Below are 55,798 nucleotides of genomic sequence, written 5' to 3' on the forward strand. Positions count from 1 at the left end.
CCCGCCCCCAACCCCCCCCCCCCCGGGGCCCTGTATCCGCCCCGGGGGCGACTGCCGTGCGTCCGCGGTGTACGGCGGGTCAGTGCTGCCGGCCGGCGGTGCGCCGCCGGACGAAGTACACGGCCCCGGCGCCCGCCGCCAGCACGAGCCCCGTACCGGCGGCGATGCTGGTGGCGTCCATCGAGCCGATACTGCCTCCCAGTCCGCCGGTCACCCCGCCGGGTGGCGCGATGGATGTCGAACTGGATGTGGGTGCCGTGGTGGGGGTGGCGGTGGCGCCGCTGGTGATGGTCAGGTTGACGCTCCTGCTCGCCCCCGTGGAGCCGCAGACGAAGGTCACCGCGTAGACGGCACCCCGCCTGGCGGCCGCGTCGACCGTGGCGGTGGCCGAGGTGCTGCCGCTCGGGATGACCGTGGTGGCGAACACACCCGAGGTGACGGTCGTGGCGCCCGTGCAGCCCCCGCTGCCGAGGGTGACCGTGCCGCCCGGGGCGATCACCGACGGGGCGACGGTCGGGTTGAACGAGGTGTTCGTGCCGCCCGCCACGGCTTGGACGGCCGGTGTCAGCAGGGTGAGTGCGGTGGCGCCGAGCAGGGCGGCGGGTGCGACACGTATCGCGCGCATGGTGAATCCTCCGGGTCCCCGAGGAGCAGCTGCGGAACGGATTTCCACAAGGAATAGGAAATGCACCTCGACACCCGAAACGCTAGAAGTCGCTCATATCCCCCGCGATCAGGGTCCGGCGAATGGGGCAGCGTTGTCCCCCGGCCGGCGCACCGGCCGGGGGTGGCGGACGTCAGCCGCCCGCGTGCGGGAACAGGTCGAGGAAGGGTGCGGCGGTGGCCGAGATGCCCCGGCCGAACGGTGAGTCGAAGTCCCAGATGAGGAAGAGCAGGAAGGCGATCAGCGCGCTGAAGAGGCCCGCCAGCAGCAGTTCGCGGAAGGTTCTGCGGATCTGCAGCGTGAAGATCAGTCCGACCGTCACCAGCGCTCCGGTGATCAGCCCGAACCAGACCACCCCCGGCATGGTGGCCGAGGCGCTCTGCCCCCGGGAACTGCGGGCGTCGTCCGCCGCGGCGACCTGGTCCACCAGTGGCTGGTACGCCTGCCCCTCGTGGTCGGTCCTGGGCTCGTATCCGGTGACGTCGGCACGTACCCGGTCCAGCAGGCGCGTTCCGCGGTCGGTGAGGCTGCCGCGGTCGGACATGGCCTTCCACTCGTCACGGACGACATGGCTGACATAGGCGTCGACATCGGCGCGGATGCGGTCGCGGACCTCGGCCGGATAGACCGATGACCGTGCCCGCACCTCGTGCAGCGCCTGGGCTTCCAGCCGTACCGACTCCTGGGCCGCGCCGCGGCCCTCCCAGACTCCGGCGATGGCGAGGCCGAGCACGATCGCGTACACCACACCGATCATCATCGTCATGTACTCGATGACGTCGGGTGTCTCGGACGGGTCGTCGTCCTCGCCGACGCGGCGGTTGTTGAGGACGGCGATGGTGAGCACGACGGCGCAGGCCGAGGCCATCGCAAGGGTCAGAACAAGCCATTCCGACATGGGTTTCTCCCTCGGTCAGCGGGACGAGCGGGGCCGGAGCACCGCGACGGCGAATACCGCGGGGGCGGTGATCAGCAAGGTCAGGGAGACCAGCGACGGCCCGCTCCCCGGTGCCTTGCGGGCGGCCCTGCGGTACGTGGGGAGCGCCACGGGCCGGGGGGTCGGGGGCGCCGCGCGCGCCGATGGTGTCGGAGCGGGCTGAGGGGAGGGTTTCGGTGGGGGCGGCGGTGTGGGCACCCGCGACGGAGGCTCCGGTTCCGGTGGTGCGGGAACCGGCGCGGGCGCGGGCTGAGGTGGAGGCGGAGGCGGAGGCGGTGGCGGTGGAGGAGGCGGTGCGGGACGGGGCGGAGGAGGAGTCGGCGTCGGCTCCTCGGGCGGCGTGGGAGGTTCGGGCTTCGCGACCGCCTCGCACCGTGCCCCGCCCGCCACGGCGACCGGGAAACCGCCGTCGACCCCGATGGAGGCCACCGCACAGGCGTCGGCGGACGCGGGCGGCGGTATGGCTATCAGCCAGATGAGTGCGGCGGCTGCGGTGAGCCGCCCGATGAGTGATCCGTACACGACCCGGAGCATGTTCTGCGCCGAAGCCGGACACGCGAGGAGTGGCAGTGGATTCGCCTGATAGGGGGGACAATTGGCGGTTGACGTTTGAGGCGCCGGTGTACGCACCGGCGAACCGGTCGATCCCTCGGGGCTTTTGGTGTGCGAGGCCCCGGAACGGGGGGAGAGATCCGCCGAAGCCGCCGTCCGGGCGACTGCTCAAGAAGTGAGCGATGCTCACCCCCGGGGGCCGGGAAATGCGGCGAAAGCCGTCACTGCCGGGTAGGTCCATACCTTTTCCGGTGATGTGAAGCGCGGAGCCGCCAACTGCCGGGGCGTCGGCGGAACATGATACGGGGTCTCCGCCGTACGGAACTCGGCGGTACGCCGCAGTGGTCCGCGGGCATCACCGCGCGTATTCGTCCAAGTCGCCGCCGGGCGCCGGAAAACGGCGTCCGAAGTGCCGTTCCGTCGCTGAATGCGTACACGCAGCGACGGGCCGCGCCGCACATGCCACTGGTGTGTGACCAATAACGGACCGCTAATTTCCGTTTCCGCTCGCTCTCTTGGCGGCCGATCAGTAGCCTCTGGTCAACACTGACCATGAACATGGCCGGATCGCCGTGGCGACTTGTTGGAGACATCGATGGAGCGTCCCGCCTGGGCACCGCAAGGCATAGACATTTCGGTGCCGAGCGTGTCTCGCATGTACGACTTCTATCTGGGCGGATCGCACAATTTCGAGGTGGACCGGGAAGCGGCGCGCAAGGCCATGGAGTTCATGCCGGGCCTTCCCAAGATCATGCAGGCGAACCGGGCGTTTATGCGCCGGGCCGTGCGCTACGCCACGAGCGCGGGTATCAGCCAGTTCCTGGACATCGGTTCCGGCATACCGACCTTCGGCAATGTCCATGAAGTCGCCCGTGCGGCCGACCCCGAGTCCCGGGTGGCCTACATCGACCACGACCCCGTCGCGGTCGCGCACAGCCAGGAAGTGCTGGCGGGCGACGACCGTACGGTCGTCGCCGCCGCCGACCTGCGCCGCCCCCGGGACATCCTGAACAGCCCCGAGGTGGGCGGACTGCTCGACCTCGGCAGGCCGGTGGCGCTGCTGCTCGTCGCGGTGCTCCACTTCATCGAGGACGCCGACGACCCGTACACGGCTGTCGCCGAGCTGCGCGAGGCACTGGCACCCGGCAGCCTGATCGTCATGACCCACGCCTCCTACGAGGGGATCCCGCTGTCCGAGGCGGAGGCGGGCGGCACGGTCGGCGTCTACCGCAACATCCGCAATCCGCTCGTCATGCGGTCGCGCGACGAGGTCAGCAGGTTCTTCGAGGGGTACGAGATGGTCGAGCCCGGCCTTGTCGCCATGCCTCACTGGCGCCCGGACACCCCCGTGGTGCCGGAGCAGGAGGACCCGTTCGCCTTCTCGGGCTTCGCAGGGGTAGGACGCAAGGCGTGAGCATTCCCGCCCAGGCGTCCGGTGAGCCGGACGCGGAACCGGACGGCCCCGAGGGCCGGCTCCGGAGATTCGCCACGATCTGGAGCAGGGCCATCTTCCCCTCGACGGCCACCTCCATGACCCGACCGGAATTCGAGCAGCATCTCCTGCCGCTGGCACGGGAACTGAACGGAATCCTGCACGCCCACCCCTTCGAGGCGGCGCCCGCCCAGCGTGTGGGCGCGGCGCTGGTCGAGGCCCACTGCACGGACCCGGACGCCCTCAGCTCCACGCTCGGCGTCGTCGACTCCTATCTCGTCCTCTACTGCGGCGGCAACGGGCCCAGGGAACTGTCCACCGAGGACAGCAGGGCCCGCTGCGCGCGGATGCAGCACGCGATGGCCGGCGGCTTCACCCAGGCGCTGCGCGAGCGGACCCTGTCCGAACAGGAGGCCATCGCGCGCTCGGCCCTCGCCGCCCGCTCCCACGCGGAGCAGGTGCTGCATGCCACGGAGGCGCGCTTCCGGGCCGTCTTCAAGGACGCCGCCATCGGCATCGGCATCGCGGACCTGGACGGCAACGTCCTGGAGGTGAACGACACCCTCACCCGGATGTTCGGCGGCCTGGACCACCATGTCCGCGGTCACAAGCTGAACGAGTGGGTCCACCCCGAGGACTCGCCGCAGGTCTGGAAGTACTACAACGAGCTGGTACGCGGCGAACGCGAGCACTACCGGGTCGAGAAGCCCTACTACCGCAACGACGGAACGGTCCTGTGGACCAATCTGACGGTGTCGCTGCTGAGGGACGCCGAGGGCCGCCCGGAATACCAGCTCGCCCTGCTGGAGGACACCACGGAGCGCAGGCTCCTCAATCTGCGGCTGCGCTACGAGGCGACCCATGACGCGCTCACCGGCCTCCCCAATCGCACGCTCTTCTTCGAACGGCTGGAGAAGGCCGTCTCGGCGAGGAACGGCACCCGCTTCGGGCTCTGCTACCTCGACCTGGACGGCTTCAAGGCGATCAACGACAGCCTGGGCCACGCCGCCGGTGACCGGCTGCTGGTCGAAGTCGCCGACCGGCTGCAGAGCTGCGCCACCGCGCCCGGCGAGATGGTGGCCCGGCTCGGCGGCGACGAGTTCGTCGCCCTGACCACCGGACCGGACACCGAGGACGAGGTCGACGAACTCGCCTGCCGCATCCTCGGTGTGCTCGCCACCCCCATCCGCCTGGACGGCCGGGAGCTGACCGTGCGCGGTTCCATCGGCATCGTCGAAGGCCCCTCCGGGGAGCGCAGCGCCGCCGAGGTGCTGCGCAGTGCCGACATCACGATGTACCGGGCCAAGTCGGCGGGCGGCAACCGCTTCGAGCTCGCCGACGCGGAGGCCGACGCGCGCGCCATCACCCGGCACGGGCTGACCACCGCACTGCCCGCGGCGCTGGACCGCGGTGAGTTCTTCATCGAGTACCAGCCGCTCGTGCACCTGGGCGACGGCAGTGTGCACGGTGCGGAGGCGCTGGTGCGCTGGTGCCATCCGCAGCACGGGGTGCTCGGCCCGGACCGGTTCATCCCGCTCGCCGAGCACACCGGGCTGATCGTGCCGCTGGGCCGCTGGGTGCTGGAGGAGTCCGTCCGCCAGGCGAACTTCTGGCAGGAACGGCACAGCGACGGCGGCCCGTTGCGGATCAACGTCAACCTCTCGCCGACCCAGCTGCACCACCCGCGGCTGGTCGCCGAGACGGTCGATGTGCTGGAACGTTCCGGTCTGGAACCGGGGGCGCTCTGCCTGGAGGTCACCGAGTCCGCGCTGATCGGCGCCGACGACGACCTGCTCAAGCCGCTGCGGCAGCTGGCGGAGATGGGTGTCGACATAGCGCTCGACGACTTCGGCACCGGATACTCCAACCTGGCCAATCTGCGCAGGCTGCCGGTGAGTGTGCTCAAGTTGGACCGTTCCTTCACCCAGGGCATGCAGCAGCACCCGGCCGACCCCGTCGACCTGAAGATCGTCGAAGGGATCGTGTCGCTGGCGCACAGCCTGGAGCTGGCCGTGACGGTGGAGGGCGTGGAGACCGGGGCGCAGGCCCAGCAGCTGCGTGAGCTGGGCTGCGACACCGCCCAGGGCTGGTACTACGCCCGCCCCGGTGCCCCGGACCGCATCCACCGCCTGCTGCTGGCCGACGCGGTGTGACGGGACCGCCGGGCGGACACGGGTCGGCCCGGCGGTCCGGGGCCGGTGGCCCGGTGGCCGTCCTCAGTCGCCGGACGGGCCCGGACTTCCGGCCCGCCCGGCGATCGAGGACAGCAGCACACGCCGCAGCTCCCGTGCCGCCCGCGGCGGTGCCACATCGCTGCGGTGGGCGAGCGCGATCGTGCGGCGCAGCCCGGGTCTGGCCAGCGGCGTGGTGCGCAGATCGTGCCCGGTCCGGTTCGCGACCATGCTGGGCACCACCGCGATGCCCAGCCCCGCCCGGACGAAGCCGAGCACCGCGTCCATCTCGCCGCCCTCCACCGTGAAGGAGGGTTCGAAGCCCTCGGCGCGGCAGGCCGCCAGGGTCAGCTCGCGCAGGTCGTAGCCGTGACGGAACATCACCAGCGGCGCGCCCTGGAGATCGGCGATCCGCACCCTCCCGCCCCGCCCCGGGGCGGCCTCCGCCGCGGACGACACCACGACCAGGTCCTCGTGGAGCAGCTCCACGGTGGTCAGCGCGGGCGAGGCGGCCGGCAGGGGCAGCACGACCAGGGCGAGATCGAGCGCGCCGCGCGCCAGCTGCCGTACGAGGTCGTGCGAGCCGCCCTCCTCCAGCAGCAGCCGGACGCCCGGATGCAGATCGTGGAAGGCGCGCAGGACGTCCGGCAGCAGACCCGTGCAGAGGCTGGGCGTCGCCCCGAGCCGGACACGCCCGCGCCGCAGCTGCACCAGCTCCTGCACCTCGTGCCGGGCGGTGTCCGCGTCCGCGAGGATCCGGCGGGCCAGCGGCAGCAGCGCCTCGCCCGCGTCGGTGAGGGCGATATTGCCCCGCGCCCGGCTGAAGAGCTCGGCGCCCAGCTCGTTCTCCAGCGCCCGGATCTGCTGGGAGAGCGAGGGCTGCGAGACATGCACCGCCTCGGCGGCGCGGGTGAAGTGCCGGGCCTCGGCGACGGCCACGAAATAGGAGAGCTGCTGGAGGTGCATGCACCGACGATAACGCGGCACGATAGGCAATGCCTATGAAGATGAGCCACACCATGTCTTGGACTGATTGGGTCTTCCGGCCCTAGCGTCGTGTCCATGGCATTGGCAACGCGGGCGGACCGACGGCCGTCCATGACGCGTACACTCTGGGACTCGTCCGTCGGCAAGAAGACGATCATGGCTGTGAGCGGCCTGATCATGCTCGGCTACCTGGTCGTCCACATGGTCGGCAATCTGAAGATCTTCTTCGGATCCGGCGAGTTCAACCACTACGCCCACTGGCTGCGGACCATGGGCGAGCCCTTCCTGCACTACGAGTGGGCCCTGTGGATCGTCCGGGTGGTGCTCGTCGCCGCCGTCGTGCTGCACGGGGTCTGCGCGTACCAGCTGAGCCGGCGCGACATCAGGGCGCGCCCGACCCGCTACGTCCACCGGAAGCCGCGTGCGAGCTATGCCACCCGGACCATGCGCTGGGGCGGCGTCATCCTGGCGCTGTTCATCGTCTGGCACATCCTCGACCTGACGACCGGCACCGTGCACCCGGGCGGCTTCCAGTCCGGACGTCCCTACCAGAACGTCATCGACACCTTCTCGACCTGGTACGGGAACACCGTCTACATCGTCGCGATGCTCGCCATGGGCCTGCACGTCCAGCACGGATTCTGGAGCGCCGCGCAGACCCTGGGCGTCGGCAGCGCCACCCGTGAGCGCGTTCTGAAGACCCTGGCCAATGTGCTCGCCGTGGTGCTGACGCTGGGCTTCATCTCCGTACCCGTCGCCGTCATGACCGGAGTCGTGAGCTGACATGACCGACTACTCGCACTACACCACGGGCACGCCCGTCGCCGACACCAAGGCACCCGAAGGGCCCGTCGCCGAACGGTGGGACACCCGGCGCTTCACGGCCAGACTCGTCAACCCGGCCAACCGCCGCAAGCACACCGTCATCGTCATCGGCACCGGCCTCGCGGGCGGGTCGGCCGGCGCCACCCTCGCCGAACAGGGCTACCACGTCGTCCAGTTCTGCTTCCAGGACTCGCCCCGCCGGGCGCACTCCGTCGCGGCGCAGGGCGGCATCAACGCCGCGAAGAACTACCGCAACGACGGCGACTCCGTCCACCGGCTGTTCTACGACACCGTCAAGGGCGGCGACTTCCGCGCCCGGGAGTCCAACGTCCACCGGCTCGCCCAGATCTCCGTCGAGATCATCGACCAGTGCGTCGCCCAGGGGGTTCCCTTCGCCCGCGAGTACGGCGGCCTCCTCGACAACCGCTCGTTCGGCGGCGTCCAGGTCTCCCGCACCTTCTACGCCCGGGGCCAGACCGGGCAGCAGCTCCTCCTCGGCGCGTACCAGGCGCTGGCCCGGCAGATCGCCGCCGGCAACGTCGAACTCCACGCGCGCACCGAGATGCTCGACCTGATCGTCGTCGACGGAAAGGCCCGCGGCATCGTCGCCCGCGACCTGATCACGGGGAAGATCGAGACCTACTTCGCCGACGCGGTCGTCCTGGCCAGCGGCGGCTACGGCAACGTCTTCTACCTGTCGACCAATGCCATGAACTCCAACGCCACCGCCATCTGGCGCGCCCACCGCCGCGGTGCCTACTTCGCCAACCCCTGCTTCACCCAGATCCACCCCACCTGCATCCCGCGCACCGGCGACCACCAGTCGAAACTGACGCTGATGAGCGAGTCGCTGCGCAACGACGGCCGGATCTGGGTCCCGAAGGCCAAGGGCGACGACCGTCCCGCGGGCGAGATCCCCGAGGACGAGCGCGACTACTACCTGGAGCGCGTCTACCCGGCCTTCGGCAACCTCGTGCCCCGTGACATCGCCTCCCGGGCCGCCAAGAACGTCTGCGACGAGGGCCGGGGCGTCGGCCCCGGCGGCCAGGGCGTCTACCTGGACTTCGCCGACGCCATCGCGCGGATGGGCAGGGCCGGGGTCGAGGAGAAGTACGGCAACCTCTTCGACATGTACGCGCGCATCACCGCGGAGGACCCGTACAGCACACCCATGCGGATCTATCCCGCCGTGCACTACACGATGGGCGGTCTCTGGGTCGACTACGACCTCCAGACCACCGTCCCCGGGCTCTTCGCGATCGGCGAGGCGAACTTCTCCGACCACGGGGCCAACCGGCTGGGCGCCTCCGCGCTGATGCAGGGCCTCGCCGACGGCTACTTCGTCCTGCCGTCCACGATCAACGACTACCTGGCCCGCAACCCCCACACGGAGACCGTCGACGCGGACCACCCGGCGGTCGCCGAGGCCGTCGCCGAGACCGAGGACCGCATCAACCTGCTGCTCGCCGTCGACGGCGACCGCACCCCCGACTCCTTCCACCGTGAGATCGGTGAACTCATGTGGGAGTTCTGCGGGATGGCCCGCACCGAGGAGGGGCTGCGCAAGGCCCTGGAACGGATCCCGCAGATCCGCGAGGAGTTCTGGCGCCGTATCAAGGTCCCCGGCACCGGAGAACAGTTCAACCAGTCGCTGGAGAAGGCCAACCGCATCGTCGACTACCTGGAACTCGCCGAGCTGATGTGCCTCGACGCCCTGCACCGCGCCGAATCCTGCGGCGGCCACTTCCGCGAGGAGTCACAGACCCCCGACGGCGAGGCCGCCCGCCGGGACGAGGAGTTCTCCTACGCCGCCGCCTGGGAGTTCTCCGGCACCGGTGAAGCCCCCGTCCTGCACAAGGAAGACCTCGTCTTCGAGTACGTCCACCCCACCCAGCGGAGCTACGCATGAAGCTCACCCTGCGCGTCTGGCGCCAGCAGAACGCCGAGACGCCCGGCGCCATGGCCACCTACCAGGTCGACGGCATCTCCCAGGACATGTCGTTCCTGGAGATGCTCGACACCCTCAACGAGGAGCTCATTCTCGACGGGGACGAGCCCGTCGCCTTCGACCACGACTGCCGCGAAGGCATCTGCGGAGCGTGCAGCCTGGTCATCAACGGCGACGCCCACGGCCCGGAACGCACCACCACCTGCCAGCTCCACATGCGGTCCTTCCAGGACGGCGACACCATCGACATCGAGCCCTGGCGGGCCGCCGCGTTCCCGGTGGTCAAGGACCTCGTCGTGGACCGCTCGGCCTTCGACCGCATCATCCAGTCCGGCGGCTACATCTCCGCCCCCACCGGCACCGCCCCGGACGCGCACGCCACGCCCGTGCCCAAGCCGGACGCCGACTTCGCCTTCGAGCACGCCGAGTGCATCGGCTGCGGCGCGTGTGTGGCGGCCTGCCCCAACGGCTCCGCGATGCTCTTCACCTCGGCGAAGGTCAACCACCTCAATGTGCTGCCGCAGGGCGCGCCCGAACGTGAGACCCGGGTCCTGGACATGGTCGCGACCATGGACGAGGAGGGCTTCGGCGGCTGCACCCTCACCGGCGAGTGCGCCACGGCCTGCCCGAAGGGCATTCCGCTGCCCTCGATCGCGGCCATGAACAAGGAGTGGCTGCGCGCGACCCGCAGGGCCGCCCGCTGACCGGACCCGCACACACCGCTCCTGACCCCCGGGCCCCGGGTGTCAGGAGCGGATCACGGGGTCACCGCCCCGGCGCCCGGCCGCAGGGCCCTCGCCAGATAGGGGGCCGTGCGGCTGCCCGCCGCCCGCGCCACCTCCGCCGGCGTGCCCGTCGCGACGATCCGGCCGCCCCGGTCGCCGCCTCCCGGCCCCAGATCGATCACATGGTCCGCACCCGCCACCACGGCCATGTCGTGCTCCACGACCACCACCGTGTTCCGCGCGTCCACCAGCCCGTGCAACTGCCGCATCAGCACCTCGACATCGGCCGGATGCAGCCCGGTCGTCGGCTCGTCCAGCAGATACAGCGTGTGGCCGCGCCGGGTGCGCTGGAGCTCGGCGGCCAGCTTGATCCGCTGGGCCTCGCCGCCCGACAGCTCCGTCGCCGGCTGACCGAGCCGCAGGTACCCCAGCCCCACATCGAGCAGCGTCGACAGGCTGCGCCCGGCCGCCGGGGTACCGGCGAAGAACCCGGCCGCCGACTCCACCGTCAGATCCAGCACCTGCGCGATGGTCAGCCCGTCCAGCGTGACCTCCAGCGTCGCCGGGTTGTAGCGCGCCCCGTGACAGTCGGGGCAGGGCGCGTACGTACTGGGCAGGAACAGCAGCTCCACGGAGACGAACCCCTCGCCCTGACAGGTCTCGCACCGCCCGCCCGGCACATTGAAGGAGAACCGCCCCGCCCGGTAGCCGCGCGCCCGCGCCGTCTCCGTCCCCGCGAACAGCTTCCGTACGACGTCGAAGAGCCCGGTGTACGTGGCCAGATTCGACCGGGGCGTACGGCCGATGGGCTTCTGGTCCACCTGGACGAGCCGGTCCACCGCCTCCAGCCCCCGCGCCGACGCGCAGTACCGCGCCCCGGGCGGCCCGTCCGCGGCCTGCCGGTCCGCCAGCGCCCCGGCCAGCACCTGGCCGACCAGGGTCGACTTACCCGAACCCGAGACACCGGTCACCGCGGTGAACACCCCGAGCGGGAACTCCGCGTCGACGCCGCGCACATTGTGCCGGTCCACCCCGGTCAGCCCCAGCCACCCGGACGGCGCCCTCGGCTCGCGTACCGGCGCCGGAGCCCTGTCGAACAGGAACCGGCGCGTGGCGGACTGCGGCACGTCCGCGAGCCCGGCGGGCGGCCCGCTGTGCAGCACCCGCCCGCCGTGCTCCCCGGCCAGCGGCCCCACATCCACCAGCCAGTCCGCGCGCCGCACGACATCCATCTGGTGCTCCACCACGAACACCGTGTTCCCGGCCTCCTTCAGCCGGCCGAGCACGGTGAGCAGGGACTCGGTGTCCGCGGGATGCAGCCCGGCCGAGGGCTCGTCCAGGACGTACACCACCCCGAAGAGCCCCGACCGCAGCTGGGTGGCGAGCCGCAGCCGCTGCAACTCGCCGGAGGACAGCGTCGGAGCCGTACGGTCCAGGCTGAGATAGCCCAGCCCCAGCTCGGTCACCGTACCGATCCGCGCCAGCAGATCGGCCGTCAGCACCCGTGCCGTCCGACCGCCGCCCGCGAGGGACAGCACCTCGGCGAGCGCGGCGAGGGGAAGCGCGGCCAGTTCGGCGATCGTCCGCCCGCCGAAGGTGACGGCCATCGCCTCCGGCCGGAGCCTGCTGCCCGCGCAGACCGGGCACGGGGCGCTGGTCAGGAACCGTTCCGCCTTCGCCCTGAGCGTGGCGCTGCGGGAGTCCGCGAACGTGTGCATCACATAGCGCCGGGCGCTCATGTACGTGCCCTGGTACGGGCGTTGGATCCGGCCCGCCTCACGCACCGGATGGACCGTCACCACCGGCTGCTCGTCGGTGAACAGGATCCACTCCCGGTCGGCTGCCGCCAGCTCCCCCCACGGCCGGTCCACGTCGTAGCCGAGCGCGTCCAGCACATCGCGCAGGTTCTTGCCCTGCCAGGCCCCGGGCCAGGCGGCGATCGCCCCGTCCCGGATCGACAGCGAGGGATCCGGTACGAGCAGTTCCTCGGTGGTGCGGTGGATCCGGCCGAGGCCGTGGCACGAGGGGCAGGCCCCGGCCGCGGTGTTCGGGGAGAAGGCGTCGGAGTCGAGCCGTTCGGCGCCCGCCGGATAGTCCCCGGCCCGGGAGAACAGCATGCGCAGCGAGTTGGAGAGCGTGGTGACCGTACCGACCGAGGAACGCGACCCGGGCGCGGAGCGGCGCTGCTCCAGGGAGACCGCGGGCGGCAGTCCGGTGATCTCGCCGACCGCCGGAGCGCCGACCTGGTGGATCAGCCGGCGGGCGTAGGGGGCGACGGACTCGAAGTAGCGGCGCTGGGCCTCGGCGTAGATCGTCCCGAAGGCCAGCGAGGACTTCCCGGAACCCGAGACACCGGTGAACACCGTCAGGGTGTCCCGCGGGATGTCGACATGGACGTCCTGGAGGTTGTGCTCACGGGCGCCTCGCACCCGGACGTACGGATCGTGGGGGGAGGGCATCGGGGCGTGGCTCCGTACGGAAACTGATCAGGGCGGATAATTCGGGCAAGCAGTTCGATTCTAGGGGCTGTCCCGTCGTCCCGGGTGGATCAGCGTGCGGCGTCGGACGCGGTGCGCCGCCCGGCGGAGGGACGCCCGCACACCGGAGGTACGCGGGCCTTCCGGCGGCGCGCCGAGGTGCCGTGGCTGTCGTCGAACGCCCACCGGGGACTGCGGGGCAGCCCTCAGTACCGCCCGCCTCGGGCGGCCCGGTCCGCGCCCGCCGTCCGGCCGGTGAGCGCGGACAGCCGCCGCAGGGAGTCCAGCAGGCCCCGGCGGTCGTAGGTGCTGGTCGTGACCAGCACCTCGTCGGCGCCGGTCTCCCCGATGGCCGTTTCGAGCTGTGCGGCCACCTGCTCCTCGGTGCCGTGGATGTGCCCGGCGAGGCCCCGCTCGAACATGCTCCGCTCCCGCTCCGTCATGGCGAGGCCCTCCACGCGCTCGGCGGGGGGCAGCGGGGGGAAGGAGCCATGGGTGCGGGAGTGGGCCATGGACCAGGCCTCGGGTATCAGCAGCCGGCGGGCCGCGGCCTCGGTGGCGGCGACCGCGACGGTGCCCGCGACGATCACATACGGCTCCTGCGACCGGGCGGACGGCCGGAAGTCCCCGCGGTAGACCTCGACGGCGCGCAGCAGCCTGTCCCGGCCGCTCAGATCGCCGATGACCAGGGGCAGGCCGGCCGCTGCCGCGATGGCCGCGCCCTCGCCGGTCGCCAGGACGTACGGGGGGATGTCCAGGCCCTCGGCGGGGCGGGCGTGGACCTGGGGATGGGCCTGCTGGGTGCCGTCCAGCCAGCCGAGGAGTTCGCCCAGCTGCGCGGCGAAGTCCTCGGCGTCCCGCTTGCCGCGGCCCAGCGCCCCGCGGATGCCGTCGGTGAACGCCACCGAGCGGCCGAGTCCCATGTCGATCCGCCCCGGGAACAGTGAGGCGAGCACCCCGAACTGCTCGGCGACCACGAGCGGCTGATGGTTGGGGAGCATCACCCCGCCGGTGCCGACCCGGATGGTGGAGGTCGCGGCGGCGACGGCGGCGGCCAGCACGGTCGGGGCCGAGCCCGCGACCCCCGGCACGCTGTGGTGTTCGGAGACCCAGAAGCGGTGGAATCCGAGAGCCTCGGCCTCCTGGGCCAGGCGCACGGTCTCGCGCAGCGCCTGCGGGCCGTCATGCCCCTCGCGGGTGCGGGAACGGTCCAGGACGGAGAAGCGGGTCGACGCGATCAAAGGGCTCACACCGTGTTCAACGTCCTGCCCCCGCCAGGATTCCCGGCGGGCGGGTGTTCCCCGAAGGCTGTCCCGCCAGGGGTTACCGGCCGGCCATAAGCTGGGGGAGTGAGCGAAGAGACGCGGCCACTGGCTGTTTTCGATCTGGACGGCACACTCGCGGACAGTGCCCACCGGCAGCACCACCTGGAGGGGCGGACGAAGGACTGGAACGCCTTCTTCACCGCCGCGGTGGATGATCCCCCGCTGGCGGAAGGGGTCGCCCTGGCGCTGGAGCGGGCCGAGGACTGCGAGGTCGTCTATCTGACCGGACGGCCGGAGCGGTGCCGCCGCGACACCCTGGACTGGCTGGCCCGGCAGGGGCTGCCCGGGGGCCGGCTCCATATGCGGCGCAACGACGACCGGCGGCCGGCCCGCCGTACCAAGCTGGACACTCTGAAGCGGCTGGGCCGGACGCGTGAGGTGCGGGTGCTCGTCGATGACGACGAGCTGGTCTGCGATGCGGCGGAGGCGGCCGGATTCACCGTGGTGCGGGCCCGCTGGGCGGTCGCCGCGGATGTGCTGAAGGACGCGCAGGAACGCGAGGGGCGGACCTGATCAGGCATTCTCGTCGAGCCGGAAGCCAACCTTCAGGCCGACTTGGTAGTGCGCGATTCGGCCATCCTCGATGTGTCCGCGCACTTGGGTGATCTCGAACCAGTCGAGATTGTGCAACGTTTCAGAAGCTCTGGCAACGCCGTTCCGGATCGCCGCATCGATGCCCTCCTCGGAGGTTCCTACGATTTCGGTGACCCGATAGGTGTGGTTAGGCATCTTATGTCCCCTTTCCTGTGACCACGTTGCCTCATTCCGGGATGTCGCGCGAGAGGGAGAATCGGCTCGTCCCGGGATCACGCGGGCCTTGACCTGGCGAATGGTCCATACCAAAATCCAGCCACGCCCGTGCGAGCGATGCCCGCAGTCCCCCCACACCGGGTTCTGATTCCGTCGTACCGTTCCGCAGAAGGTGACCCAGTGAAAAACCGCATACTCGCCGGAGCCGTCGCGCTCGTCTCTTCCGTCGCTCTCGGTGGATGCGGCTATTTCTCGGACTCCGGTTCCGGCGACCGCACCGTGACGGTCTGGCTGATGAAGGACAGCGTCTCCCAGGGATTCCTGGACAAGTTCACCAAGTCGTACGAGGAGGAGCACCCCTCGGTCGATCTGGAGTTCAAGATCCAGGAATGGAGCGGAATCGGCCCCAAGATCATGTCCGCGCTCAAGGGGGACGACGCCCCGGACGTCATCGAGGTCGGAAACACCCAGGTGGCCCAGTACGCGGTCAGCGGGGGGCTGCGCGACCTCACGCTCGAATCGATGCGTGACCTGGGCAGCGACGACTGGATTCCCGGACTCGCCCAGCCCGGAAGCATCAACGGAGTTCAGTACGGCATCCCCTGGTACGCCGCCAACCGGGTGGTGATCTACAACAAGGACATCTTCGAGCAGGCGGGCATCAAGACTCCGCCGAAGACCCGCGAGGAGTGGATCGCGGCCGGCGAAAAGCTCAACAGCAACGGAAACCAGGGCATCTATCTCGCGGGCCAGAACTGGTATGTCCTGGCCGGGTTCATCTGGGACGAGGGCGGGGACCTCGCCGACGAGAACGGCGGCGACTGGGAAGGGGCCCTCGGAACACCCCAGGCGCTCAAGGGAATGGAGTTCTACAAGGAACTCCAGTCGCTCGGCGACGGTCCCACCGACGCCGACGAGGAGAAGCCCCCGCAGACCGACGTATTCGCCCAGGGCAACGTCGCGCAGATCATCTCGGTGCCCGGGGCCGCCTCGCTCATCGAGCAGAAGAACCCCGAACTCAAGGGAAAGCTCGGCTACTTCCCCATTCCGGGCAAGACGGCGAAGGCGCCGGGTTCCGTATTCACCGGAGGCTCCGACCTGATCGTGCCCAAGAACGCCGATCAGCGCAGCGCGGGCATCGAGGTCGTCAAGGCGCTGGCGAGCGAGAAGTGGCAGACGGAACTCGTCCGGACCATGAGCTATGTGCCCAACAAGCCGAGCCTCGCGCGTGTCATCGGGGACGAGGAGGGCACCGCGGCGATGGCCGCCGGGGCCACCGAGGGCCGCGCCACCCCCAACTCGCCCCAGTGGGCGGCCGTCGAGGCCGAGAACCCGATCAAGCCGTACATGACGGCGGTCCTCCAGGGCGGTGACCCCGCCGAGGAGGCCAGGACGGCATCGGAGCGCATCACCGCGATGCTCACGGGCAGCTGAGCCGCGCGGTACGTACGCCGGGTCGTGCGTACGTACCGTCCCGCGTGCGCCGGACGTGCCCCGGACGCGCGCCGGGCCCGTACGCCGGTGCCCCGCGCGCGGGATTCAGCCGTCGCACATCCCCGCTCTCCGTAGCGGTCATGTCAAATCCAGCCGGTAGCGGAAGAAGTAAGGGGCCGGGCCGTCGCACCACCGCGGCGGCCCGGCAGCCGCCCTCGCTGATCCGTCCCCGGAGACTGCCATGACCGCGCTGCCCACCACCCCTCTCGCCGCCGCCCCGACGCTCCCCCCGGTCCCGGCCCAGGCCGCCCCCCGCCCCCCGGTCCCGGACCGGCAGGCCGCGGCCGTTCCCGAGACCCCCGCCTACCGGGTCTGTCTCGCCACCGGCCAGGACGACGTCCGCGCCGCCCAGCGGCTGCGCCACCTGGTGTTCGCCGGCGAGCTGGGCGCCCGTCTCGACGGCCCCGAACCAGGTCTGGACACCGACGTCTTCGACGCCTACTGCGACCACCTGCTCGTACGGGAGTCGGCCACCGGAGACGTCGTCGCCACCTACCGGCTGCTGCCGCCCGAACGGGCCCGGGTCGCCGGACGGCTCTACGCGGACGGCGAGTTCGACCTCGCGCGGCTCGGTCCGATCCGCGACGACCTGGTCGAGGTCGGCCGTTCCTGCGTCCACCCCGCACACCGCAACGGAGCCGTCATCGCCCTCATCTGGGCCGGACTCGCCCGCTACATGGAACGCTCCGGCCACACCTGGCTGGCGGGCTGCTGCTCCATATCCCTCGCCGATGGCGGCGCCCTGGCCGCGCGCAGCTGGGAGACCGTCCGCACGAAGCACCTGGCGCCCGAGGAGTACTGGGTCACCCCCCGCCGCCTCTGGGACACCTCCGGGCACCCCGCCGCGACCGGCGGTGCCCGCGCGGATCTGCCGCCCCTGCTGCGCGGCTACCTGCGCCTGGGTGCCTGGGTCTGCGGAGCCCCGGCGTACGACCCGGACTTCGACGTCGCCGACCTCTACGTCCTGCTGTCCCTGCGCCGCGCCGACCCGCGCTACCTGCGCCACTTCCTCTCCCTCGCCCCGCTGCGATGAGCGCCTGGCTGCCCGCCGCGCCCTGCACCCCGCGCGACTGCGCCGGGCACCGGGGGGCGGTCCGGCCACCCCTGCCCGCCGCGGCTCTGCTGCTCACCGGGTGCACGCTCGTCCTGCTCGGGGCGGTGTGCGTACCGGCGGTGCTGCTCCTCGGCGCGGCGCACCGCGACCGGCTGATCCGCCGGTGGGCGTACACGGTGGTGCGCGCCTTCGGCGTACGCCTGAGGATCAACGGCCGGCCGGCCCGGCCGGGGGAGGCGGGCGCGGGTGAACTCGTGGTCGCCAACCACATCTCCTGGCTCGACATCCCGCTGGTCGCCGCCGCGCTGCCCGGCCGGATGCTCGGCAAGCAGGAGATCCGCGCCTGGCCGCTGCTCGGCCCGCTGGCCACACTGGGCGGCACGCTCTTCATCGAGCGCGACCGGCTGCGTGCCCTGCCGGACGCGGTGCGCACCGTGGCGGGGGCCCTGCGTGCGGGCTCCCGCGTCGTCGCCTTCCCCGAGGGCAGCACCTGGTGCGGGCGGGGCCCCGGCGGCCGGTTCGCGCCCGCCGTGTTCCAGGCGGCGATCGACGCCGGGGCGAGCGTACGGCCGGTCCGGATCGACTACCGCGTCCACCAGGGCCACCGCGGTCGCCCGGACGCCGCCCCCTCCCGGGGCGGTCCGGAACGTGAGGGCGGCGCGGGGGACGCCGCCGGAGCCGTCGCGTTCGTCGGCGACGATCCGCTCGCGGCCTCCCTGTGGCGGGTGGTGCGTGCCGCCGGACTCACCGCGGAGATCAGCGTCCTGGCGCCGATCCCCGCGCGCGGTGAGCCCGGCAGAGCGGTGCTCGCCCGTCAGGCCCGCACCGCCGTGCTGGCCGCCGGCCGGACGGCCGTGGCCAGCGACAGGGCGAACCGGCCCGCGGAATCCGTCCACCACTGATCCAGCCGCAGCCCCGCGGCGTCGAGCTCCTCGCGCACCCCCTCCTCGCGGAACTTCGCCGACACCTCCGTACGCAGTTCCTCCCCGGCCCCGAACGGAACCACCAGGTCCAGCTCGGGGATCTTCACCGTGAGCGCCCGGCGGGCCCGCAGCCGCATCTCGATCCACTCGGCACGCGGGTCCCACACCGCGGCGTGGTCGAAGGCGTCGAGCGGGAAATCGGCCCCCAGCTCACGGTTGACGACGCTCAGCACGTTCCTGTTGAACGCGGCCGTCACCCCGGCAGCGTCGTCGTACGCGGCCACCAGCGTGTCCGGGTCCTTCACCAGGTCGGTGCCGAGCAGCAGCGTGTCACCGGGGGAGAGCAGCGACCGTACGGAGCGCAGGAAGGACGCGCGCTCCTCCGGCAGGAGATTGCCGATCGTGCCGCCCAGGAACGCGACCAGCCGCGGACCCGGGGTACCGGGCAGCGCCAGGCCGCCGGTGAAGTCGGCGATGAGCGCGTGCACCGAGAGGTCCGGCCGCTCGGCGAGCAGGGATTCGGCCGCTCCGGTCAGCGCGCTCTCGCTGACGTCGACGGGCACGTAGCTGTGCAGCGCGGGCAGGGCGTCCAGCAGGTACCTGGTCTTCTCGGAGGAGCCCGAACCCAGTTCGATCAGCGTGCGGGCACCGGATGCCGCGGCGATCTCCCCGGCGCGGGCCAGCAGGATCTCCCGTTCGGCCCGCGTCGGGTAGTACTCGGGCAGCCGGGTGATCTCCTCGAACAGCTCGCTGCCGTGCGCGTCGTAGAACCACTTGGGCGGCAGGGTCTTCGGGTGCCGGGTCAGACCGCTGAGAACGTCGGCGCGCAGCGCCGCGTCCGTCGCGTCCTCCGGCAGGGTGCGGGTCAGCAGAAAGGGACTCACGCGGTGGGCTCCTTGAGCGGGGTCAGCGAGACATCGGCGAGGGTCGCGACCAGCAGGGTGCGGTCGGGGACCTCCTGCCAGCGGGGATCGTCGTCGTACGGTTCCGAGGCCACCACCGTGCGGCGGGCCGGAGCGTGGAGATACCAGAGGCTGTCGCCCCACGCGGTGCCCACGATGACGGAACCGTCGGTGAGCAGCAGATTCAGCCGGGATCCGGGTGCCGCGGCCGCGATCTCGCCCACGGTGTCCGCGACGGCCTGCGGGACGGCTTCGCCCCGGGCCGTCCGGTGGCGTACGAGCGCCCAGATCAGCGCGGAGTCGCAGCGCGCGGTCAGCGTCAGCAGCTCGGCGGGGGGAAGCGTGGCGGCCAGGTCCGCCATCGACCCGGGCCAGCCTCGGACCACCCCGTTGTGGCTGAAGAGCAACCGGCCCGCGGCGAACGGGGCCGCCGCCGCCTCCCCGTCCGCGCCCGCCTCCGTCGCGTCACGGACCGCGGCGAGCAGGGCCGTGCTGCGCACCACCCGGGCCAGATCGGCGAACGTCTCGTCGCCCCAGACGGGGCCCCGGCGCCGGTAGCGGCCGGGCACCGGGTCGCCGTCCGCGTACCAGCCCACCCCGAAACCGTCGGCGTTGACCGTGCCGAACTGCTGCCGGCGCGGTTCCCAGGACTGGCGGACCAGTGAGTGCGGGGGCGAGAGGACTATCTCGCCGAGGGTCACCGGATGTCCCACATAGGCGATATGACGGCACATCAGGCATCCCTCGCGGTCCGGAATCCGGAGAAGATCTGGCGCCGTACCGGCAGGTCCCAGTTGCGGAACGTGCCCCGGCAGGCGACCGGGTCCACGGCGAACGAACCGCCGCGCAGCACCTTGTGGTCAGGGCCGAAGAACACTTCCGAGTACTCGCGGTAGGGGAAGGCCGCGAAGCCCGGATAGGGGAGGAAGTCGCTCGACGTCCACTCCCACACATCGCCCATCAACTGGCCGGCGCCGTACGGGGAGCGGCCCGCCGCGTAGGCGCCGGCCGCCGAGGGGCGGAGGTGGCGCTGTCCCAGATTGGCGCGGTCCGCGGTCGGGTCCTCGTCGCCCCACGGGTAGCGCCGGGACCGCCCGGACGCCGGATCGTGGCGGGCCGCCTTCTCCCACTCGGTCTCCGTGGGCAGCCTCCTGCCCGCCCAGCGGGCGTACGCGTCCGCCTCGTACCAGCTGACGTGCAGCACGGGCTCGTCGGCGGGCACCGGCTCGGTCACCCCGAACCGGCGGCGCAGCCACTGCCCGGCGTCCCGGTGCCAGAACAGCGGTGCCGACAGCGCGTGTTCCCGCACCATGGCCCAGCCCTCCGGCGCCCACCAGCGGGCGTCGGTGTATCCGCCGTCCTCGATGAACCGCTGATAGGCGCCGCAGGTCACCGGGGCCGTGTCGAGGTGGAAGGCCGCCACCTCGCGGCGGTGCGCGGGCCGTTCGTTGTCCAGCGCCCATGGTTCGGTGGACGTGCCCATGGTGAACGGGCCCGCCGGGACCAGGACTTCGGCCGCGAGCGCCGCGTCGTCTGCGGGGGCGGGCGGCCGGGGAGCGGTCAGCGCGGCCGGGCCCGAGCGCAGCTGATGGGTGATCAGCATGGTCTCGTCGTGCTGCTGTTCGTGCTGGGCGATCATCCCGAAGGCGAAGGCGGCCCGTTCGAGCGGCCGGCCTCCCTCGTGCAGCTCGGCGCCCTCCAGCAGGTCCAGTGCCCTGCCCCGCACCTCGGCGGCGTACGCGCGTGCCTCGGCGGGCGCGAGGAGGGGCAGTGAGGGCCGGGTGGCGCGCGGATGCTCGAAGGCGTCGTACAGCCCGTCGATCTCCGGGCGCATGGCCTCCCGGCCGCCCACGTTGCGCAGCAGCCACAGCTCCTCCTGGTTGCCGATGTGCGCCAGGTCCCAGACCAGCGGCGACATCAACGGGGAGTGCTGTGCGGTCAGTTCGCCGTCGTCCACGCTCCCGGTGAGCAGGGCGGTGCGGTCGCGAGCGGTGAGGAGCGCGTCATGGGCGCGCCGCCGCAGGGTCTCGGGGTCGATGCCGGGTGTGCCGTGGGATTCGGTCATCAGGAGGTGCCCCTTCCGGAGTGCGGCGTCGCGTCGTTCCCCGCGGTCGCGGTACCGGTACCGGCGGGATCGGGCAGGTCGTCGGCCGGACATCGGCCTCGCGCGACGAAGCGGTCGTGGAAGGCCGCCACCGTGTCGTGCACGGCCCGGCTCGCACCGATCCGGGGGAGCGCCTCCAGCGCCACCTCGAAGCAGGTGACGGCCGCCGCCCTCAGCTCGGGGTCGGCCAGACCGTCCCGGGCGGCGCCGGCCCAGAGCGGATTGCGGGGCGCGGCGGGAGAGCCCGCCGTCTCCGCGAGCGGTTTGACGGTGCGGTACACGGTCTCGGCGGCCTCCGGGTCGTCGAACAGCGCCGTGGCCACGGCGAGCGGCACCAGCCAACCGTCCGGTCCGCCCTGCGCGTCGATCATGCGGAGTTCGAGGTGCCCGCGCGGACGCACCGGCGGGAACAGCGTCGTGACGTGGTAGTCGAGATCGGCGCGCACGGGCGGCCGGGGGAGACCGCCGCGGATCCACTCCCGGAAGGTGAGCCCGTCCGGCACGGTCCAGGGGACGGCGTCGCCCCGGATGCACATCACCGTCGTGTCGAGCGCATGGGCGGCCCAGGCGTCGCGCGGCGGCAGACGGCCGGGCGGGGCCAGCGTGCGTACCGGGTCGAGGTTCGCCCACAGGGCCTGCCGGGTGGACTGCCATCCGGTCCTGCGCCCTTGCCGGAAGGGCGAGTTGGCGAAGGACGCCACCAGCACGGCGCCCAGCAGATGGGCGAGCTGCCAGCGCCGCCCGTAGCCGAGCGGCCCCGGCTCCTCCACACCCGCGTCCAGACAGACCTGGACGGAGGCGGAGGTGCACATCATCGCCCGCCCGGCCGGACCCGAGCGGTCGAGCGCCCGCTCCATGGCCTCGTAGCGCGGCTCCAGCAGCCTGCGGCGCGGTGGGTGCCACGGATCGACGCCCAGGCCGACCGGCGCGAGGCCCTGCCGCCCGAGGGCGTCGCGTACGGCGGCGAGGTCGGCGGCGGTGGCCTCGACGCAGGCCATCAGCGAGTCCGCGGGCAGCGAGCTGAGCTCCAGCTGGCCGCCGGGCTCGAAGGTCAGCGAGGCGTTCAGCGGCAGGGCGCGGACGGCCTCCACCGCGGCGTCGTGGCGCTCCTGGGACACCGGGACATCGGGGCGGTCCCGGTCGTGGATGAGCCATTCCAGCTCCACACCCACGGTGCGGGGCGGGCCGGTCTTGAAACAGATGCCACGCAGTAAGTCCTCCGCCTCGCCCTCACCGAGGGGGGCGTCGGCGGAAGGGCGCGGGCCGTGATCGCCGGAGCTGTCCGGGGGCATACGGGCCTCCTCTTCGGTTACATCGATACCACCCAAACCCCTCCCATGAGATCGCACAAGAGTGCCCCCGGCCGACGGAAATCCGGTTGCGTCCATGCCGGTACGGAGCCGAGCATGCCCCGTATGCACCACACGGGGGCGCGCCCATGAGCGCACGACTGCGCGGCATCGCGCGGGAGACGGAGAAGGCCGTCGAGGCCGGCCGGTACCGCACCGAGGACGGCCGGGAGGTCTCCATCGAGCGCGCGCTGTCCGCCGCGCTCTCCGGCACCCGGCTCTACGGCCCCGAGCCGGTGCCCGTCGCCGTCCTGGACACCGACCGCGTCCCGGTCGTCGAGGTGACCGGCGAGAGCAGTCTGCGGGCGGCACACCGGATGACCCGCGCGGCGGCGGGCAAGGTCGCCGTCCTCAACTACGCCTCGGCCCGCAATCCGGGCGGTGGCTACCTCAACGGCGCGCAGGCCCAGGAAGAGGCGCTGTGCCGGGGCTCCGCGCTCCACGCGACCCTGTCGCGCGCCCCCGGGTACTACGCCCACCACCGCGCCGAACGCAGTGCGTTCTACACCGACCGGGTGATCCACTCGCCCGGTGTACCGGTGTTCCGCGACGACCGGGGACGGTTCCTCGACCTCCCGTACAGCGTGGGCTTCCTCACCTCGCCCGCGCCCAACGCCGGAGTGATCCGCAGGCGGACCCCGGGCGAGGCGCACCGCATCCCGGCCGCGCTCGCGAGCCGCGCCGAACGGGTGCTGGAGGTGGCGGCGGTACGCGGCTACCGCAGGCTGGTGCTGGGAGCGTGGGGCTGCGGGGTGTTCCGGAACGATCCCGCGCAGGTGGCGGGCGCCTTCCACACGCTGCTCCGTGACGGCGGCCGGTTCGGCGGCCACTTCGAGCAGATCGTCTTCGGCATCCTGGAACGCGGCCCGGAGTCCGCCGTCCGCACGGCTTTCGCCCGTACGTTCGCCGACCGGCTCCAGGACTGAGGGCCCCTCCGGTCAGCTCCAGCCGTACAGTTCCCGCAGCCGCACGGCGACCAGTTCGAACCGCTCCCGGTCCAGCGCGCAGGCCTCCCGCCGCATCCCGTCCTCGTGCACCCGCAGCACCCGGTTCAGGTCGGCCCAGGACGGCCGGCCCGAGCTGTCCCAGGGCCCCGCCCCCAGCGCCACCCACTCGCGGTCCGGATCGTGCTGCTTGCTGGAGAGCTGGACGGCGAGCAGGGTGCCCGTCTCCTCGCGGGCCACGACGAGAACCGGCCGGTCCTTGCCGCGGCCGTCGTTCTCCTCGAACGGCACCCAGGTCCAGACGATCTCGCCCGGATCGGGATCGCCGTCGCGGTCGGGGGCGTACAGGGTGCGGACCGGGCCCACCTCGCGCGGATCGGCCTGGAGGGTCGCGGCCGGTCCGCCGCGGCCGGGAGAGCCGGACGGACTGTCGGTGCTGTATGTGCCGTGGTGGAACGTCATCACATCACCGTAGGACCTCGACGGCCCGTTCCGTGGAGCGGGGCCGTCGAACCGGCCGCAGGCTCGACCTCATGGCCCACACCGTCACCGTCCGGCGGTCCCGGACCGTCACCGCCGCCGCACTCCTCACGGCGGTCCCGCTCCCGGCTGCTCCTGCCGGAGCGTCAGATCCGCCGCGTCCCGGAGGACGGGAATCCGCACCCTCACCCTCAACCGTAGGGTCAGACTCTGGTACGGACGCGGCCGTAGGGCGCTCCCGCGAAACGCCGCGTCGTCGACGGACCGCGCCGGGCGGGCACCGACGCGGTGCCACCGTCGGGGAGACGATGACGTCCGGAGCCCCGGCGGCGATCCCCGCCCGCCCCGCCCGGCTCAAGGAGCACCCCGAGGCGTTGCCGCGCACCGTCCGGGGCTGAGCCACGGGCTCGCGCGGGCCGCCGTCGCCGGCGGGCCGGGGGGCGCCGGCGCGCCGTTTCCGGCGCTCCGGCTCCGCGCTACGGGGCCCCGGACCACTGTCCGGACCGCCCGGTCTGGAAGACTGCCCGACGCCATGAGCCAGTTACCCAAACAGCCCGCCGCAGTCTCCGTTCCGACCAGCGCCGACGTGGCGCGACTCGCAGGAGTCTCCCGGGCCACCGTGTCGTACGTACTGAACAACAACGCCACCGTACGGATCAGCGAACCCACCCGGCGAAGAGTCAGGGAAGCCGCGGTCCATCTCGGCTATGTGCCGCACGCGGCCGCCCGGAGCCTGCGCGCCGGACATACCAGAATGGTGCTGCTGCCCGACGGGAACACCCCCGCGGGGCCTCTGCACCAGCACTTCATCGAAGAACTCCAGTCCGGGCTGCGCCGCCTCGACTACACCGTCGTCCAGTACGGCAGCGGCGGCCTCGGGGCCGACGAGGCCGCCAGGGCGTGGGCGGAACTGCGGCCCGTCGCCGTCGTCGCCCCCGCCGGGATCTCCCTCACACCGCACGGCATAGCCGTGCTCACCCGCTCCGGTGCCAAGGCGGTGATCACCCTGGGCCCGGAGCCGGTGGACGGCGCGCACGCCCTGGTCATCGACCAGCGGGAGATCGGCGGCTGCGCCGTCGGGCACCTGCTGGCGCGTGGCCGCCGCCGGATCGGGGTGGTCATGCCCCAGGAACCGGCCCTCGCCCCGTTCGCCGAACCGCGGCTGGCCGGCGCACTGCGCGCGGCGGAACCGGCGGGTGCCCGCATCCAGCCACTGCCGCTGCACTACGAGGAGGACTCGGCCGCCGCGCTCGCCGCCCGCTGGCGCACCCTCGGCCTGGACGCCGTCTTCGCCTACAACGACGAGTACGCGATGCTGCTGACGAGAGCCTTCCAGGACGCCGGCATCGCGGTGCCCGGGGAGACAGCCGTGATCGGCGCGGACGACCTGATGCTGGGCAGACTGCTGCGGCCCAGGCTGAGCACCGTACGGATGGAACTGGCGACACGGCAGCCGCCGGCCGAGATGATCGACCGGCTGATGCAGCACCCCGCCGGAAGACCGGAGCGGCACGACCTGCTGCGGGCACGGGCCGTCCCGCGCGAATCCAGCTGACCGGACCTTGCCGCCGGCGGCACGACGACATGCGCGGGGAACGGCGGATGTCTAGCGTCGGAGCATGAGCCATCCGCAGAGCTACGAGATCCTGCTGGTCCCCGAGTTCAAGAAGTCGGGCACCGACGCCCCCGGCCCCGGGCGTGCCATCCGCTCGGCGGTCGTGGCCGCCACCGGGGAGACCGGGGCGTCGGGCTACCCCCGCTACGAGGGCGAGGGGGTGGTGGCGGACATCGACCCGTCGACCCGCACCGTGGAGGCGCTGCTGGTCGACGGCGCGGAGCTGGACTACGGGCTCTCGGTGCGGATCTCGGAGAAGAGCGTGGAGAGCGGCGAGGGCAGGCGCTCGCCCGCGGCCGGGGGGACGCCCGAGCCCGGGGACAGCCGCGCGGAGCAGCCGGACGGCGAACCCGCGGACGAGGACACCGGGCCCTGATCCCCTCGGCGCACAGCGAAGAGGGGCTCGGTCCTGACCGACGGACGCACAATGGTGAGGGGCCCGGTCCTGACGGACGGGCCCCTCACCTCAAGCGACGCGCGGAGAAAGCCGCTACCGCTGCTCCGGCTGCCCCTGCTTCTGGGCCTCGACGGACTTGCGCACCTCGTCCATGTCCAGGTTGCGGGCCTGTCCGATGACGTCCTCCAGAGCCGCCTCGGGAAGCGCGCCGGGCTGGGCGAACACCGCCACGTTGTCCCGGACGATCATCAGCGTGGGAATGGACCGGATCTCGAACGCGGCCGCCAGCTCCTGCTGCGCCTCCGTGTCGACCTTGGCGAAGACCAGATCGGGGTGGCGCTCGGACGCCGAGTCGTAGACCGGCGCGAACTGTCGGCACGGGCCGCACCAGGAAGCCCAGAAGTCGATCAGTACGAAGTCGTTGTCGCTGACGACCTGATCGAAGTTTTCCTTGGTGAGCTCTACGGTGCTCATGCTCAGATACCTCTTCCTCTGCCCGTTCGGACGTGTCCCGCACAACGGTGACCGCTCCTGCGCTATTCCGCCTGCCCGTGTGGCCGCGGCGCACACCCACGATCAGACTGTTCGCATGACCGACACAGCGGAGGGCGCAGTGGAGAGCATCGAGTACGACGTCGTGGTGATCGGCGCGGGTCCGGTGGGGGAGAACGTGGCCGACCGGGCCCGTGCGGCCGGGCTCAGCACGGCCGTCGTGGAGTCCGAGCTGATCGGCGGCGAATGTTCGTACTGGGCGTGCATGCCGAGCAAGGCCCTGCTGCGCCCGGTCGTGGCCCGCGCGGATGCCCGTCACGTCCCGGGTCTGAGCGCCGCCGTGCGGGGGCCCCTCGATGTCGCGGCGGTCCTGGCCCGCCGCGACGCGTTCACCTCGCACTGGAAGGACGACGGTCAGGCCGCCTGGCTGGACGGCATCGGCGCGGTGGTCCACCGGGGGACGGGCCGGCTCACCGGAGTCAGGACGGTCTCCGTCACCGCCCCGGACGGCGGGGAACAGCGGCTCACCGCCCGGCACGCCGTGGCCGTCTGCACCGGCAGCCGCGCCGTCGTCCCCGGCCTTCCCGGGCTCGCCGAAGCCCGGCCCTGGACCAGCCGCGAGGCGACCAGCGCGAAGGAGGTGCCCGGCCGGCTGGTCGTCGTCGGCGGGGGAGTCGTCGGCGTCGAGATGGCGACCGTCTGGCAGGCCCTCGGCGCCGAGGTGACGATGCTGGTCCGGGGCAGCGGCCTGTTGCCGAGGATGGAGCCGTTCGCGGGCGAACTGGTCGCCGAGGCCCTCACCGGGGCCGGCGCGAGGATCCGCACCGGCGTGTCCGCCACCGCCGTGCACCGGGCCGGGCAGGACGGACCTGTCACCGTGGACCTGGACAGCGGCGAGCGGATCGAAGCCGACGAGATCCTCTTCGCCACCGGCCGGGCGCCGCGCACCGATGACCTGGGCCTGGAGACCGTGGACCTGGAACCCGGCTCCTGGCTCACCGTCGACGACAGCTGCCGTGTCGAGGGCACCACCTGGCTGTACGCGGTCGGCGACGTCAACCACCGGGCACTGCTCACCCACCAGGGCAAGTACCAGGCCCGTATCGCGGGCGCGGCCATCGCCGCCCGTGCCCAGGGCGTCCCCCTGCCGGAGTCCGGCCGCTGGGGAGCGTACGAGGCCACCGCCGATCACGCGGCCGTCCCCCAGGTCGTCTTCACCGACCCGGAGGCCGCCTCCGTCGGCCTCACCCTCGCCGAGGCGGAGAGGGCTGGGCACCGGGTCCGCGCGGTCGACCACGACCTGGCCTCGGTGGCGGGCTCCGGCCTGTACGCCGACGGGTACCGGGGCCGGGCCCGGATGATCGTCGACCTGGACCGGGAGACGGTGCTCGGCGTCACGTTCGTCGGCCCCGGCATCGGCGAGCTGCTGCACTCGGCGACCGTCGCGGTCGCGGGCGAGGTGCCCATCGAGCGCCTCTGGCACGCGGTCCCCGCCTATCCGACCATCAGCGAGGTGTGGCTGAGGCTGCTGGAGACGTACCGGGACGGCGGCCGGGGCTGACCCGCCTCCCCGGCTTCCTGCCGGAACCTCAATCAATGCCCTGTTTTTCGTGTTATTTGGGGCATATTCCGACATCTGCCCCTTAAGTTGTGGGAGGACTCCACTCGGGTGGCGTCGCGCATCACGTGGCTACCGCAACGAACGGGCGACACCGATGTGCGCGGACGGATGCGCCGGACGAACCGTGGAACCGGAGCGCCGATCGCCGCACGGGCACGTGTCGGGAAAGGCAGGGCAGATGAACGTGGTGGGGATCATCACTTCCGGTGCGGTCGCGCTGTTCATCACGGCGTTACTCACCGCAGGCATCCGCAGGGCGGTACTCCGGCGCGGGGCGGTGGCACGCCCGGACGGCCGCCCGCCGCGCGTCCGCACGGCGTACCTGGGCGGACCGGCGGCCGTCCTGAGCGTCACCGCCGTCACCTGGGCCGGAACGGGGCTGGGCCTCGCGGAACCGGGCACCTCCGTCCTGCCCCTGCTCGCCGCGTCCGGCGCGCTCGCCGCGGTCGGGCTCGTCCACGATCTGCGACCGCTCGGCAATTGGCCGCGACTGGCCGCGCAGACGGCCGCCGCGGTCGCCGTGGTGTCCTTCTCCGGGCTGTCACCGGCCGCGGGTGTGCTCGGCATGGTCTGGATCGTGTTCCTCACCAACGCCTTCAGCATGCTGGACAACTCCGACGGCGCGATGGGCACCGTCTGTGCCGTCACGGCGGCCGGCCTGCTCGTCTGCGCGGCCGCCGACGGCCGGTCCGGCGTGGTCCTCCTGCTGGCCGCGCTCATGGCCGCCCTCATCGCCCTGCTGGTGCAGGGCCGGCACCCCGCGCGGCTCCTCCCCGGCGCGTGCGGCTCACAGTTCACCGGCTTCGTCCTGGCGGGCTGTGCCGTGCTCGTCCACGCGTCGGCACCGCCTGAGCGTGCCGCGTGGACGGCACTGCCGGTGCTGACCCTGGTGGCCGTCACCGACACGGTGCTCGTGCTGGTGTCACGCCGGCGGGCCTACCGGCCGATGCTGCCGGACGGCACCGATCACATCGCCCACCGGCTGCGCCGTGTCCGCCTCACCAAGCCGGGCGTGGCGGTCGTCCTGGGGCTCGGCGCGGTTGCCGCGACCCTCACCGCGACCCTGGTGTACACAGGGCAGTTGCCCCCGTGGGCCGGGCTCCTGCCGACGGCGTGCGCGCTGCTCGCCGTGGTGGCGCTGCTCAGGATCCCGGCGTACGCGAACGGGCTCCCGCGTCCGCCGCGGACCCCGCGCCCCGCGAAGGTCCCCCCGGCGCCCGCCTCCGCCGCCGCCGTACCGGGTGCCCGCCCGACCACGCCGCCCGCGACCGGCGGCCGGCCCGCCGCCGAACTCGCCGGAGACAGAAGATGACATGAGGCCCCGGCCCTCGTGTCCGCGGTGCGGAGGCGAGCGGGATCCGTGCGCCGACGGAGCGTCAGCCGGCGCACGCAACTCCCCTTCGGCAGCCATCCGGTCGGCCGCCCGCCGCGAGCCATGTGCGGTGTTTCCGGACGAAGATTCCGTCCAGGACACCGCACGCGTGCGAGACGGTAGATTTTTCCCGACCCCGCACCGTGCGAGTGGAGCCGTACGCCGACCGACAGATCGGGAACCCTTCTCATGACCACTCCCGCTTCTCCGACCGACGCCGCCGCGCACCCTCCGTACGCGGGCGGCAGCCTTCTCGCGGTGAGCGATCTGCACGCGGGGGTCTCCGACAACCGGGCCATCGTCGAGTCGCTGCGCCCGTCCTCGGACAAGGACTGGCTGATCGTCGCGGGCGATGTGGCGGAGCAGCCGCACGACATCCGGTGGGCGCTCGGACTCCTCGCGGAGCGCTTCGCCCATGTCGTGTGGACCCCCGGCAACCACGAGTTGTGGACCGTGGACAAGGACCCCGTACGGCTGCGCGGGCAGGCCCGCTACGAGCACCTCGTCGAGATCTGCCGGGGCCTCGGGGTGACGACGCCCGAAGACCCGTTCCCCCTGTGGCCCGGCCCGGACGGCCCGGTGGCCGTCGCCCCGCTCTTCCTCCTGTACGACTACACCTTCCGCGCCCCCGGCGCCCGCACGACAAAGGAGTCGCTGGCGATCGCGCACAAGGCGGGCATCGTCTGCAGCGACGAGTACCTCCTGCACCCCGACCCCCATGCCGGCCGGGAGGACTGGTGCCGGGCGCGGGTCGCCGAGACGGAACGCAGACTGGCCGCCCACGACCCGGACATCCCGCTGGTGCTCGCCGGACACTGGCCCCTCGTCCGGGAACCCACCGCGGTGATGTGGTACCCGGAGTTCGCCCAGTGGTGCGGAACCGAGCTGACCGCCGACTGGCACCGCCGGTTCAACGTCGCGGCCGTCGTCTACGGACACCTCCACATCCCCCGTACGACGTGGTACGACGGGGTGCGCTTCGAGGAGGTCTCGATCGGCTATCCCCGGGAGTGGCGCAAACGCGGCCATCCGCGTGGCCTGCTGAGACAGATCCTCCCGTACGAGCAACGCCCCGCGGCCCCGGACGGCACCCCCGCCGGCGGACACGCACCGCACCCCGACCCCGAAGGCGCCTCGTGATCGATCACCTGCTCCCCGGATACGTCTCCTGCGCCGCCACCCGCCGGGAAACGGTGCCGGACGGATTCCTCTTCCCCGAGGAGCGGGAACTGGTGGCCAGGAGCGTGTCCAAGCGCGTCAACGACTTCACCACCGCCCGCGCCTGCGCCCGCCGGGCCATGGCGGGCCTCGGCCTGCCGCCCGTGGCGGTACTGCGCGGCCGGCGCGGGGCCCCGCTGTGGCCCGCGGGGATCATCGGCAGTCTCACGCACTGCGATGGCTACCGGGCGGCGGCGCTGGCGCGGGCCGCGGACGCCCTGAGCCTGGGCATCGACGCAGAGCCGCACGCCCCCCTGCCCGCCGGAGTGGCGGACTTGATCTCGCTGCCTTCGGAGCGTCGCTGGACCGCGCCGTCCGCCTCCGGCGACGACGGCGCGGTGCACTGGGACCGGCTGCTCTTCAGCGCCAAGGAGAGTGTCTTCAAGGCGTGGTACCCGGTCACCGGGACCGAACTCGACTTCGACGAGGCGGAGATCACCTTCGACCGGGCCGCCGGCGGCCGGGCCATGGAAGGCACGTTCGCGGCGCGCCTGCTGCGCACCGACCCGGCTCTGCCGCCTACCCTGGACGGCAGATGGCGGGTCGAGGACGGCATCGCCGCCACGGCCGTCCTGGTACCGCACGGCTGACGGGGCCGGGTGCGTTCGGCGACACGTGCACGGGGGCGTGAGCACCGGGGCGCGTGCACGGGGGCGCTTGGGTACGGGGGAATGGGTAACGGGGCGCGTGCACGGTCGCGTGGGTAACGGGGTTGTGTACGGGGCCGGTTCAGCATTCCCCCGCGCTCCTCAGCGGGCGTCCCAGCCGCACGTTCCACCGTCCGGACCGGCCGCTCAGCTCGGTGAGCGCCAGCGGAACGACGTCGAGCCGCCAGAACGCCGCCACCGGCAGGGCCAGGCCATGGACCACCGCCGCCCGCACCACCGAGGGTCCGGCAACGGCCAGTACGCTTCCGTCGGCCCCGTCCGGGGCCGCGTCCAGCCAGCCACCGACCCGGGCGGTCAGATCACGCAGGGACTCACCGCCGTGCGGTGCCGCCGCGGGATCGCCGAGCCACGCCGACACCGCCTCCGGCTCCCGCGCGGTGACCTCGTCCAGCCGCTCCCCACGCCAGCGCCCCAAGTCCCAGTCGGCCAGGGCGGCTTCGGTCCGCGCGGTGAGGCCGAGCGCCTCGGCCGTCCGCAGACACCGCTGCGAGGGTCCGCTCAGGTACCGGCCGGCCGGGGGCACCGACCCGGCTGCGGCGCGGGCGCTCCGCTCACCGGTGCGGTCCAGGGCCGCCTCGTCCTCGAAGCGCGCCTCCCGCAACGCCGCGTTCATCGCAGGTGAGATCAGCGTCACCCGTACCGTCATATCGTCCTCCACTCTCCTCGACCGCCGCCCCGGTGGCGCAGGTTCTCATGCCTCCCGAGGCCGGTGACCGCGCCGGTCGCACCATGGCGGTGCCCGCGTACAGGCGGTATGGTCACGTCGACCATGACGACGGTGTGACGGAAGTCCGGTGAGAATCCGGCACGGTCGCGCCACTGTGTACCCGTCCCGCGCGGGAAGTCAGACCCAGCACCTTCGTCTCAGGCACCACGACAGGGACGCGTGTTCCCACAGGAGGTTCTGCCATGGCACAGTCCGCTGCCCCCGCGAGCGGGGCGACCGCCCTCACCCCGATCTCGGCGAAGGCCATCGCGCCCTGGGCCGTCTTCTTCGGCGTTCTCATGCTCGTCCTGCTGTACTTCGTCGGCGCCGAGCAGGGCGCCACCGCCGTCATCTCCGGCGAAGGCGTCCACGAATGGGTTCACGACGGCCGTCACCTGCTCGGCTTCCCCTGCCACTGAGACAACAGGGGACACTCTCATGAACTCCATATCTGTCAGAGCTCTGCTCGTGCGCGGCATGCTGGCCGGCCTGATCGCGGGCGCGGTGGCTCTCGTCGTCGCCTACTTCCTCGGCGAGTCCCAAGTGGACGCCGCCATCGCGCTGGAGGAGGCACACAGCCATGATCACGGCGGCGGCGAGGAACTCGTCAGTCGCACCATGCAGGCCACCGGCGGACTCGCCACCGGCATCCTGGTCTTCGGTGTGGCGATCGGCGGGATCGCCGCTCTCGTCTTCTGCTACGCCCTCGGCCGTGTCGGCCGTTTCGGCCCCAGGGCCACGGCCGCACTGATCGCGGGCGCCGCCCTGCTGACGGTGTACGTCGTACCGTTCCTGAAGTATCCGGCGAACCCGCCGGCCGTCGGCAACCCCGACACCATCGGCAAGCGCACCACCCTGTTCTTCCTGATGGTCGCCCTCAGCGTGCTGCTGGCCGTCGCCGCCGTGATCCTCGGCAGACGTCTCGCCCCCCGTCTGGGCAACTGGAACGCGGCCATCACCGCCACCGCCGGGTTCGTCCTGCTGATCGGACTCGCCTACGCGTTCCTGCCCTCGTTCAACGAGGTCGGCAAGGACTTCCCGGCCTCGTTGCTGTGGGAGTTCAGGCTCTCCACCCTGGCCATTCAGACCACCCTCTGGACCGTCTTCGGCCTGACCTTCGGCTATCTGACCGAAAGGCTGCTGGCACCCGGCACCGGAGCCGCGGCGACGAGCGGCGTCACGGAGCGGCGCACGGCCGGTGCGGTGAACTGACGGTTCCCGTACGAGGGCCGGTACGTACAAGGGCCGGTACTCACGACGCACGCGTACGACGGAACCCGCCGGGGCAGTCCCGGCGGGTTCCGTCGTACTTACCGGATCCTCACCAGCGACCTGGAGCGGGCCGCCGCCGGAGGGCTGCGCATAGCCTCGCGCTCGCGGCACAGATGATCATGCCGGCGAACACCGGTGCGGCGCTCATGCCGGTGGCCCGTCCGGCCACCCTCTGCGACGGCACCATGTCCCGACGGGTGCGCGACCCCGTGCACACCGCCGTCCTCACCCCCGACGCGGTCGGGACTCAGTGTCGCCGAGGCCGCCTTGATGGCGGAATGGCTGGACCGGGTGGCGAATTCCCTTCCGGCGGACGGCGCCACGGCCTGAACCCGCGGCCCGGCGCCGGAGACCGGCCGGGGTGCACCGCGTTGGCGCGTCCCCGGCCGGGACCGGTTTCCGACAGGCGGCCCGGGGCGTCCAGGATCTCCCGGAATTCCCGGGTCAGGACGCCGCGGACCCGGCGGGTCCGGGATCAGGCCGTCCCGTAACCGGAATCCCCGGTCAGCGCGGCGGCCATCCGCAGATGCGGCGCGGCCTCCGTGTGCCGCCCCTGGCGTTCCAGGGTGCGTCCCAGCATGAGGTGCGCGTAGTCCTCCACCGGGTCGCGCTCCAGCACGGTACGCAGTTCGGTCTCGGCCCTGCCGAGCCGGGCGGAGTGGTAGTAGGCGCGCGCGAGCAGCAGCCGGGGGGCGACCTCGTGCGGTGCCTCCTCGACCAGTCCGCCCAGGATGCGGGCCGCCGTCAGGTATTCCCTGGCCTCGAAGAACATCTGTGCCCGGTCCCACCGCTCGGCGGCCGTGCCGAACTCGGTATAGGTCTCGCTCATGTGTCCTCCTCCTGCGTGTCTGCCGGCTCGGGCTGCTCGGCGTTCGTGCCGCCGGGCGCCCGGGGGTGACAACACCACATGATGGTTTAACATTCCACTACATTTTCGGCGTGGGGACCGGCTCTCCGTGCCCGTACGGGAATAGGTTGTGCGCCATGAGCAATCTCGATCGCCAGGCCGCACTCTCCGTCTGCGGAGGGCGTGGCTTCGTCGTCGCCGAACCGGTACGTGAACTTCTCAGCCCGCGCCGCGTCCAGCTGGGCGAGTCCACCGAGGTGCGCCGGCTGCTGCCCAACCTGGGCCGCCGCATGGTCGGCGCCTGGGCCTTCGTGGACCACTACGGCCCCGATGACATCGCCGACGAGCCCGGCATGCAGGTGGCGCCCCATCCTCATATGGGTCTGCAGACCGTCAGCTGGCTCCATGAGGGCGAGGTCCTGCATCGCGACAGCCTGGGCAGCCTGCAGACGGTGCGACCCCGGGAGCTGGGTCTGATGACCTCCGGCCGGGCCATCAGCCATTCCGAGGAGAGTCCGAAGCCGCACGCGAGGCTTCTGCACGGCGCCCAGCTCTGGGTCGCACTCCCCGACGCCCACCGGGACGTCGAACCGCACTTCCAGCACCATGCGGACCTGCCCAGCGTCACCGCGCCCGGCCTCACCGCCACCGTCATCCTCGGTGAACTCGACGGTGCCGTCTCGCCGGGCACCGCCTACACCCCGATCGTGGGCGCGGACCTGTCCCTGACGCAGGGCGCCGAGGCCCGGCTGCCACTGGATCCGGACTTCGAGTACGCGGTCCTGTCCATGTCCGGCGAGGCCGAGGTCGACGGCGTACCCGTACTGCCGGGCTCGATGCTGTACCTCGGCTGCGGACGCACCGAACTGCCGTTGCGTGCCCTCTCCGACGCGGGGCTGATGCTGCTGGGGGGTGAGCCCTTCGAGGAGGAGATCGTCATGTTCTGGAACTGGATCGGACGGTCCCAGGAGGATATCGCACAGGCCCGCGAAGACTGGATGAACGGGACCCGTTTCGGTGAGGTGAAGGGCTATGACGGCCCTCCGATTCCAGCTCCGGAGCTGCCTGTGGTGCCGCTGAAGGCGCGGGGGAGGGTGCGCTGAGCTGGGGCAATCGTTCGAGCCGACCTCAGGCTGGCCGGCTTCGGACAAATTCCGTTTCTGGTCGGCTCGTCACTGCTCGGTGGGCCCTTGGTGTGGGCCGCGGATCTTGGGTGCGACTCCCATGTGGAGCAGGGTGTGGTGACGTTTGATGGAACGAATGCTGACTCCGCGCTGACTTCACTGACGAATAGTCAGTTGTCTGGTGCTGGTCCGCACCATGTCGCCGCGCCAGGAGTGAGCCCGGCCGAGGCTCCGCCCACAAGGCGGTCCCGTGCGTGGAGCAGGATTGTGGCGTGGGGTTGCGTCGCGCGTGACGGGCAACGGTCGACACCACGTCTACGCTGTCCAGCCAATTGTGGTCAGTCGACAAAGAGCCCTCTCGGCTTCCAGCTCGCGATGGGACCACGTCTGCGCGCGGCGTGATCGGCCGGCTCGCCGGACGGGGCCCCTTTTTGCGGGCCCCGGCGGCATGCTGGTCGGCACGCACGATCGTGGAGTCGACCGCGACCGTCCATTTGCAGGTCCTTGTCGGCGTCGGTCCGGGCCGACCAGGGCAGTGAAGACCCGTTCCCAGGTACCGTCCAGCGCCCATATCCGCAGCCGGTAGTAGACGCCTCTCCAGTTGCCGTACTTCTCCGGCAGGTGGACCCACTGCGTCCCGGTCCGGAACTCGAAGGTGATCGCGTCGATCACCTGCCGGTGATCCCGCCGAAGACGTACCACTCCGGTGAGTAGACGCGCTCGAATCGTTTTGCGCCCGACGATACTTTCAGCGCTTGACCTTGACGCAACGGCAGGGTTTCTACTGGCGGCATGCGAATAGGGGAGATCGCCGCGCTCGTGGGGCTCACCACCCGGGCGATCCGGCACTACCACCATGTCGGGCTGCTTCCGGAACCGGAGCGGCGCCCCAACGGCTACCGGGCCTACAGCGTCCGTGATGCCGTCCTGCTCGCCCGGGTGCGCCGGCTCACCGAACTCGGCCTCAGCCTAGATGAAGTGCGTGACGCCCTCGCCGATGATGCCGGGCGCGAACTGGCCGAGGTGTTGGTGGAACTCGACGCCGACCTGGCCCGCCAGGAAGCCGACATCCGGGAGCGCCGTGGCCGGCTCAGCGCCCTGCTCACCGAGCCGCCCGGCGCGACCGGGCCCGTCTCACCCGCCCTCGCCGTACTGCTGGCACAAGCCCCCAGCACAGACTCACCGAGCGCGGCCAAGGACCGCGAGTACCTCATGCTGATGGACGACACCAGCTCCGGTAGCCAAGAGATTTTCGCGCTGCTCGGAACACTGGTCGCCGATCCCGCGGTCGTCGAACTGTATGAGCGTCTCGACGCGCTCGCCGAAGCCCCCGCCGACGATCCGCGGATCGCACCTCTGGCAGCTGACCTGATGGCAGCCGTCCCCGATGAGCTGTTCGCCGCAATCCCCGAGGACGGGGCGGTCGTGACCGGGTTCAAGGAGGCGCTGCTCGCCGAGTACACCCCCGCGCAAGCGGAAGTCGTTGGCCGACTTATGGACGCGTTCATGGAGAGGGGCCGGGGATGAACGGCCGACCAAGGGGCGTACGGGCGGCGCGGGTCGCGGTCGCCGCCGTACTGACGGGGGAACTGGCCCTGGCGGCCTGCCTGGTGGCCGGGCTCCGGCCGCCCGGTTGGGCGCTGGCGGGCGCCGAGGCGCTGGTGCTCGTGGTGCTGCTGTTCGAAGCATGGGTGCTGCGCTCGCTGTATGTCGCCGCGCGCGCCCGCGGCGCAGACCGCCGGGAAGCGCAGCGAGCTGCCGTACAGGAGGCGGTGCCGGTGACGGTCCACCGCCTGGTCCTCCACGAACTGCGCGCCCTCGCCTCCCTGGGGCGGTGGGTCCGGCGCGGCACGCACGGGGCGCGCCCCGGGGACCACGCTGCCGCGTACACCGGGCCCCAGACCGCGATGATGTACGGGCTGCTCTTCGTGATGGTCATCGAGACGGTGGTCCTGGCCTTCCTCATCCCTTGGCCGGTGGTCCACCGGGTGATCCTGGTACTCGACCTGTACGGCGTCGTCCTCGTGCTGGCCCTGCACGCCGCCTGCGTCACCCGGCCGCACATCGTGCGCCCCGACGGCTCTCTGCGGATCCGCTACGGAGCCCTCTTCGACCTCGCCGTACCGCCGGACGCGGTCGCCTCGGTCCGGGTCGACCGGCGCTATCCCGAAGGCGGCCTGATCACCCTTTCCGAGGACGGGGTCCTCGACCTCATAGTGGGCAGCCAGACCTCAGTGACCCTGGAGCTGAACCGGCCACTCCCCTTCACCCGCCCGCTCGGCGCAATGGAAGAGGCCCACACCATCCGCTTCCACGCCGACGACCCGCGCGCACTGGTCAGCGCGCTCCGTCAGCCCGCCTGAGTACACAGGTTGGTCCTCGCCGCGACGTGACGCCCGGCAAGGGGCTCCGATCGGGCGCCGCCCGGGTTGCATGTTCGACTTCTCAGCATTCTCACAAATGAACATCTATGAGAGTTCTGCGAGAGCCCCGGGAGTGATCACGTTCCCGCAGGTCGCCGTTCGCAAAAGCCCTCTCGAAACCAGCGTGTTGTGCGATGTACCTCTGAGAGACTGCCGCCATGGATCTCAGCCCGATCAGGCAGCATTGGCGGTAGAACGTCACGACTGCCCGAACTGTGACGCGCCCGCCGGAAGCGCCTGCCGCACCCGGGGCGGGAAGACGGCCGCGGAACGGGATCCTGTCGGCGATCGTCCGGCGGACCATTGCCCTGGCCATCGCCACCTCGGTCGCGCATCCGACCTCGTCGTCAATGCGTCAATGCCGGCCTGGCGGCACCGCTCACGGTCGTCCGTTCAGGAGGCGGGAAGACCCTGACGGCGGTCGATCAGCGTGCGTCCGAGCGGGACAGCCCTTAGGCCAGGAAAACACCGACCTGGCAATTTGTCGTGCGGCCCGCAGTGCCGGAGTACTGCCGTTGCACCCAGGCCGAACCAGTGCCGTTCTTCGGGAAACCGGTGTCGTCCACGATCAGGACCGCATCAGGGTCGCCGAGATGCACGACCACGTACTCACGCACATCGTCCAGGACCTCATCGGCGTCCCCACCGATTCGGTTCAGCAGCCGGTGGATGCGGTCCGAGCATACGGCGCAGGACCAGTGAAAGGAACGACGGGACGCCGCGCGAAAGATGACGCTCCGCGACCACTCCCCAAGATCTGTGCCAGAACCCAGGACTCACTCGTGATCGAAGCCCGGGAGGTCAGTTTCTCCCTTCGGGGTTCTGGTAGATGCTGGCGGCCATTGATCCCAATTGCTTGTTGGCCTTTAGCGCCAGGTCGATCGCGTCGCTGACGCTGTTGCTGGGGACCGGGACGTTGTTCACATAGATGGCGAAGACGAGTCGGTGACCATTTTTCGCGTCAACGTATCCTGCAAGCGCCTTGGTGGTGAGAGCCAGCTTGCCCTTGAGAGCGCCGACCAGGGTGCCGGTCTTCGCGCGAATGTGTCCTGCGGCAGGGTCGGTGTGCGCGATGACATCCGCGAGTGATCCATCGACACCCAGGCTCGGCATGGAGTCGTAGAAGGTGCTGAAGTCGCGACTGTGGGAAAGATGCCGCAGCAACTCCGTCTGTGCGGCTGGTGTGGCCTTGTCCCCGGTCAAGCCTTGGGCATCGACGAGCGTGAACGAATTCGGGTCAATACCTGCTCCGGCGAGAAAGTTCCGCTCGATCTGCATCCCGTCGGCGTAGGTGTGCTTGCCGTGATGGACTGCCATCAGCGGTGGCAGGAGGTTGGCGCCGAGATTGTGGCTGACCTTATTGATCAACTTGGCGTATTCCCTGAAGGGCGGTGACGTGTACGTCGCCGAGACAGGCAAGGCCTTCACCTCCTCCGATGACGGAAGGTCGGAGCCGGGGTTGGATCCGAGCGTCGGGGCGCTGACGGTGACACCATTCCGCTCAAGAGCCTCGATGAGTACGGTGCGGGCAAATGCTGCGGGGTCGGGTACTTGGAATGTCGCCACGAACGGTGCGGTGGCGTCGGCGGGCACCGAGCCTCGAACCCGGATGTGCCCGGGGGCGTTGCTTTCGGTCTTCACCGTCGGCTTCGTGCCGGCCGGCGTGGTGGTGACGTTTGCGTCGACGGTGAAGGCTGCCGTCTTGGGACGCGAGTCGACCTTCGCCGGGTTGCCGGGCGTTCTGGGCGTGATGAGCAGGTCAATGAGGTTGTCGTTGACCACCGTTGGCGTGATGGGCGTCCCACCGATCGACACCGGGTCCCAGAGCCGATTGTCGATGATCACGTTGCCGTCCACTTGACGGATGCCGCTTGCCGCGACCTGGCGAGCCAGGTCATTGATGCCTGCCAGCGGGTCTTCCCGGGTGATGGTCGCCATTCCCGGCACGGCGTTTGCGTCGTAGTGGTCGAAGTCGGGGACATCCAGTTGCCCTGCTGCAGTCGTCCGTCCGCCGAGAGCCAGATCGCCGCTTCCCACCATGATCAGGTTGCCCGTGAGTCGTCCGGCCTCCGATATCGAACCGCTGTGCACGATCGGCGTACGGAAACGGTGGTCGCTGCCGAGGTCGTCGAGGGCTGCACCCACCGCGAAGGTCTTGGCTGTCGATCCAGTCATGAACTTGGATTCGGCGTTCTTCGACTGGAGGACTTTCCCTGTCTTCAGGTCGGCGACCTGCACGCCCCAGTCGCCTGTTGCCCACGGTGAGGCGTCCATGAGCTTTTGCAGCTCGGCGCTCACACCTGGAGCGTTCGGGGACGCGGAATTCGAGTGATCCTTTGAGTCATTGGAGCACGCCGACATCGTGACAGCCGCAAGGGCCGATGCCACAGCTACTGCGGCTGCGCGGGTACGCAGCCGGCGTGAGCCGTATCCAGTGGCCTCCCGCCGTGTGGTTCCCGCCCTCCGATGGGCTGCGGGAATGGGCTCCCTTCGGATGCGATTCCGCATGAGATCAGGGAATTTTATAAACATTTCGAGGATGCCTTTTAATTTCTAGCGTCGAACGAGGGGGAGCCGTGAATGCCTGGCAGTCGTGCTTTGGGGGATCGAGATGTGCCGGCGTATGGAGCACGATTTAAGGAACTTAATTCCAATCCGCGCCACCGGTAAATTCCTTCTTCTGTCTTGATGAGGTGGCCAAGGAATGTTCGGGATATCCAACTAAGGCGCCTCCCTCTTGCCGATGACGATGTCTCCGTTACGGGTGTGAATCCTCACGGCATGGTCACTTGTGTCGTCTCTCGTGACATTCACGGTGATGTCGCCCTTCTTGGCGGCCGTGTCGACTGCGTACGTCGCCTCCGGCATGCCGAGCCGAACGTCGCCGTCCTGGCTTCGCACATCGACGAGGTCAGGTGAGGAGACGAAGTTCAGTTCGCTGTCGCCGTTCCGCGAGGTGACAGTGACCGACCTTGCCGAGATCCTGTCGCCCTCTATGGTTCCGTCGCGGCCTTCCAGATCCAGATGGGGCCCGCTGAGGTCCGACAACCGCATGTCGCCGGCTTTGGCCGAGAAGTCTGAGGTGAAGCCTGTGGCTTCAACAAGACCCTTGTCGTTCTCCGCAGTGATCGCGACGTCGCGCGGCACCTTCACGGTGTACTTCGCACCGCAGTTGACGGAGAGACCCGTGCAGTCCAGCGAGAGCGTGAGAACGCCCCCTTCGAGATGCCATCCGGGTTCTATTTCGCCGCCTACTTTCGTACCGCTGACCTGCCGCGTCACCCGAACGCCCTTGACGTCGGCGGCTACGAGTTCCAGGTCGGCGGAGTCGGACTTCACGGTCAGGCTGTCCCCACTGAAATCAAATATTTTCGATTCCACGGCTGTGTTCGCCGGGGTAGCGTCCGGGCTGCATCCCGTTGCTGCGACAGCGAGGATCGCGACGCCCCCGAGGGCGAGAACGGTATGAGGCTTCATTCCCATTGATTCATTCCTTCATAATTCTGGACATGCCGGTGACGCATGCCGTTCATGGTGGTGGTTGGTCCGAAGGACGCGATCGCGTCGGTGGCGAGTTCGTTCCGTGGAGTCAGCAGACAACCTGAATACCGGCCGAGGGATTCTGCTGTCGTGGCGGCAAGGACGTCGCCCTGCCTCACGAGCGCAGAGCCCGGGCTGCGACCGTGCGCGACACACGGGCGGCTTGGAGGGCCAGAGCGAGGCAGGTGGTCACGAGCGTCACGCCTGCGAGCACGCCGAGAGTCGCCCAGGGGAGGCCGTCCAGAACCCGGACGACGCTGATCTCGGCGCCCACGGCGATCGTGGCACTCGTCACCGCGATGGTGATCGCGCTGAAGACGATCGCCGTCCCCGCGTAGATCACTCCCTCATAGATCGTTGATCGAGTGACCACACCTGGTCGCGCACCGGCGACCGTCACGATGGCGGAATCACGTGTGCGCTCCCGCCCGACCAGAGCGATCACAGCAAGGCCGCCCACCCAGGACACGACGAAGACCCAGCCCAGCACGACCAGGACATCGCCCAGTCCGGCGGTGCTCTTGGGCATGACGTTCCCCATGACCATGAAGAGTCCGACGAACGACAGGGAGAGGGCGAAGGGCAGCACCGTGGCCACGCTTCTCGCCGCGCGGGCGCGGCACGATTGCACGGCAAGGTGCCAGGCGACACCGCGCGAGGGCACGAGTGCGGTCCAGAACCTCATCAGAGGTGTGAGCACCCACGGCCCCATCAGCAGCAACAGGCAGATGAGAAAGAGGTCGCCGGCGAAAGCGAAGGCCGTCCGCTGTTCGATTCCGCCCTCCAGTTCCAGTCCCAGCCCGGGAATCCACATCCCGACCACACCGGCGAGAAGGCAGAGGGCGAGGACGCCGCGCGTGACGCCGGGCCGCGCCGGTGGATCGGAGAGGTCTCGGAACGCGCGCATCTCCGGTGTCTTGGCGGCACGGCGCGTGACTCCCCAGCCGCCGAGCAGACACGGAACCACCCCGGACAGCACGCTCGCCCCGACGTGCCAGAGGTGGAATCCGGCCGTGGCTCCGTGCAGGTCGAGTCCCGTGGTCGTCCACTGCGCGAGGGCGGTGCTCGCGACGAGAGGGGCCAGCGGTACTGCCAGCGCGCCGGCTGCAGCGCCGAGCACGACCAGTTCCGTACGCAGAATGAATCTGATGCGATTGCGAGGGATCCCGAGGATCGCCCACAGGGCATGATCGCGTCGCTGGGTCGTCAAGGTCAGACCGACGGTGGATGCGACGATGCCCACGGCGGCAAGCACGGTGAAGAAGACGATGTTGCCGCCGAGCGCGATCGACGCGGACACCATCCGCGCGTCACCCGCCGCCCGCGCTGCCGAGACGGCGGTGAACATGGCGATGACCGAGCCGGCTGCGCATGCCGCACCGACCACTGCGCACAAGAACGTCCACAACCACATGGACGCCTGCATCCGAATGTCCGACAGGACAAGTCGCATCACGACGCCTGCTCACCCGCTTCGTCCTCCGACTGCGCCGCGAGGACGGCATCGCTCACCGCGTGGGAGTCGCCACCGGGAATGACGGCGTGCACTTGCCCGGACCCCAGCACCACGACCTGGTCAGCACGTGCGGCCGCATGAGGGTCGTGTGTGACCATGAGGACCGTGGTTCCCTGCGCGGGAAGTGCCTGCAGCCAATCGAGCACGACATGACCCGACTTGAGGTCGAGCGCGCCGGTCGGCTCGTCGGCGAAGACGATCCGCGGCTGATTCGCGACGACCCGGGCCACCGCGACGCGCTGGCGTTCACCTCCGGAGAGCCGGTCGGGGCGCCGCCGCGCGTGCTGGGCGATACCGAGCCTCGACATGGCGTCGCCGACCCTCGACCTGGGCACCCGATGGCCGGCGAGTCGCGCCGGCAGGGCGATGTTGTCCTCGACCGTCAGCGAGCTGACGAGGTTGTACTCCTGGAAGATGAAACCGACGTTCTCACTGCGGAATGCGGCCTGCATGCGAGGGGGGAGCGAAAGGACATCCGTTCCCAGGACCTCGATGGAACCCGCGGTCGCTTGCTCCAGACCGGCAATGCAGAGCAGAAGCGTCGACTTGCCCGACCCGGAGGGGCCGACGATGGCGGTCAGCCGGCCTTCGGGAATGTCCAGGTCGATATCGTGCAGGACGCGCGCTGTCTCGCGTCGACGGCCCGGGACGGGGAAGTCCATATGCAGGCCGCGCAAACGGATGCACGGCACGGAAGCAGCAGCTGAGATAGGCATGCATCGAGCTAAGCAGGGCACGGCGGGAGCCACACGGGTGCCTGCACTGGTTAAAGGTAGACCTAGGTCTACCTTTTACGCGATCCACAGTATGCGACAATGGCGGGCATGGCGCAGATTCGTATTGCCCGGAGGGTGCTGACGGAATGCATCGCGGCAATGGCTATTCCGATTCTGCTGCTTTCCATTCTCGTTGCGCCGGTCTCGGCCCCGGTGGTGGCGGAGACGGACCGTTCGAGAGCCCGGTGGTGCGGCGTCGAGACGATGCCGCTGAAACCCTCAGACCACAGCTGGGCCCAGTGGGTGGCATTCCGGCTGCGTTCACGGTCAATGTGGCGCACCGACCTCCCGGTTTTCGTGGCCGCCGTGCTCCTGTCCGCGCTGTCACTGCTGGTGGCCTTCTTCGGATTCATCGGCGCTGCCGCTCTGGTGTTCTCCCCCGTCTTCTGGCTCTTCGGTATCGCCGCGCAGGTCGGTCCATTCACCCCTGAATCCGTCAGGGAAACCCTCCTGGCGATGCCCGCGGGCATCGCTCTCGCCGCGGTCACCACTGCCGTACTGACCGGCACATCATTTCTCCGCGACCTTCTCCTGCGCACCTTCTCCGGAAGCCGGGACCCGGATCTGCTCGCGAAACTGGAGGAGCTCCGGACCAGTCGGGCTTCGCTGACCGCGGCCTTCGAATTCGAGCGACAGCGCATCGAACGCGATCTGCACGACGGCGCCCAACAGGAACTCGTCGCCGTCGTCATGCGTCTCGGGATGCTGGAAGCCACGGCCACGGCCGCAGCCGCCGACCAGGAACGAATCGTGCGGCTGGCACGCCAGGCCCAGTCTCACGCGGAGCGTGCACTCGAACGGCTGAGGGACACGGTGCGCGACATCCATCCCCGTGAACTGAGCGACCTCGGTCTCATCGCCGCCGTCCGAGAGCTGGCCGCGCGATCACCTTTGCGGGTCGAATTGAACAGCACCGGCGATGACGCCCAGCTTTCGTCACCGACTGCGACCGCCGTATACTTCACGGTGTCCGAAGCCCTGACGAACATCTCGAAACACGCAGGTGTGGGAAGCGCTCGGGTCGACCTACGATGCGCCACGACCGACGTACACGTGCGTGTGCACGACGATGGTGTCGGCGGTGCGAGAATCAATGCGGGCTCCGGGCTCGCCGGACTGCGCGAGCGAATGCGAAGTGTCGGCGGGAATCTCGAAATTCTCAGCCCACCGGGTGGTGGGACGCTGGTTGTGGCGTCCGCTCCCAGCCAACCCCCATGGTGATAAATTGAAGAAGGACGTTCCCCGGGGAGGGGGGTCATGAGAATTGTTCTGGCAGATGACAGCGTGCTGATAAGGGCCGGCATCCGGGAAATTTTGACCTCCCACGCTCATGATGTCATCCGCGAATGCGAGGACGCCGACGAACTGGTTGCCGCAGTCGACGAGCTGGTGCATGCCGGAGCCGCCCCGAACATGGTGATCACGGATGTCCGCATGCCTCCCCAGAACACCGACGACGGACTGCGTGCCGCGATCGATCTGCGCTCCCGGCACCGGGACCTGCCCGTGCTGGTTCTCTCCGCCTATGTCACGGGTCCCTATGTGAGGGAGCTTCTGAACGGCCCGGGTGCCGACGGAGCCGTCGGGTACCTGCTCAAGGAGAAGGTGGGCAGAGTCGCCGACTTCCTGCGAGCTGTCGAGACGGTCTCCGCAGGTGGCGTCGTGATCGACCCCGAGGTTGTTCGCCACGTCACCCGCGCGGACTCGCCGCAGGGGCCGCTCGCCCGGCTCACCGCTCGTGAAAGGGAAGTACTCGCCCACATGGCCGAAGGGCGCTCCAACGCAGAAATCGCGACGGAGCTGTTCCTTTCCGGCGCTGCCGTGAGCAAGCATGTGGCGAACGTCTTCGTGAAGCTCGGCATGCCTCCCGACGAGGACAACCGACGCGTCAAGGCCATTCTGGCCTGGTTCGAATACAACTGAGGACTGGCTCCCGGGCACCGTCCAGCAGCCCCCACAGCTCCGTGAGCCCCGCGCCGGTGCCGCAGGTTCCTGGTCCCTTCGGCGCCCCGTCGGACACTCCCGGCGACGACTCCCTCAGCGCCCGCCGGAAGGTGTCCAGGTGGATCGCCGGCGACACCGCCACGTCGACAAGCGCCGTCGTCAACCGCTCGGACGGGAGCAGCGGCGGGTGCGGGGCGGACGGGTCGTCGGGGAACAGACCCCGGATCTCCTCGCCCTCGCCCTTCACCAGGAACCGCCCCCCTGCCCCTGGTCCCAGAACAACTCGCCCAGCCGGACCTGGCACAGCTCCGAGGCCCGCACACCGGAAAGGTACGCGGTCCGGCGGGTTCTCGGTGGACGCCACCATGCCCGCGAGCGAGGCCGCGGCGGACAGCCAGGCCATCCAGCCAGGCAGACAGGGCAGCGGTATGAGTCGTACCGTCTTCCTGACCATACGCGCGCAGTAGTTCAATCGGCCCAGAGAGAATCCCGCCCTCATCGCTCAGTATGTCCGCCATCCCCAGTAGGAGCGCTTCGACCTGGACGTCCGGGAGTTGGGCGATGCGACGCCCAGGGATCTGCTGGAGAACACGCGCCGTCCGGTCGGCGTCGCGGCGGCAGATGACTTCTCGCGCAGTGTGCCCGCGTCAAGAGTTGTCGAGACCAAGCCGACACGAGCCTGGCGGTCGATGTCGGTACCCGCCTGGCAGCCGCCGCCGGCACGTCACACTCGATGGTGGTTCCGGTCCGCAAGGGAAGCGGGACGTCGCGGTACTCGCCGACCTTGCGGTGCTTGAGACGGCCGTATGCCTTGGTCGACTGGTTGACCTGCTGACCGCGGCAGCCTCGCCGTTGCGCAGAGCGCAGCTGGAACTGGATCGGACGTTCCCGGGCGGACATCGAGCAGGCCCGCGAGGACTGGATGAACGGGACCCGTTTCGTTGAGGTGAGGGGCTACGACGGCCCTCCGATCCCGGCCCCGGAACTCCCGGCGATCCGCCTGAGGGCCAGGGGCAGGGTGCGCTGACCCGCCGTGACGCCCCATGGGCTGAGTCGCGCGTGCCGGTACTCGTGTCGTTCCTCTGTCGGGGAGTGAGGCACTGCGGCGGCTTCGCCGTCCTCCTTCAGCCCGCGTGAGCCTCGCGGGCTGAATAGATCGTGCGGACCACGCCTTCCAGCTCGGGTTCGATGATGGACAGGTCGGTGACCGCATGCCTGGCCAGGACCGCGCTGATCAGGTCGGAGACCTGGTTCTGCTCCGGGTCGAAGCGCAGGGTGACCGAGTCGGTCCTGGCGTCGGGCGGGTCCTGGAGCACGCCGTCCAGTGCGATCCCCTGCCACGGATGGTTTTCGGCCAGTTGCACCACCAGCTGCCGGTGCGGGGCGTAGCGCGTCTTGAGTGTGTTCACATCGCCGTCGTAGAGGACCTTTCCGTCATCGATGAGCACAATGCGACGGCACAACTGCTCGACGTCGTCCAGGTCGTGCGTGGTCAGGATCGCCGTTACACCCTCCTCGTGATTGAGGACGCCGATGAACTCGCGAATGCGCTCCTTGGCGACGACATCCAGGCCGATGGTCGGCTCGTCCAGGAAGAGGATGCGAGGTTCCGGCAGCATGGCGGCGGCGAGATCGCCGAGCATCCGCTGTCCCAGGGACAGCTGGCGCACGGGGGTGTCGAGGAAGGGGCCGAGGCCGAGCAGTTCGGTGAAGCGTGCGGTGTTGGCACGATGACGGGAACGTTCGACCCCGTACAACTTGCCGATCAGATCGAGTGAATCCCGCAACGGCAGGTCCCACCACAACTGGCTGCGCTGACCGAAGACGACGCCGATATTGCGGGCGTTGCGCTCCCGGTCGCGCCACGGCACGACACCGGCGACCTCGACGTGGCCGGCCGTGGGATGCAGAACTCCTGTGAGGATCTTGATGGTTGTGGACTTCCCGGCGCCGTTCGGGCCGAGGTAGCCGACCACCTCACCCTCATCGATGGTGAACCCCACGCCGTCGACGGCGAGTTTGCTCACGTACTCCCGCGTCAGCAGGGTCCGTATTCCGCCAAATGCTCCAGTGAACCGTTTGGGCCCGCGAAACTCCTTCACCAGCCCGGTTACCCGAATGATCGACATGATCAATAGTCTGGGCGAACAGGGTGGCGACGGTCAACGGTGCTACTTCCGGCCATGGAGCCGTGCTTGGTGAGAGACGTGATCGTGTCCGCCGTCACCTGTGAAGGTATAGGCCGCCGTGAACCGCGCCCGTACCGGGAGCGCCGATCGTTACGGTGCGTCTCCGCGGGCACGATACCCGGCCGGAGTGGCCATGGGTGTGGATTCCCGGCCGGAGGCATCCGGGCCTGCGCCACGATTCGTTGTCCGCGCCGGACGGGCGCACGGTGGCCGCGGCCCTTTCGTGTGCGTCTGACCGGCGGACGAGCTGCGGAAACGTGCCGGGACTCTCCCGGCGGGTCATGGGCGGACGCGCGCGATGTGCGGGCGTAGGTGCCCGGGAACCACGGAACCAATTGCCTGCTATAGCGCAGCAAATCGGACTCATCGGCGGGTCCGATTCTCTGGGCCACAGGTGGATGGCGTAGACAGCTGTTCCGTGATCCATTAGCTTTGTAAGCGCTTACGCGGCAGTGGCGAGCGAAACTTGCCCCTTGTGTCCTAATGCGGATGTTTGATGCTGTCGAGGTGTGTTAGTTGAGGAGTGTCATGGCTTTCCGGGATGAACCAGGGAGCACGAGCGAACAGTCGATTAAGCCCTCGGCGGCTTTGGATCCTCTGAGCAAGCGTGAGCTTGAGGTGTTGCATCTCGTGACCAAGGGCATGACGAATCGAAAAATTGGTACTGTACTGGGAATATCGGAGAGAACCTCCAGGGAGCATGTTGCTCGCATTCTCCTGAAACTCAGGGTCGGTTCGCGGGTCGAAGCCGCTGTGATTGCCGCAGAGGCAAGATTTGAGGCGACTGCTCAGGAGCGCTCGTGAAGTGGGCCGATTGGTTTTCTCGGGGCGCTCGTGGGAGCCCGGGTCCGGCGTAGGAAGGCGTGCGGGGAATCGGTGCGGGTAATGGCTGGAATTCGACAGGAACGGATCGAGTTCGGGTGGACTCGTGACATCTTTCCGCGGGTTTCTGCCAGGTGCCGGGTAAAGCCGTTCGGTGCGAAGGCGTAAAGGTGAAGGCGCGAAGGCGCACAGCGTCGGCCGGGAGCCACCTCGTATCGGGGCAAGGGCTGCTGTGCGCGGTGCTTGTCCTGTCGGTGTGGGAGTTCCCTGTCGTGTCGGGCCGGCCTGGTTCCGCCGACCGCAGGGACGCCGGTATTCCCGCTCGATTCGGAGGATCCCGCATTGCTCCGCGAAGATCCGCCTCTTCGGTGCGGGAGTTCGCGGGCGGCTCGCATGCCCCGTCCTCGCGGGTTCGTCGGCCGTGCTGTTTGAGCGTCGGACGGCTCTGTCCGGTTCCGGTGCACGCCTGAGGTGCAGGGTGTCCTCGGCCCGTCTCGGTGGCCGGCGGATTCCCCGGCGGCGTACGAACGGCGCGGTCCGTGGCGCGGTACCGCGCGAGCGGCCGGGGAGCGGTGGGGATTCCTGCTCGTGCGCACCGCGGCGTGGCCGTCGGCGACCGCCGAATCCCGGGCGTTCCCCACTGCTCCGGGCAGCCGCGCCACAGCCCGTGAATGCCGTCGTCGGCGACGGCCGCGCCCATGGCTTCCGTGATCGGTTGCGTCGGGAGCAGCCGTGACCACGAACGCCTGCGGGCTCCGTCTGCTCCGGCGTACGCGCCCCGCCGACTCGCACGGCGGCCGGCCGGCCCCGTCGCCGCTGCCTCGCCCCTGAACCAGGCCCACCGGACGGGTGGCACTCGGATGAAGTGTCTGCACGGCTTTGAGCTTTTCTCGACGACGCGACGCCGAAGAGGTCCGGACGATGGAGCTTCCCGGATCGCGGCCTACCCAAGAATGAGGAAGATCATGGACGCTGATTGGCCCGAAGAGTTCGAAAATCTCGTACGTTCATATCTGCCGCACCTCGGCGATGGTGAAAGACTTCTTCCTGATTCCGATCTGGTCAGTCTCGGCCTTGATTCGCTCAATGCGGTCGGGTTGCTGCTGGATCTTGAGGGGGCGTTCGATGTGACGGTCCCCGCCGAGGGGCTCACGATCAAGACCGTCGAATCACCTCGCTCTCTGTGGTCGACGATCGGGCAACTGCGCAAGGCGTAGGGGAAGGATTCACGAGAATGTCGGCCTGTCCATCCTCGGCTCCGTGACCCATACCCCAACCCGTGATCCGTCGTCTTGTGATCGACGGTCCGTGCAGGGGTTCCGGCGTTCTCGTCGATGACGGATCACGGCGTGGTCTGATCCAGTGAAGGCAGAGGTTATGCGTACACATCAATTGCGGCTCGATTCTCCGCTGCCGCTCTCGCACGGTGACGAACTTGCGAAGCGCATCTATTATGCGTCGTCGGACATTGAATCATTCCGGCTCATCGAGAAGGAGCAGTGTGTGGTCGCCGTGGAGGTGACCACTGCCGACGAGGTCGAAACGGTGGATCTCGCACGCAAGGTGAACCTCATCAATGATCGGGATGTTCTTCCCCAGCGGATCACCCATACGGAGCGTGTTTGGAGCTCGCCCCATTCCGAGAGGTTCGCTGATGGTGATGTCTATGATCAGCTCCTCGCGCTCGGCCTGGTCCACGAGATGGGGCAGGGGCTGATTGCCTCCAGCGGGCTCTTCACCGCCACGCTCCATGCCCTTGACGAACGTATCCGTAGCCTTGCCGTCGGAAGGTTCGGCGCAAGGGAGCAGCTGTACCCCACGCTTATTTCCACGGAGACCCTTCAGCGTGGCGGCTATCTCGACTCGTTTCCCCAGTTCCTCATGTCTGCCCAACGTCTCCACGCCGATGTGGATACGTACAGTGAGTTTGTGGTGGGAGAGGAAGGCGCGGAAGACGTCGGCGCCCGCCTGGCCAGGCACGGCGAGCATTCTGGGTACTGCCTGCCGCCGACCATGTGCTTCCACACCTATCAGCAATTCCACGGGGAAGAGCTGGGTTCCGGTGGAACCGCGGTGACCTCGCGCGGAAAGTCGTTCCGTCACGAGTCGCGGTACAGCCGCTCCGTGGAGCGGCTGTGGGACTTCACCATCCGGGAGATGGTCTTCTTCGGTGAGGGCAAAGAGGTTGCCGACCTTCGGCAGTCCTTCCTCGAAGCATCGTGCGAGCTCATCGACGAACTGGGTCTGCCCGGCCATGTCGAAGGAGCCAATGATCCGTTCTTCGGGGACGGACGGAACCCCCGGCGGATGCTCGCGCAGCGGCTGAGCGGACTCAAGTACGAGTTGCGGCTTCCCGTCGCGGCGGGGCGCACCGTCTCCGTGGCGTCGTTCAACGCGCATGGCACGCTGTTCGGAGAGGCGTTCAAGATCACGCTGGCCGGCGGCACCACCGCGAGTTCCGCGTGTGTGGGTTTCGGTCTGGAACGGTTTGCCTATTCCTTCTTCTGCCAGTACGGGCCCGAGCTGGGCGACTGGCCCGCATCCGTCCGGAGATCCCTCGGTCTCTGAGGCCGTGTACGAGATCCCGCGCGGTGGTCGGGCAGCCGGGGCCCGGCAATGGTCTCCGGCCGCCCGGCCATCACGCATGCGCGAGAGGATCCTCTGCTCGGGACACCGACCGTTGAGGACCCGGGCCCGCGGCTGACGACAGGCACACCGGGTCCGCACGGAAAGGAAGGACGGACCGCACCGGCCCTGCGGCGCTTCGGATCGCCAACGCCTCCTGAACGCAGCCACTTTCGCGCGGCCGGCGCCTCGATCCGGCTCCGCCGCGCGGGGCCGCTGAACATCGGAGTCCGCCGCGGCCCGTCGGTGGTGACCGTACCGGCCCGGGTGCCCTACGCGGAGTGCTTCCCCGGCTCCCACCAGTCCCGGTGGTCCCGGTACCACTCCACGACCTCGGCGAGTCCCTGACGGAAGCCCACCTTCGGCCGGTAGCCCAGCTCCTCGCGGATCAGGCCGTCGTCCAGCGAGTAGCGCAGGTCGTGCCCCTTGCGGTCCGCGACCCACCGGATCCGCTCCGGGCCGACACCGAACAGCTCCAGGAGATGGCCGACGAGCTGAAGGTTCGTCAACTCCGTTTCGCCGCTGACGTTGTAGATTCCGCCGGCGCGGCCCTTCTCCAGGACCAGTTGCACAGCCCGGCAGTGATCCGTCACATGCAGCCACTCCCGTACGTTCCTCCCGTCGCCGTAGAGCGGAACGGTGCCTCCGTCCAGCAGGCTGGAGACGAAGCGCGGGATGGCCTTCTCCACGTACTGGTAGGGGCCGTAGTTGTTCGCGCAGCGGGTGATGCTGACGTCCACCCCGTGGGTCCGCCAGTAGCTCCTGGCCACCAGGTCCGAGGCGGCCTTCGAGGCGGCGTAGGGCGAGTTGGGCAGCAGCGGCTGTGCCTCGTCCCAGGAACCCTCGGCGATGGAGCCGTAGACCTCGTCCGTCGAGATGTGCACCACTCGCGAAACCCCTGTGGCCAGGCAGCAGTCCAGCAGGTTCTGCGTCCCCAGCACGTTGGTGCTGAAGAACGGCGCGGCATCGGCCACGGACCGGTCCACATGCGATTCGGCGGCGAAGTGCACGACCGCGTCGTGCCCGGGGAGCACATCGAGCAGCGCGTTCCTGGAGCGGACGTCGGCCCGTACGACTTCCAGACGCGGGTGGCCCGTGGGCAGGTTGGCCAGGTTGCCGGCGTATGTGAGGCAGTCCAGTGCCGTGACGCGGGCGGTTTCGTATCCCGCGTAACTGCCGCCCAGCAGTTCCCGTACGTAGTTCGATCCGATGAACCCGGCGGCGCCGGTGACCAGGATTCTCATGTGCCGACCGCCGTCCGCGCGTGGTCACCGGCCGTCAGGACGGAGTCCGGCGCACCGGAGGCCCTCTCGGTGATCGTCGCCTCAGGGCCGGCTGGACGGTCCTGGACGCCGCCCGAGCCGATCGGACGCGCCCCGTCCTGGACGACGCTCCGCTCGGTCCCGGCACGTCGCAGGGGGGCGCGGTCACCCACTGGCGTGGGACAACGGGTCAGCACCGGGTCGCCGGCGAGGGGGACGAGCCGCCGGGGCATCCGATCGGCGCGCGGGCGCAGCCGGGAACCCATGCCTCCGGACAGTACGAGCGTTTTCATGTTCATGCTCCCTGGCTGGTCACGGGCCGACGCTGAACGGTCGGGGGGCGGGATCGGCGGACGACCCGGCCGCGACGATGCGGCCGAGGGTTCGGGCGTCGCTCAGCAACGGGGCGTCGAACTCCCGCGATCCCGTCCGCACGGCTTCCAGAACCCGGGTCAGGAAGAGCCGCATGCTGTCGGCACGGGCCACCTCATGGACGTACTGCCGCTCCCCGGAGTGGACGTGAATACTGCCCTGAGTCTCCGGGGGCAGCGAGAACGGGCGCTCGAAGTCGATGGCGCAGCCACCGCCCAGCAGCCGCAGCGTGTTCTGGTAGACGGTCGTGAATCCGAAGTGCCCGATGGCCGTCCTGCCGCCCGGATAGCCCGCCAGCACGCTGTACGCGGTCTCCAGGCCGTCCTCGGTGCGCCGGCTCACCAGCACGTTCACCTGCTCGGGTTCGGCCTGCCAGAGCACCCTGCCCAGGGACGCCATATAGGGGCCGGTATCGAGGAAGGCGCCGCCTCCCCGGGAGCGGTCGTAGCGGAAGTCGCCCGGGGGAACCGGCGGCGTGAAGACCGCGACCGCCTGGGTGGTCCCGCCGAGACGCTCGGCGATCGACCTGACCTCCGCGTACACCGGATGGAAGCTGTAGCACACCGCCTCCGCGAGAACCAGGGACGAGGACCGGGCCAGCGACACCATCTCTCGGGCCGTGTCCACGTCCAGCAGGCCGGGTTTGTCGACCACGACGTGGTGACCGGCCTTCAGGGCGTGCCGCACCGCTGCCGCGTGCTCGCCGTTCACCAGCGACACGTAGACCAGGCCTGGTCGGGCGGTGTCCAACGCCACCCGCCAGTCGCGGTGGAGGCGTCCCGGCTTCGCGAGCCGTCCGACCGATTCGGCGTCGGCGTGCGCGCTGGCGATGTCGATCGAATCGATTCCGCTCATGGCCGCCGCGGCCGGCAGAACGCGGCGCCCGGCGAACCTAGACATACCTATCAGGAGGAAGTCCATCTCACTCTCACGGCTCTCGGTCGGGGAGTCGGATGCCGCTCCCGGACGGGCATCCGGCGCGGGACTCGTGCGGTTGCGGGACGTGCTGCCGCCGGGGACCGGCGGACGGCAGACCCTGGGCGCGACGCCGTCCGGGCACCGGTCCGCCCGCTCCAGGTGCGCCGGCCGTCACAGCAGGCATGCGGCGAGGCTTCGCACCTCGACGTTGAGGTGGTACCCGAGCCGGTTCATGCGGTTGAGCAGACCGAGGGTCATCCACCGGTAGTTGTCCGGGACTTCGATCTCGTGATCCTCGGGAAGCTGGATCACGACGTGCAGGGTGTCCGCCCGGGAGAAGCGGCCGCCGTCCTCCGACTGGACGGTCCGCAGCCGGATCCAGGACTCGGGTGCTCGGAGATACTCGGTCAGCGGCGGGTGGTCCTGCGGCCCGCGGTACGCGCCGGGGACGAACTGGACCGACGGACCGAGTTCGAGCCGGTCCGTCAGACCCGGCTGCACCATGGCCTGGGCGAGGAACCGCAGTACCCCGGCACGCCGCTGGCAGATCAGGGCCACGACGTTGCCGGCACACGGTTCGAGCATCGGCTGCCACCACGCGCCGACCTCACGGCTGGTCGCCCTGACCGACACGCCGATGATCTCGAAATGGCGGCCGTCACGATGGCGGATGCTGTCGTCGTCGCAGATCCACCCGTCCATCTCCCGCAGGCCGATCCGTCTGGCGTCGAGGCTGAACCTCGCCTTCTGGTCGATGAGCCAGGTCGAGACACCGGAGAGGTCGACGGCCGAGCCCGGCGTCCGGTGCGACTCCAGCACGTCGGAGCGGAACCCGCCGCGCAGTGACTTCGGCGAGGGCCGGCCGCTCCCGGGAGTTCCGTAGGAGATTCCGGAAAGTACCGTACGGGCGTTCATGTTGACGCGATTGCCGAGTCCGAGCTGATCGCGCAGCTGCCCCAGGGTGAGCCAGGCGAAATCCTCCTCGACCGGTACCTCCTCGTCCTCACGCACTTCGACGATCATGTTCCGGTTCCGCTTGAACAGGTACCACGAGGCATGCTCGGACAGCAGCTGGTCGAAGAGCACCCGGCGTCGCGTGCCCTGCATGAAGTAGTCCAGGTACGGGGTGGACCTGCCGCCGTGCACGCGCTGGTAGTTGCTCGGTGTCGCCTGGACCGTCGCCGCGTACTGGACGAACGAGCTGTTGCCGGGCTCCATCTTCGCCTGCATGAGGAAATGCAGCACACCGTCGAAACGCTTGGCGAGGATGCCCAGGATGCCGATCTCGGGCTGGACGATGATCGGCTGGCACCACTGCGGAACAGGCCCGAAGTCCGTACGCACGGACAGTCCCTCGACCCCGAAGAACCGGCCCGACACATGCCCGAGCCGCTCGCCCAGCCGCCATTGCGGGAGGGCGGCCAGCGGCACCCGCTCCACCTCGTACGAAGCGGACCGGTGCCGTTCGTCGAGGAAGGCACTCGCGTCAGGGGTGAGGGGGGAACCCGGCACCATCGCCGACGCGAGGAAGTCCTCGGCCCCGCATGCCTCGGGTGTCACGCCGCTGCCTCCTCTGCCACTTCACGGGCCATGAGCGCCACCCCGGCGGCCAGGCCGAGCGGCTCGAAGTCGATCAGTGACCGCAGCAGCGCCGTGTCCACCACGAGCCGGCCCCGGTCCGTGATCGCGGCGGCACCGGGGACGATCGGTACGACGGAGTCCGTCGCCGCCTCGACCGCGCTGATCACTTCGGCCACCGAGTGCCCGACGCCGGTGCCCACATTGACGATTCGCGGCAGCTGCCGATGCCCGGTGAGCAGATCCAGGGTCCCCCGCACGAAGTCGTCCACATGGAGGAAGTCCCTGATCTGCCGTCCACCCCCGTGCAGCGTGAACGGCGTCGAGGTGAGGGCGCTCCGGAACGCCGCCGAGACGACGTTCTGCCCCCGCGTCCGCGGCAGGAGACGTCCGTAGACGTTGCTGCACCGGAGCGCGCAGGTCCGCAGCCCGTGCACCCTGCCGTAGTACGCCAGGTA

Annotated in this window: 52 protein-coding genes and 2 pseudogenes (1 of these 54 cut by a window edge); 27 read left to right on the plus strand and 27 right to left on the minus strand. The window is 70.1% G+C overall.

What is annotated here, in order from left to right; all coding sequences use genetic code 11:
• Nucleotides 1–79: 79 nt before the first annotated feature.
• The 3 genes from ABT170_RS27175 to ABT170_RS27185 all read right to left on the minus strand — a co-directional run bounded on the left by ABT170_RS27175 (nt 80) and on the right by ABT170_RS27185 (nt 1,712).
• Nucleotides 80–625 carry a hypothetical protein gene (locus ABT170_RS27175; protein WP_329947191.1) on the minus strand — a complete coding sequence of 182 codons (546 nt, stop codon included), beginning with the start codon at nt 623–625 and terminating at the stop codon, nt 80–82.
• A 172-nt stretch (nt 626–797) separates the two neighbouring features.
• Entirely contained in the window at nt 798–1,562 is a 765-nt protein-coding gene (locus ABT170_RS27180; RefSeq protein ID WP_329947190.1) for a bestrophin-like domain, read from the minus strand.
• Between the two features lie 15 nt (nt 1,563–1,577).
• Complete coding sequence (locus ABT170_RS27185) at nt 1,578–1,712, minus strand: hypothetical protein (protein WP_351871641.1); 135 nt, start codon at nt 1,710–1,712, stop codon at nt 1,578–1,580.
• Between the two features lie 1,036 nt (nt 1,713–2,748).
• Here ABT170_RS27185 and ABT170_RS27190 point away from each other — a divergent pair.
• Complete coding sequence (locus tag ABT170_RS27190; RefSeq protein ID WP_329947188.1) at nt 2,749–3,567, plus strand: SAM-dependent methyltransferase; 819 nt, start codon at nt 2,749–2,751, stop codon at nt 3,565–3,567.
• Nucleotides 3,564–5,738: a putative bifunctional diguanylate cyclase/phosphodiesterase gene (locus tag ABT170_RS27195; protein WP_329947187.1), complete on the plus strand. Its 2,175-nt coding sequence runs from the start codon at nt 3,564–3,566 to the stop codon at nt 5,736–5,738. Before ABT170_RS27190 ends, ABT170_RS27195 begins: the two co-directional genes overlap by 4 nt.
• 63 nt (nt 5,739–5,801) lie before the next feature.
• Here ABT170_RS27195 and ABT170_RS27200 read toward each other — a convergent pair whose 3' ends face one another.
• Nucleotides 5,802–6,722: a LysR family transcriptional regulator gene (locus ABT170_RS27200; RefSeq protein WP_329947186.1), complete on the minus strand. Its 921-nt coding sequence runs from the start codon at nt 6,720–6,722 to the stop codon at nt 5,802–5,804.
• A gap of 96 nt (nt 6,723–6,818) precedes the next feature.
• Here ABT170_RS27200 and ABT170_RS27205 point away from each other — a divergent pair, with 96 nt between their 5' ends.
• The 3 genes from ABT170_RS27205 to ABT170_RS27215 are packed head-to-tail and all read left to right on the plus strand — an operon-like array spanning nt 6,819 to nt 10,220.
• The gene (locus ABT170_RS27205) at nt 6,819–7,526 is read left to right on the plus strand and encodes a succinate dehydrogenase (RefSeq protein ID WP_329947185.1); all 708 of its coding nucleotides are present in this window, start codon (nt 6,819–6,821) and stop codon (nt 7,524–7,526) included.
• Nucleotide 7,527: 1 nt separating this feature from the next.
• Nucleotides 7,528–9,477, plus strand: coding sequence for a fumarate reductase/succinate dehydrogenase flavoprotein subunit (locus tag ABT170_RS27210; RefSeq protein ID WP_329947184.1), 1,950 nt, complete (start codon nt 7,528–7,530; stop codon nt 9,475–9,477).
• Nucleotides 9,474–10,220, plus strand: a complete 747-nt coding sequence (locus tag ABT170_RS27215; RefSeq protein ID WP_266926236.1) for a succinate dehydrogenase/fumarate reductase iron-sulfur subunit — start codon at nt 9,474–9,476, stop codon at nt 10,218–10,220. Before ABT170_RS27210 ends, ABT170_RS27215 begins: the two co-directional genes overlap by 4 nt.
• Before the next feature lie 53 nt (nt 10,221–10,273).
• Here ABT170_RS27215 and ABT170_RS27220 read toward each other — a convergent pair whose 3' ends face one another.
• Nucleotides 10,274–12,700, minus strand: coding sequence for an excinuclease ABC subunit UvrA (locus tag ABT170_RS27220; RefSeq protein WP_351871647.1), 2,427 nt, complete (start codon nt 12,698–12,700; stop codon nt 10,274–10,276).
• A 224-nt stretch (nt 12,701–12,924) separates the two neighbouring features.
• Nucleotides 12,925–13,968 carry an MsnO8 family LLM class oxidoreductase gene (locus ABT170_RS27225; RefSeq protein WP_351871650.1) on the minus strand — a complete coding sequence of 348 codons (1,044 nt, stop codon included), beginning with the start codon at nt 13,966–13,968 and terminating at the stop codon, nt 12,925–12,927.
• A 99-nt stretch (nt 13,969–14,067) separates the two neighbouring features.
• Between ABT170_RS27225 and ABT170_RS27230 the strand changes: the two genes are divergently transcribed.
• A complete protein-coding gene (locus tag ABT170_RS27230; RefSeq protein ID WP_351871653.1) occupies nt 14,068–14,556 on the plus strand; it encodes a phosphatase domain-containing protein in 489 nt (162 codons plus the stop codon).
• Here ABT170_RS27230 and ABT170_RS27235 read toward each other — a convergent pair whose 3' ends face one another.
• Nucleotides 14,557–14,772, minus strand: a complete 216-nt coding sequence (locus tag ABT170_RS27235) for a dodecin (protein WP_329947181.1) — start codon at nt 14,770–14,772, stop codon at nt 14,557–14,559. It lies immediately after the preceding gene.
• Nucleotides 14,773–14,973: 201 nt separating this feature from the next.
• Between ABT170_RS27235 and ABT170_RS27240 the strand changes: the two genes are divergently transcribed.
• From ABT170_RS27240 to ABT170_RS27250, 3 genes are all read left to right on the plus strand, one after another.
• Nucleotides 14,974–16,227, plus strand: coding sequence for an extracellular solute-binding protein (locus ABT170_RS27240; protein WP_329947180.1), 1,254 nt, complete (start codon nt 14,974–14,976; stop codon nt 16,225–16,227).
• 241 nt (nt 16,228–16,468) lie between these two features.
• On the plus strand, nt 16,469–17,320 hold the full coding sequence (locus tag ABT170_RS27245; protein WP_351871658.1) for a GNAT family N-acetyltransferase: 852 nt from the start codon (nt 16,469–16,471) through the stop codon (nt 17,318–17,320).
• Nucleotides 17,317–18,243 carry a lysophospholipid acyltransferase family protein gene (locus tag ABT170_RS27250; RefSeq protein WP_351871661.1) on the plus strand — a complete coding sequence of 309 codons (927 nt, stop codon included), beginning with the start codon at nt 17,317–17,319 and terminating at the stop codon, nt 18,241–18,243. The genes ABT170_RS27245 and ABT170_RS27250 overlap by 4 nt, the downstream gene beginning before the upstream one ends.
• On the opposite strand, the gene egtD is transcribed toward ABT170_RS27250, so the two are convergent.
• The 4 genes from egtD to egtA are packed head-to-tail and all read right to left on the minus strand — an operon-like array spanning nt 18,156 to nt 22,562.
• Nucleotides 18,156–19,148: an L-histidine N(alpha)-methyltransferase gene (gene egtD, locus ABT170_RS27255; protein WP_351871664.1), complete on the minus strand. Its 993-nt coding sequence runs from the start codon at nt 19,146–19,148 to the stop codon at nt 18,156–18,158. The genes ABT170_RS27250 and egtD overlap by 88 nt on opposite strands.
• Nucleotides 19,145–19,900 (minus strand): ergothioneine biosynthesis protein EgtC, encoded by a 756-nt coding sequence (gene egtC, locus ABT170_RS27260; RefSeq protein WP_351871667.1) that lies wholly within the window; start codon nt 19,898–19,900, stop codon nt 19,145–19,147. The genes egtD and egtC overlap by 4 nt, the downstream gene beginning before the upstream one ends.
• The gene (gene egtB / locus ABT170_RS27265; protein WP_329947175.1) at nt 19,900–21,231 is read right to left on the minus strand and encodes an ergothioneine biosynthesis protein EgtB; all 1,332 of its coding nucleotides are present in this window, start codon (nt 21,229–21,231) and stop codon (nt 19,900–19,902) included. Before egtB ends, egtC begins: the two co-directional genes overlap by 1 nt.
• A complete protein-coding gene (gene egtA, locus ABT170_RS27270; RefSeq protein WP_351871670.1) occupies nt 21,231–22,562 on the minus strand; it encodes an ergothioneine biosynthesis glutamate--cysteine ligase EgtA in 1,332 nt (443 codons plus the stop codon). The genes egtB and egtA overlap by 1 nt, the downstream gene beginning before the upstream one ends.
• 146 nt (nt 22,563–22,708) lie before the next feature.
• Here egtA and ABT170_RS27275 point away from each other — a divergent pair, with 146 nt between their 5' ends.
• Nucleotides 22,709–23,545: a TIGR02452 family protein gene (locus ABT170_RS27275; RefSeq protein WP_351871673.1), complete on the plus strand. Its 837-nt coding sequence runs from the start codon at nt 22,709–22,711 to the stop codon at nt 23,543–23,545.
• A 12-nt stretch (nt 23,546–23,557) separates the two neighbouring features.
• Here the strand turns inward: ABT170_RS27275 and ABT170_RS27280 are convergent, their stop codons facing one another.
• A complete protein-coding gene (locus ABT170_RS27280) occupies nt 23,558–24,025 on the minus strand; it encodes a type II toxin-antitoxin system PemK/MazF family toxin (protein ID WP_329947172.1) in 468 nt (155 codons plus the stop codon).
• A gap of 550 nt (nt 24,026–24,575) precedes the next feature.
• Between ABT170_RS27280 and ABT170_RS27285 the strand changes: the two genes are divergently transcribed.
• Nucleotides 24,576–25,598, plus strand: coding sequence for a LacI family DNA-binding transcriptional regulator (locus tag ABT170_RS27285; protein ID WP_351871676.1), 1,023 nt, complete (start codon nt 24,576–24,578; stop codon nt 25,596–25,598).
• Between the two features lie 64 nt (nt 25,599–25,662).
• Nucleotides 25,663–26,034 (plus strand): hypothetical protein, encoded by a 372-nt coding sequence (locus ABT170_RS27290; RefSeq protein WP_351871679.1) that lies wholly within the window; start codon nt 25,663–25,665, stop codon nt 26,032–26,034.
• A 114-nt stretch (nt 26,035–26,148) separates the two neighbouring features.
• Here ABT170_RS27290 and trxA read toward each other — a convergent pair whose 3' ends face one another.
• Complete coding sequence (trxA, locus tag ABT170_RS27295) at nt 26,149–26,529, minus strand: thioredoxin (protein ID WP_329947169.1); 381 nt, start codon at nt 26,527–26,529, stop codon at nt 26,149–26,151.
• 115 nt (nt 26,530–26,644) lie between these two features.
• Between trxA and ABT170_RS27300 the strand changes: the two genes are divergently transcribed.
• The 4 genes from ABT170_RS27300 (at nt 26,645) to ABT170_RS27315 (ending at nt 31,348) form a co-directional block, all read left to right on the plus strand.
• Nucleotides 26,645–28,108 (plus strand): dihydrolipoyl dehydrogenase family protein, encoded by a 1,464-nt coding sequence (locus ABT170_RS27300; RefSeq protein WP_329947168.1) that lies wholly within the window; start codon nt 26,645–26,647, stop codon nt 28,106–28,108.
• A 238-nt stretch (nt 28,109–28,346) separates the two neighbouring features.
• On the plus strand, nt 28,347–29,480 hold the full coding sequence (locus tag ABT170_RS27305) for an MraY family glycosyltransferase (RefSeq protein WP_351871683.1): 1,134 nt from the start codon (nt 28,347–28,349) through the stop codon (nt 29,478–29,480).
• Nucleotides 29,481–29,729: 249 nt separating this feature from the next.
• A complete protein-coding gene (locus ABT170_RS27310) occupies nt 29,730–30,680 on the plus strand; it encodes a metallophosphoesterase family protein (RefSeq protein ID WP_329947166.1) in 951 nt (316 codons plus the stop codon).
• The gene (locus ABT170_RS27315; RefSeq protein ID WP_351871686.1) at nt 30,677–31,348 is read left to right on the plus strand and encodes a 4'-phosphopantetheinyl transferase family protein; all 672 of its coding nucleotides are present in this window, start codon (nt 30,677–30,679) and stop codon (nt 31,346–31,348) included. The genes ABT170_RS27310 and ABT170_RS27315 overlap by 4 nt, the downstream gene beginning before the upstream one ends.
• A 139-nt stretch (nt 31,349–31,487) precedes the next feature.
• On the opposite strand, the gene ABT170_RS27320 is transcribed toward ABT170_RS27315, so the two are convergent.
• Nucleotides 31,488–32,072, minus strand: coding sequence for a histidine phosphatase family protein (locus ABT170_RS27320; protein WP_351871689.1), 585 nt, complete (start codon nt 32,070–32,072; stop codon nt 31,488–31,490).
• A 263-nt stretch (nt 32,073–32,335) separates the two neighbouring features.
• On the opposite strand from ABT170_RS27320, the gene ABT170_RS27325 reads away from it, so the two are divergent.
• Both ABT170_RS27325 and ABT170_RS27330 read left to right on the plus strand, forming a co-directional pair.
• Nucleotides 32,336–32,551 carry a CbtB domain-containing protein gene (locus ABT170_RS27325; protein ID WP_266926266.1) on the plus strand — a complete coding sequence of 72 codons (216 nt, stop codon included), beginning with the start codon at nt 32,336–32,338 and terminating at the stop codon, nt 32,549–32,551.
• 19 nt (nt 32,552–32,570) lie between these two features.
• On the plus strand, nt 32,571–33,344 hold the full coding sequence (locus ABT170_RS27330; protein WP_351871692.1) for a CbtA family protein: 774 nt from the start codon (nt 32,571–32,573) through the stop codon (nt 33,342–33,344).
• A 535-nt stretch (nt 33,345–33,879) separates the two neighbouring features.
• Here ABT170_RS27330 and ABT170_RS27340 read toward each other — a convergent pair.
• Nucleotides 33,880–34,233, minus strand: a complete 354-nt coding sequence (locus tag ABT170_RS27340) for a tetratricopeptide repeat protein (RefSeq protein WP_329947162.1) — start codon at nt 34,231–34,233, stop codon at nt 33,880–33,882.
• A gap of 155 nt (nt 34,234–34,388) precedes the next feature.
• Between ABT170_RS27340 and ABT170_RS27345 the strand changes: the two genes are divergently transcribed.
• A complete protein-coding gene (locus ABT170_RS27345; RefSeq protein ID WP_351871695.1) occupies nt 34,389–35,354 on the plus strand; it encodes a pirin family protein in 966 nt (321 codons plus the stop codon).
• A gap of 336 nt (nt 35,355–35,690) precedes the next feature.
• Here ABT170_RS27345 and ABT170_RS27350 read toward each other — a convergent pair whose 3' ends face one another.
• Nucleotides 35,691–36,233, minus strand: a complete 543-nt coding sequence (locus tag ABT170_RS27350; RefSeq protein WP_351871698.1) for a transposase — start codon at nt 36,231–36,233, stop codon at nt 35,691–35,693.
• Here ABT170_RS27350 and ABT170_RS27355 point away from each other — a divergent pair.
• Nucleotides 36,168–36,902 (plus strand): MerR family transcriptional regulator, encoded by a 735-nt coding sequence (locus tag ABT170_RS27355; protein WP_351871701.1) that lies wholly within the window; start codon nt 36,168–36,170, stop codon nt 36,900–36,902. The genes ABT170_RS27350 and ABT170_RS27355 overlap by 66 nt on opposite strands.
• A complete protein-coding gene (locus tag ABT170_RS27360) occupies nt 36,899–37,738 on the plus strand; it encodes a hypothetical protein (protein WP_329947159.1) in 840 nt (279 codons plus the stop codon). The genes ABT170_RS27355 and ABT170_RS27360 overlap by 4 nt, the downstream gene beginning before the upstream one ends.
• A gap of 283 nt (nt 37,739–38,021) precedes the next feature.
• Here ABT170_RS27360 and ABT170_RS27365 read toward each other — a convergent pair.
• The 5 genes and pseudogenes from ABT170_RS27365 to ABT170_RS27385 all read right to left on the minus strand — a co-directional run.
• Nucleotides 38,022–38,475: pseudogene (locus ABT170_RS27365) on the minus strand (transposase); the annotation flags it as partial.
• A gap of 124 nt (nt 38,476–38,599) precedes the next feature.
• Nucleotides 38,600–40,096, minus strand: a complete 1,497-nt coding sequence (gene dacB / locus ABT170_RS27370) for a D-alanyl-D-alanine carboxypeptidase/D-alanyl-D-alanine endopeptidase (protein ID WP_351871705.1) — start codon at nt 40,094–40,096, stop codon at nt 38,600–38,602.
• A 423-nt stretch (nt 40,097–40,519) separates the two neighbouring features.
• Nucleotides 40,520–41,281, minus strand: coding sequence for a DUF4097 family beta strand repeat-containing protein (locus ABT170_RS27375; protein ID WP_329947157.1), 762 nt, complete (start codon nt 41,279–41,281; stop codon nt 40,520–40,522).
• Between the two features lie 172 nt (nt 41,282–41,453).
• Nucleotides 41,454–42,686 (minus strand): FtsX-like permease family protein, encoded by a 1,233-nt coding sequence (locus ABT170_RS27380; RefSeq protein WP_329947156.1) that lies wholly within the window; start codon nt 42,684–42,686, stop codon nt 41,454–41,456.
• A 104-nt stretch (nt 42,687–42,790) separates the two neighbouring features.
• Entirely contained in the window at nt 42,791–43,603 is an 813-nt protein-coding gene (locus ABT170_RS27385) for an ABC transporter ATP-binding protein (RefSeq protein ID WP_351871710.1), read from the minus strand.
• A 75-nt stretch (nt 43,604–43,678) separates the two neighbouring features.
• Between ABT170_RS27385 and ABT170_RS27390 the strand changes: the two genes are divergently transcribed.
• The 3 genes and pseudogenes from ABT170_RS27390 to ABT170_RS27400 all read left to right on the plus strand — a co-directional run.
• Nucleotides 43,679–44,851: a sensor histidine kinase gene (locus tag ABT170_RS27390; protein WP_329947154.1), complete on the plus strand. Its 1,173-nt coding sequence runs from the start codon at nt 43,679–43,681 to the stop codon at nt 44,849–44,851.
• A 36-nt stretch (nt 44,852–44,887) separates the two neighbouring features.
• Nucleotides 44,888–45,553 carry a response regulator transcription factor gene (locus tag ABT170_RS27395; protein ID WP_329947153.1) on the plus strand — a complete coding sequence of 222 codons (666 nt, stop codon included), beginning with the start codon at nt 44,888–44,890 and terminating at the stop codon, nt 45,551–45,553.
• Between the two features lie 889 nt (nt 45,554–46,442).
• Nucleotides 46,443–46,601, plus strand: a pseudogene (locus ABT170_RS27400) (pirin family protein); the annotation flags it as partial.
• Between the two features lie 97 nt (nt 46,602–46,698).
• Here ABT170_RS27400 and ABT170_RS27405 read toward each other — a convergent pair.
• The gene (locus tag ABT170_RS27405) at nt 46,699–47,703 is read right to left on the minus strand and encodes an ABC transporter ATP-binding protein (RefSeq protein WP_329947304.1); all 1,005 of its coding nucleotides are present in this window, start codon (nt 47,701–47,703) and stop codon (nt 46,699–46,701) included.
• A 588-nt stretch (nt 47,704–48,291) separates the two neighbouring features.
• On the opposite strand from ABT170_RS27405, the gene ABT170_RS27410 reads away from it, so the two are divergent.
• From ABT170_RS27410 to ABT170_RS27420, 3 genes are all read left to right on the plus strand, one after another.
• Nucleotides 48,292–48,567, plus strand: coding sequence for a LuxR C-terminal-related transcriptional regulator (locus tag ABT170_RS27410; RefSeq protein WP_266926492.1), 276 nt, complete (start codon nt 48,292–48,294; stop codon nt 48,565–48,567).
• A gap of 983 nt (nt 48,568–49,550) precedes the next feature.
• Complete coding sequence (locus tag ABT170_RS27415) at nt 49,551–49,802, plus strand: phosphopantetheine-binding protein (protein ID WP_329947152.1); 252 nt, start codon at nt 49,551–49,553, stop codon at nt 49,800–49,802.
• A 160-nt stretch (nt 49,803–49,962) separates the two neighbouring features.
• Nucleotides 49,963–51,153 (plus strand): class-II aminoacyl-tRNA synthetase family protein, encoded by a 1,191-nt coding sequence (locus ABT170_RS27420; protein ID WP_351871719.1) that lies wholly within the window; start codon nt 49,963–49,965, stop codon nt 51,151–51,153.
• A gap of 329 nt (nt 51,154–51,482) precedes the next feature.
• Here ABT170_RS27420 and rfbB read toward each other — a convergent pair whose 3' ends face one another.
• From rfbB to ABT170_RS27445, 5 genes are all read right to left on the minus strand, one after another.
• The gene (gene rfbB, locus ABT170_RS27425) at nt 51,483–52,454 is read right to left on the minus strand and encodes a dTDP-glucose 4,6-dehydratase (RefSeq protein ID WP_351871721.1); all 972 of its coding nucleotides are present in this window, start codon (nt 52,452–52,454) and stop codon (nt 51,483–51,485) included.
• Nucleotides 52,451–52,765 carry a hypothetical protein gene (locus ABT170_RS27430; protein ID WP_329947149.1) on the minus strand — a complete coding sequence of 105 codons (315 nt, stop codon included), beginning with the start codon at nt 52,763–52,765 and terminating at the stop codon, nt 52,451–52,453. The genes rfbB and ABT170_RS27430 overlap by 4 nt, the downstream gene beginning before the upstream one ends.
• 19 nt (nt 52,766–52,784) lie before the next feature.
• Nucleotides 52,785–53,765 carry a Gfo/Idh/MocA family protein gene (locus ABT170_RS27435; protein WP_351871724.1) on the minus strand — a complete coding sequence of 327 codons (981 nt, stop codon included), beginning with the start codon at nt 53,763–53,765 and terminating at the stop codon, nt 52,785–52,787.
• A 168-nt stretch (nt 53,766–53,933) separates the two neighbouring features.
• Complete coding sequence (locus ABT170_RS27440) at nt 53,934–55,322, minus strand: NDP-hexose 2,3-dehydratase family protein (protein ID WP_351871727.1); 1,389 nt, start codon at nt 55,320–55,322, stop codon at nt 53,934–53,936.
• Nucleotides 55,319–55,798, minus strand: the 3' portion of a protein-coding gene (locus ABT170_RS27445) for an NAD-dependent epimerase/dehydratase family protein (protein ID WP_351871730.1). The gene runs 468 nt beyond the window's last position; 480 of the gene's 948 nt are visible here — the last part of the coding sequence; its start codon lies beyond the right edge, outside the window; the stop codon is at nt 55,319–55,321. Before ABT170_RS27445 ends, ABT170_RS27440 begins: the two co-directional genes overlap by 4 nt.

The organism is Streptomyces sp. NPDC001787 (assembly GCF_040297465.1).
Lineage (GTDB): Bacteria > Actinomycetota > Actinomycetes > Streptomycetales > Streptomycetaceae > Streptomyces.

Coding starts and splice junctions, on each gene's coding strand:
- ABT170_RS27205 (WP_329947185.1), top strand. CDS start 6,819: ATGGCATTGGCAACGCGGGCGGACCGACGGCCGTCCATGACGCGTACA.
- ABT170_RS27320 (WP_351871689.1), bottom strand. CDS start 32,072: ATGACGGTACGGGTGACGCTGATCTCACCTGCGATGAACGCGGCGTTG.
- ABT170_RS27215 (WP_266926236.1), top strand. CDS start 9,474: ATGAAGCTCACCCTGCGCGTCTGGCGCCAGCAGAACGCCGAGACGCCC.
- ABT170_RS27395 (WP_329947153.1), top strand. CDS start 44,888: ATGAGAATTGTTCTGGCAGATGACAGCGTGCTGATAAGGGCCGGCATC.
- egtA (WP_351871670.1), bottom strand. CDS start 22,562: ATGCCCCCGGACAGCTCCGGCGATCACGGCCCGCGCCCTTCCGCCGAC.
- ABT170_RS27180 (WP_329947190.1), bottom strand. CDS start 1,562: ATGTCGGAATGGCTTGTTCTGACCCTTGCGATGGCCTCGGCCTGCGCC.
- ABT170_RS27435 (WP_351871724.1), bottom strand. CDS start 53,765: ATGGACTTCCTCCTGATAGGTATGTCTAGGTTCGCCGGGCGCCGCGTT.
- ABT170_RS27380 (WP_329947156.1), bottom strand. CDS start 42,686: ATGTTCACCGCCGTCTCGGCAGCGCGGGCGGCGGGTGACGCGCGGATG.
- ABT170_RS27390 (WP_329947154.1), top strand. CDS start 43,679: ATGGCGCAGATTCGTATTGCCCGGAGGGTGCTGACGGAATGCATCGCG.
- ABT170_RS27175 (WP_329947191.1), bottom strand. CDS start 625: ATGCGCGCGATACGTGTCGCACCCGCCGCCCTGCTCGGCGCCACCGCA.
- ABT170_RS27325 (WP_266926266.1), top strand. CDS start 32,336: ATGGCACAGTCCGCTGCCCCCGCGAGCGGGGCGACCGCCCTCACCCCG.
- ABT170_RS27275 (WP_351871673.1), top strand. CDS start 22,709: ATGAGCGCACGACTGCGCGGCATCGCGCGGGAGACGGAGAAGGCCGTC.
- ABT170_RS27405 (WP_329947304.1), bottom strand. CDS start 47,703: ATGTCGATCATTCGGGTAACCGGGCTGGTGAAGGAGTTTCGCGGGCCC.
- ABT170_RS27345 (WP_351871695.1), top strand. CDS start 34,389: ATGAGCAATCTCGATCGCCAGGCCGCACTCTCCGTCTGCGGAGGGCGT.
- ABT170_RS27245 (WP_351871658.1), top strand. CDS start 16,469: ATGACCGCGCTGCCCACCACCCCTCTCGCCGCCGCCCCGACGCTCCCC.
- ABT170_RS27200 (WP_329947186.1), bottom strand. CDS start 6,722: ATGCACCTCCAGCAGCTCTCCTATTTCGTGGCCGTCGCCGAGGCCCGG.
- egtB (WP_329947175.1), bottom strand. CDS start 21,231: ATGACCGAATCCCACGGCACACCCGGCATCGACCCCGAGACCCTGCGG.
- ABT170_RS27340 (WP_329947162.1), bottom strand. CDS start 34,233: ATGAGCGAGACCTATACCGAGTTCGGCACGGCCGCCGAGCGGTGGGAC.
- ABT170_RS27190 (WP_329947188.1), top strand. CDS start 2,749: ATGGAGCGTCCCGCCTGGGCACCGCAAGGCATAGACATTTCGGTGCCG.
- ABT170_RS27415 (WP_329947152.1), top strand. CDS start 49,551: ATGGACGCTGATTGGCCCGAAGAGTTCGAAAATCTCGTACGTTCATAT.
- egtC (WP_351871667.1), bottom strand. CDS start 19,900: ATGTGCCGTCATATCGCCTATGTGGGACATCCGGTGACCCTCGGCGAG.
- ABT170_RS27280 (WP_329947172.1), bottom strand. CDS start 24,025: ATGACGTTCCACCACGGCACATACAGCACCGACAGTCCGTCCGGCTCT.
- ABT170_RS27210 (WP_329947184.1), top strand. CDS start 7,528: ATGACCGACTACTCGCACTACACCACGGGCACGCCCGTCGCCGACACC.
- ABT170_RS27235 (WP_329947181.1), bottom strand. CDS start 14,772: ATGCCTAACCACACCTATCGGGTCACCGAAATCGTAGGAACCTCCGAG.
- ABT170_RS27305 (WP_351871683.1), top strand. CDS start 28,347: ATGAACGTGGTGGGGATCATCACTTCCGGTGCGGTCGCGCTGTTCATC.
- ABT170_RS27375 (WP_329947157.1), bottom strand. CDS start 41,281: ATGGGAATGAAGCCTCATACCGTTCTCGCCCTCGGGGGCGTCGCGATC.
- trxA (WP_329947169.1), bottom strand. CDS start 26,529: ATGAGCACCGTAGAGCTCACCAAGGAAAACTTCGATCAGGTCGTCAGC.
- ABT170_RS27290 (WP_351871679.1), top strand. CDS start 25,663: ATGAGCCATCCGCAGAGCTACGAGATCCTGCTGGTCCCCGAGTTCAAG.
- ABT170_RS27360 (WP_329947159.1), top strand. CDS start 36,899: ATGAACGGCCGACCAAGGGGCGTACGGGCGGCGCGGGTCGCGGTCGCC.
- ABT170_RS27300 (WP_329947168.1), top strand. CDS start 26,645: ATGACCGACACAGCGGAGGGCGCAGTGGAGAGCATCGAGTACGACGTC.
- ABT170_RS27330 (WP_351871692.1), top strand. CDS start 32,571: ATGAACTCCATATCTGTCAGAGCTCTGCTCGTGCGCGGCATGCTGGCC.
- ABT170_RS27350 (WP_351871698.1), bottom strand. CDS start 36,233: ATGGTGGTAGTGCCGGATCGCCCGGGTGGTGAGCCCCACGAGCGCGGC.
- ABT170_RS27430 (WP_329947149.1), bottom strand. CDS start 52,765: ATGAAAACGCTCGTACTGTCCGGAGGCATGGGTTCCCGGCTGCGCCCG.
- ABT170_RS27220 (WP_351871647.1), bottom strand. CDS start 12,700: ATGCCCTCCCCCCACGATCCGTACGTCCGGGTGCGAGGCGCCCGTGAG.
- ABT170_RS27420 (WP_351871719.1), top strand. CDS start 49,963: ATGCGTACACATCAATTGCGGCTCGATTCTCCGCTGCCGCTCTCGCAC.
- ABT170_RS27355 (WP_351871701.1), top strand. CDS start 36,168: ATGCGAATAGGGGAGATCGCCGCGCTCGTGGGGCTCACCACCCGGGCG.
- ABT170_RS27250 (WP_351871661.1), top strand. CDS start 17,317: ATGAGCGCCTGGCTGCCCGCCGCGCCCTGCACCCCGCGCGACTGCGCC.
- ABT170_RS27285 (WP_351871676.1), top strand. CDS start 24,576: ATGAGCCAGTTACCCAAACAGCCCGCCGCAGTCTCCGTTCCGACCAGC.
- ABT170_RS27410 (WP_266926492.1), top strand. CDS start 48,292: ATGGCTTTCCGGGATGAACCAGGGAGCACGAGCGAACAGTCGATTAAG.
- ABT170_RS27310 (WP_329947166.1), top strand. CDS start 29,730: ATGACCACTCCCGCTTCTCCGACCGACGCCGCCGCGCACCCTCCGTAC.
- rfbB (WP_351871721.1), bottom strand. CDS start 52,454: ATGAGAATCCTGGTCACCGGCGCCGCCGGGTTCATCGGATCGAACTAC.